The 50,724-nt window shown below is 57.2% G+C and carries 48 protein-coding genes and 6 pseudogenes; 32 read left to right on the top strand and 22 right to left on the bottom strand.

Going from position 1 to position 50,724, the window contains the following annotated elements:
- Window positions 1-174: 174 nt before the first annotated feature.
- Together JCM12296_RS08795 and efp are read left to right on the top strand one after the other, a co-directional pair.
- Window positions 175-942, top strand: coding sequence for a phosphoribosylanthranilate isomerase (locus tag JCM12296_RS08795; RefSeq protein ID WP_054691619.1), 768 nt, complete (start codon window positions 175-177; stop codon window positions 940-942).
- 64 nt (window positions 943-1,006) lie between these two features.
- Complete coding sequence (gene efp, locus JCM12296_RS08790) at window positions 1,007-1,585, top strand: elongation factor P (protein WP_306303991.1); 579 nt, start codon at window positions 1,007-1,009, stop codon at window positions 1,583-1,585.
- Between the two features lie 179 nt (window positions 1,586-1,764).
- Here the strand turns inward: efp and JCM12296_RS08785 are convergent.
- The 3 genes and pseudogenes from JCM12296_RS08785 to JCM12296_RS38045 form a co-directional block, all read right to left on the bottom strand.
- A pseudogene (locus JCM12296_RS08785) lies at window positions 1,765-2,295 on the bottom strand (DUF3047 domain-containing protein); the annotation flags it as partial.
- A gap of 204 nt (window positions 2,296-2,499) precedes the next feature.
- Window positions 2,500-3,660, bottom strand: coding sequence for a hemolysin family protein (locus JCM12296_RS08780; RefSeq protein WP_246804087.1), 1,161 nt, complete (start codon window positions 3,658-3,660; stop codon window positions 2,500-2,502).
- Between the two features lie 71 nt (window positions 3,661-3,731).
- A complete protein-coding gene (locus JCM12296_RS38045; protein ID WP_157067485.1) occupies window positions 3,732-3,881 on the bottom strand; it encodes a hypothetical protein in 150 nt (49 codons plus the stop codon).
- 218 nt (window positions 3,882-4,099) lie between these two features.
- Between JCM12296_RS38045 and JCM12296_RS08775 the strand changes: the two genes are divergently transcribed.
- The gene (locus tag JCM12296_RS08775) at window positions 4,100-6,994 is read left to right on the top strand and encodes a DEAD/DEAH box helicase (RefSeq protein ID WP_054691616.1); all 2,895 of its coding nucleotides are present in this window, start codon (window positions 4,100-4,102) and stop codon (window positions 6,992-6,994) included.
- A gap of 17 nt (window positions 6,995-7,011) precedes the next feature.
- Here the strand turns inward: JCM12296_RS08775 and queC are convergent, their stop codons facing one another.
- Together queC and JCM12296_RS08765 are read right to left on the bottom strand one after the other, a co-directional pair.
- A complete protein-coding gene (queC, locus tag JCM12296_RS08770; RefSeq protein WP_054691614.1) occupies window positions 7,012-7,710 on the bottom strand; it encodes a 7-cyano-7-deazaguanine synthase QueC in 699 nt (232 codons plus the stop codon).
- 70 nt (window positions 7,711-7,780) lie between these two features.
- Entirely contained in the window at window positions 7,781-8,425 is a 645-nt protein-coding gene (locus tag JCM12296_RS08765) for a radical SAM protein (protein WP_054691613.1), read from the bottom strand.
- 87 nt (window positions 8,426-8,512) lie between these two features.
- Between JCM12296_RS08765 and manA the strand changes: the two genes are divergently transcribed.
- Window positions 8,513-9,706 (top strand): mannose-6-phosphate isomerase, class I, encoded by a 1,194-nt coding sequence (gene manA / locus JCM12296_RS08760; RefSeq protein WP_157067484.1) that lies wholly within the window; start codon window positions 8,513-8,515, stop codon window positions 9,704-9,706.
- Here manA and JCM12296_RS08755 read toward each other — a convergent pair whose 3' ends face one another.
- Window positions 9,707-9,922, bottom strand: a complete 216-nt coding sequence (locus JCM12296_RS08755; protein ID WP_054691611.1) for a hypothetical protein — start codon at window positions 9,920-9,922, stop codon at window positions 9,707-9,709. It lies immediately after the preceding gene.
- The gene (locus JCM12296_RS08750; protein ID WP_054691609.1) at window positions 9,901-11,256 is read right to left on the bottom strand and encodes a hypothetical protein; all 1,356 of its coding nucleotides are present in this window, start codon (window positions 11,254-11,256) and stop codon (window positions 9,901-9,903) included. The genes JCM12296_RS08755 and JCM12296_RS08750 overlap by 22 nt, the downstream gene beginning before the upstream one ends.
- A gap of 341 nt (window positions 11,257-11,597) precedes the next feature.
- Here JCM12296_RS08750 and JCM12296_RS08745 point away from each other — a divergent pair, with 341 nt between their 5' ends.
- Complete coding sequence (locus tag JCM12296_RS08745) at window positions 11,598-12,242, top strand: hypothetical protein (RefSeq protein WP_157067483.1); 645 nt, start codon at window positions 11,598-11,600, stop codon at window positions 12,240-12,242.
- 9 nt (window positions 12,243-12,251) lie between these two features.
- Here JCM12296_RS08745 and acnA read toward each other — a convergent pair.
- Window positions 12,252-14,760, bottom strand: a pseudogene (gene acnA, locus JCM12296_RS08740) (aconitate hydratase AcnA).
- A gap of 636 nt (window positions 14,761-15,396) precedes the next feature.
- Here acnA and JCM12296_RS48965 point away from each other — a divergent pair.
- The 4 genes and pseudogenes from JCM12296_RS48965 to yjgA all read left to right on the top strand — a co-directional run bounded on the left by JCM12296_RS48965 (window position 15,397) and on the right by yjgA (window position 18,135).
- Entirely contained in the window at window positions 15,397-15,678 is a 282-nt protein-coding gene (locus JCM12296_RS48965) for a class I SAM-dependent RNA methyltransferase (RefSeq protein ID WP_306303990.1), read from the top strand.
- Window positions 15,675-16,736, top strand: a complete 1,062-nt coding sequence (rlmD, locus tag JCM12296_RS08735; RefSeq protein WP_306303989.1) for a 23S rRNA (uracil(1939)-C(5))-methyltransferase RlmD — start codon at window positions 15,675-15,677, stop codon at window positions 16,734-16,736. Before JCM12296_RS48965 ends, rlmD begins: the two co-directional genes overlap by 4 nt.
- Window positions 16,737-16,936: 200 nt before the next feature.
- Complete coding sequence (locus tag JCM12296_RS08730) at window positions 16,937-17,602, top strand: TetR/AcrR family transcriptional regulator (protein ID WP_054691605.1); 666 nt, start codon at window positions 16,937-16,939, stop codon at window positions 17,600-17,602.
- Between the two features lie 36 nt (window positions 17,603-17,638).
- Window positions 17,639-18,135 (top strand): annotated as a pseudogene (yjgA, locus tag JCM12296_RS08720) (ribosome biogenesis factor YjgA).
- Between the two features lie 21 nt (window positions 18,136-18,156).
- Here yjgA and JCM12296_RS08715 read toward each other — a convergent pair.
- On the bottom strand, window positions 18,157-18,594 hold the full coding sequence (locus JCM12296_RS08715) for a hypothetical protein (protein ID WP_054691599.1): 438 nt from the start codon (window positions 18,592-18,594) through the stop codon (window positions 18,157-18,159).
- 64 nt (window positions 18,595-18,658) lie between these two features.
- Complete coding sequence (locus JCM12296_RS08710) at window positions 18,659-18,964, bottom strand: hypothetical protein (protein WP_054691597.1); 306 nt, start codon at window positions 18,962-18,964, stop codon at window positions 18,659-18,661.
- Between the two features lie 168 nt (window positions 18,965-19,132).
- Between JCM12296_RS08710 and JCM12296_RS08705 the strand changes: the two genes are divergently transcribed.
- The 6 genes and pseudogenes from JCM12296_RS08705 to JCM12296_RS08680 all read left to right on the top strand — a co-directional run bounded on the left by JCM12296_RS08705 (window position 19,133) and on the right by JCM12296_RS08680 (window position 25,410).
- Window positions 19,133-20,341, top strand: a complete 1,209-nt coding sequence (locus JCM12296_RS08705) for a DEAD/DEAH box helicase (protein WP_054691595.1) — start codon at window positions 19,133-19,135, stop codon at window positions 20,339-20,341.
- Window positions 20,323-21,542, top strand: a pseudogene (locus JCM12296_RS43875) (hypothetical protein); the annotation flags it as partial. The gene JCM12296_RS08705 and the pseudogene JCM12296_RS43875, both read left to right, overlap by 19 nt.
- Before the next feature lie 123 nt (window positions 21,543-21,665).
- Entirely contained in the window at window positions 21,666-23,624 is a 1,959-nt protein-coding gene (locus JCM12296_RS50310) for an Lhr family helicase (protein WP_422698653.1), read from the top strand.
- A gap of 36 nt (window positions 23,625-23,660) precedes the next feature.
- Window positions 23,661-24,122, top strand: a complete 462-nt coding sequence (locus tag JCM12296_RS08690) for a hypothetical protein (RefSeq protein WP_172683818.1) — start codon at window positions 23,661-23,663, stop codon at window positions 24,120-24,122.
- The gene (locus JCM12296_RS08685) at window positions 24,122-25,147 is read left to right on the top strand and encodes a hypothetical protein (protein WP_157067482.1); all 1,026 of its coding nucleotides are present in this window, start codon (window positions 24,122-24,124) and stop codon (window positions 25,145-25,147) included. Before JCM12296_RS08690 ends, JCM12296_RS08685 begins: the two co-directional genes overlap by 1 nt.
- Window positions 25,144-25,410: an EscU/YscU/HrcU family type III secretion system export apparatus switch protein gene (locus JCM12296_RS08680; RefSeq protein WP_054691586.1), complete on the top strand. Its 267-nt coding sequence runs from the start codon at window positions 25,144-25,146 to the stop codon at window positions 25,408-25,410. The genes JCM12296_RS08685 and JCM12296_RS08680 overlap by 4 nt, the downstream gene beginning before the upstream one ends.
- 10 nt (window positions 25,411-25,420) lie before the next feature.
- On the opposite strand, the gene JCM12296_RS08675 is transcribed toward JCM12296_RS08680, so the two are convergent.
- Window positions 25,421-26,443, bottom strand: a complete 1,023-nt coding sequence (locus JCM12296_RS08675; RefSeq protein ID WP_246804085.1) for a DNA-methyltransferase — start codon at window positions 26,441-26,443, stop codon at window positions 25,421-25,423.
- Between the two features lie 294 nt (window positions 26,444-26,737).
- On the opposite strand from JCM12296_RS08675, the gene JCM12296_RS08670 reads away from it, so the two are divergent.
- The 5 genes from JCM12296_RS08670 (at window position 26,738) to serA (ending at window position 29,944) form a co-directional block, all read left to right on the top strand.
- Window positions 26,738-27,388 carry an MFS transporter gene (locus JCM12296_RS08670; RefSeq protein WP_054691584.1) on the top strand — a complete coding sequence of 217 codons (651 nt, stop codon included), beginning with the start codon at window positions 26,738-26,740 and terminating at the stop codon, window positions 27,386-27,388.
- A complete protein-coding gene (locus tag JCM12296_RS08665) occupies window positions 27,301-28,035 on the top strand; it encodes an MFS transporter (RefSeq protein ID WP_172683817.1) in 735 nt (244 codons plus the stop codon). Before JCM12296_RS08670 ends, JCM12296_RS08665 begins: the two co-directional genes overlap by 88 nt.
- Window positions 28,029-28,154 (top strand): hypothetical protein, encoded by a 126-nt coding sequence (locus JCM12296_RS47245; protein WP_281491962.1) that lies wholly within the window; start codon window positions 28,029-28,031, stop codon window positions 28,152-28,154. The genes JCM12296_RS08665 and JCM12296_RS47245 overlap by 7 nt, the downstream gene beginning before the upstream one ends.
- 207 nt (window positions 28,155-28,361) lie before the next feature.
- The gene (locus tag JCM12296_RS48960; protein WP_306303988.1) at window positions 28,362-28,505 is read left to right on the top strand and encodes a hypothetical protein; all 144 of its coding nucleotides are present in this window, start codon (window positions 28,362-28,364) and stop codon (window positions 28,503-28,505) included.
- Window positions 28,502-29,944 (top strand): phosphoglycerate dehydrogenase, encoded by a 1,443-nt coding sequence (gene serA / locus JCM12296_RS08660; RefSeq protein WP_306303992.1) that lies wholly within the window; start codon window positions 28,502-28,504, stop codon window positions 29,942-29,944. Before JCM12296_RS48960 ends, serA begins: the two co-directional genes overlap by 4 nt.
- A 221-nt stretch (window positions 29,945-30,165) precedes the next feature.
- Here the strand turns inward: serA and JCM12296_RS08655 are convergent, their stop codons facing one another.
- From JCM12296_RS08655 to JCM12296_RS47240, 4 genes and pseudogenes are all read right to left on the bottom strand, one after another.
- Window positions 30,166-30,879, bottom strand: a complete 714-nt coding sequence (locus tag JCM12296_RS08655) for a fumarylacetoacetate hydrolase family protein (protein WP_054691579.1) — start codon at window positions 30,877-30,879, stop codon at window positions 30,166-30,168.
- On the bottom strand, window positions 30,876-34,502 hold the full coding sequence (locus JCM12296_RS43870; protein ID WP_054691576.1) for an SDR family NAD(P)-dependent oxidoreductase: 3,627 nt from the start codon (window positions 34,500-34,502) through the stop codon (window positions 30,876-30,878). The genes JCM12296_RS08655 and JCM12296_RS43870 overlap by 4 nt, the downstream gene beginning before the upstream one ends.
- A gap of 290 nt (window positions 34,503-34,792) precedes the next feature.
- Entirely contained in the window at window positions 34,793-35,467 is a 675-nt protein-coding gene (locus JCM12296_RS43865) for an acyltransferase domain-containing protein (protein WP_246804084.1), read from the bottom strand.
- 37 nt (window positions 35,468-35,504) lie between these two features.
- Window positions 35,505-35,747: pseudogene (locus JCM12296_RS47240) on the bottom strand (hypothetical protein); the annotation flags it as partial.
- Between the two features lie 9 nt (window positions 35,748-35,756).
- On the opposite strand from JCM12296_RS47240, the gene JCM12296_RS43860 reads away from it, so the two are divergent.
- Window positions 35,757-35,936, top strand: a complete 180-nt coding sequence (locus JCM12296_RS43860; protein WP_246804083.1) for a hypothetical protein — start codon at window positions 35,757-35,759, stop codon at window positions 35,934-35,936.
- On the opposite strand, the gene JCM12296_RS43855 is transcribed toward JCM12296_RS43860, so the two are convergent.
- Together JCM12296_RS43855 and JCM12296_RS43850 are read right to left on the bottom strand one after the other, a co-directional pair.
- Window positions 35,933-36,286, bottom strand: coding sequence for a ketoacyl-synthetase C-terminal extension domain-containing protein (locus tag JCM12296_RS43855; protein WP_157067478.1), 354 nt, complete (start codon window positions 36,284-36,286; stop codon window positions 35,933-35,935). The two genes, JCM12296_RS43860 and JCM12296_RS43855, sit on opposite strands and share 4 nt — an antisense overlap.
- Window positions 36,178-37,521, bottom strand: coding sequence for a beta-ketoacyl synthase N-terminal-like domain-containing protein (locus JCM12296_RS43850; protein ID WP_054691569.1), 1,344 nt, complete (start codon window positions 37,519-37,521; stop codon window positions 36,178-36,180). Before JCM12296_RS43850 ends, JCM12296_RS43855 begins: the two co-directional genes overlap by 109 nt.
- A 193-nt stretch (window positions 37,522-37,714) precedes the next feature.
- Here JCM12296_RS43850 and JCM12296_RS08625 point away from each other — a divergent pair, with 193 nt between their 5' ends.
- Both JCM12296_RS08625 and JCM12296_RS08620 read left to right on the top strand, forming a co-directional pair.
- Entirely contained in the window at window positions 37,715-38,035 is a 321-nt protein-coding gene (locus JCM12296_RS08625; RefSeq protein WP_054691567.1) for a hypothetical protein, read from the top strand.
- Window positions 38,032-38,301 (top strand): hypothetical protein, encoded by a 270-nt coding sequence (locus tag JCM12296_RS08620; protein WP_054691566.1) that lies wholly within the window; start codon window positions 38,032-38,034, stop codon window positions 38,299-38,301. Before JCM12296_RS08625 ends, JCM12296_RS08620 begins: the two co-directional genes overlap by 4 nt.
- Window positions 38,302-38,467: 166 nt before the next feature.
- Here the strand turns inward: JCM12296_RS08620 and JCM12296_RS08615 are convergent, their stop codons facing one another.
- Complete coding sequence (locus JCM12296_RS08615) at window positions 38,468-39,874, bottom strand: PfaD family polyunsaturated fatty acid/polyketide biosynthesis protein (RefSeq protein ID WP_054691565.1); 1,407 nt, start codon at window positions 39,872-39,874, stop codon at window positions 38,468-38,470.
- A gap of 14 nt (window positions 39,875-39,888) precedes the next feature.
- On the opposite strand from JCM12296_RS08615, the gene JCM12296_RS50305 reads away from it, so the two are divergent.
- Window positions 39,889-40,026, top strand: coding sequence for a hypothetical protein (locus JCM12296_RS50305; protein ID WP_157067477.1), 138 nt, complete (start codon window positions 39,889-39,891; stop codon window positions 40,024-40,026).
- A gap of 113 nt (window positions 40,027-40,139) precedes the next feature.
- Here the strand turns inward: JCM12296_RS50305 and JCM12296_RS08610 are convergent, their stop codons facing one another.
- The 4 genes and pseudogenes from JCM12296_RS08610 to JCM12296_RS08600 form a co-directional block, all read right to left on the bottom strand.
- Window positions 40,140-40,946 carry an HD domain-containing protein gene (locus JCM12296_RS08610; RefSeq protein ID WP_054691563.1) on the bottom strand — a complete coding sequence of 269 codons (807 nt, stop codon included), beginning with the start codon at window positions 40,944-40,946 and terminating at the stop codon, window positions 40,140-40,142.
- A gap of 11 nt (window positions 40,947-40,957) precedes the next feature.
- Entirely contained in the window at window positions 40,958-41,095 is a 138-nt protein-coding gene (locus JCM12296_RS48955; RefSeq protein ID WP_157067476.1) for a tyrosine-type recombinase/integrase, read from the bottom strand.
- 20 nt (window positions 41,096-41,115) lie between these two features.
- Window positions 41,116-41,874 (bottom strand): tyrosine-type recombinase/integrase, encoded by a 759-nt coding sequence (locus tag JCM12296_RS08605; RefSeq protein WP_157067475.1) that lies wholly within the window; start codon window positions 41,872-41,874, stop codon window positions 41,116-41,118.
- A gap of 3 nt (window positions 41,875-41,877) precedes the next feature.
- Window positions 41,878-42,995, bottom strand: a pseudogene (locus tag JCM12296_RS08600) (M24 family metallopeptidase).
- Window positions 42,996-43,199: 204 nt separating this feature from the next.
- Between JCM12296_RS08600 and JCM12296_RS08595 the strand changes: the two are divergent.
- The 8 genes from JCM12296_RS08595 (at window position 43,200) to JCM12296_RS08565 (ending at window position 50,695) form a co-directional block, all read left to right on the top strand.
- Complete coding sequence (locus JCM12296_RS08595; RefSeq protein WP_054691559.1) at window positions 43,200-43,589, top strand: thioesterase, FlK family; 390 nt, start codon at window positions 43,200-43,202, stop codon at window positions 43,587-43,589.
- 82 nt (window positions 43,590-43,671) lie between these two features.
- The gene (gene elbB, locus JCM12296_RS08590) at window positions 43,672-44,328 is read left to right on the top strand and encodes an isoprenoid biosynthesis glyoxalase ElbB (RefSeq protein ID WP_054691556.1); all 657 of its coding nucleotides are present in this window, start codon (window positions 43,672-43,674) and stop codon (window positions 44,326-44,328) included.
- A 16-nt stretch (window positions 44,329-44,344) separates the two neighbouring features.
- On the top strand, window positions 44,345-45,712 hold the full coding sequence (locus tag JCM12296_RS43840) for an aldehyde ferredoxin oxidoreductase family protein (RefSeq protein ID WP_246804081.1): 1,368 nt from the start codon (window positions 44,345-44,347) through the stop codon (window positions 45,710-45,712).
- Complete coding sequence (locus tag JCM12296_RS43835) at window positions 45,619-46,764, top strand: aldehyde ferredoxin oxidoreductase C-terminal domain-containing protein (RefSeq protein WP_246804080.1); 1,146 nt, start codon at window positions 45,619-45,621, stop codon at window positions 46,762-46,764. The genes JCM12296_RS43840 and JCM12296_RS43835 overlap by 94 nt, the downstream gene beginning before the upstream one ends.
- 50 nt (window positions 46,765-46,814) lie before the next feature.
- Window positions 46,815-47,969 (top strand): iron-containing alcohol dehydrogenase, encoded by a 1,155-nt coding sequence (locus JCM12296_RS08580; RefSeq protein WP_054691554.1) that lies wholly within the window; start codon window positions 46,815-46,817, stop codon window positions 47,967-47,969.
- Between the two features lie 15 nt (window positions 47,970-47,984).
- Window positions 47,985-49,169 (top strand): iron-containing alcohol dehydrogenase, encoded by a 1,185-nt coding sequence (locus tag JCM12296_RS08575; protein WP_218188018.1) that lies wholly within the window; start codon window positions 47,985-47,987, stop codon window positions 49,167-49,169.
- Between the two features lie 73 nt (window positions 49,170-49,242).
- On the top strand, window positions 49,243-49,743 hold the full coding sequence (gene gpt, locus JCM12296_RS08570) for a xanthine phosphoribosyltransferase (RefSeq protein WP_054691552.1): 501 nt from the start codon (window positions 49,243-49,245) through the stop codon (window positions 49,741-49,743).
- A 7-nt stretch (window positions 49,744-49,750) separates the two neighbouring features.
- Entirely contained in the window at window positions 49,751-50,695 is a 945-nt protein-coding gene (locus tag JCM12296_RS08565) for a DUF3192 domain-containing protein (protein ID WP_054691550.1), read from the top strand.
- Window positions 50,696-50,724 lie beyond the last annotated feature (29 nt).

Here is a 50,724-nt window from a genome sequence, read left to right as displayed (position 1 = left end):
TGCGTCTTGGCAGCGAAACCCGATCATGGTCCATCTCCCGGGGGACCCCGGGAATGGGTCTGAAGGTCGCTATCGAAGGCGGTGATAAAATTTGCACAAACATTCTGAATATGGTAGAGACGGCCCCCAACAGCCATGCGATGAAGATGAACCGTTCAACACGGCACCGAACGAATGCCAACGCCGATTGTCCAAATCTACGAAATCCAGACACCCGAAGAAGCCCGGGCGGTGATCGAATGCGGCGCCGACCATGTTGGCAGTGTGATCACCACAATGGAAAATCGGCATGTCCCGACCATCCGGGAGACTGTTGCGCGGGTGCGTCAAATGGGTGCCGTTAGCAGTTTGATCCCGTTGTATACGGATACGGATGCCGTCTTGGACACCCTGGTCTACTACCAGCCGGATCTCGTCCATTTCTGTGAGCAGTTGGACGATGCCGAGCGCGTCTGTGTCGAAAAGGCTATTACCCTGCAAAAAGCCGTCAGACACCATTTCCCCACGATCAAGATCACGCGAGCGATCCCCATCGGCCGTTCCGGCAATGTCGACAGTGATCGGGTGCTGGCCCTGGCCAAGCGATTCGAGCCCTTGAGTGATTTTTTTTTGACCGACACGGTTATTGGGCCCGAATCCGGTAACGATGCTGACGGCCTGCCGGTGAGCGGGTTCGTGGGGATTACCGGTCTCACCTGTGATTGGTCGGTAGCCGCCCGGCTGGTCGAGCAGAGTCGGATCCCGGTGATTCTGGCCGGTGGAATCGCTCCGGAAAACGTGGTCGAAGGCATTCGGCAGGTGCGACCCTATGGCGTCGATAGTTGTACCTGTACCAATGCCGCAGACGCCAATGGTCGGCCCATCCGATTTAAAAAGGATTTGACACGGGTCCGTAACCTGGTGGCCGCCGTGCGCGGGATGGCGGGCACGGACAAACGCTGACGGCCGTATCCCGAAAAACGCATTTACCCTATTCATGCTATCCAACAATGGAGGTCAGTCGCATATGTACGAAAGCAGTGATTTACGCAAGGGCTTGAAAATTGAGATCGATGGGGATCCATATGTCATCGTTCAGTTCGAGTTCGTCAAGCCGGGCAAAGGCCAGGCACTCTATAAATGCCGGCTGAAAAACATGATTACGGGCTCGCAGTTCGACAAAACCTACCGCTCCGGCGAAAAGTTCAAAGAGGCCAATCTCGAAGAAGTCGAAATGGAGTATTTGTACTTTGATGGCACGAACTACTGCTTCATGAACCTGGCCAACTACGAGCAGGACTTGCTGACGGCGGACCAATTGGGCGATGCCAAGGCGTTTCTCAAAGAGAACACGGTTTGCAATGTGCTGATGTTTGAAAAGAAGGCACTGGGTGTTTCGCTGCCCAATTTTGTCGAACTCAGCATCACCCAGGCCGAGCCGTGGGCCAAGGGAGACACGGCCGCCGGGTCCACCAAACCGGCCACCCTCGAAACCGGCCACGTGGTTCAGGTGCCGCCCTTTGTCAACGAGGGTGAAAAATCCGTATCGATACCCGGACCGGCCAATACGTGGAACGGGTCAAATAGCCTTCCGATTTTTTACTGAAGTGGCCTTCGCGGTCACCTTTTTTACGGCCGTTCATCAACCCGATGAATTCAGACGGATTCGTAAGAAGCCCGAGATCAAGGCTTGCGAATCCTTGAGGAGGGAGGCGTACTTTGCGTACGCCGCAGTGACGAAGGATTCGCGTAACGCCGATATCGGGCTTCTTACGAATCCGTCACTTATGGTCCCTCAAGGGTGATATCCCTATACCAAGCCGTGGCCGAGGATGCCGTATTGTCGGTGTCGGTCATGATGGCGATGCTGGAGATGGGGGGCGGGGGATAGCCGAAGGCGGCCTGAAAATCATTGACAAGATTCCGGCGGATGGCGCGCCACTGGTTCGCATGTTGCGGGCCGCTCTCGACCACAATCATCCGGACCCGGTCCGTGAAGGGGTTCGGATGAATCGACCCCACCGCTGCCCGGTTGCCCCACACATAGGCCAACGCCGCCGTTGGCGGGGTTTTCCCATAAAACAGCTTGATGGCGGCCAATTGGGTGCGTTGAAAAAAGGAGAGGGTCTTTGCTGGCGCGTCAAAGGTGATGTAGATGCGCGCGGCGTAATCATCACCGGATTTCTGGGTCACGTCCCCCTTGGCGATGATCCGGCTGATTTTCCAGCGCCAGGTAAGCCAGGGGCAGGTCGCGGGGTCGATCTTGATCGGGTAGACCAGGCCGGACGCGATGCGTGACTCTCGGCTTTTAAGACGGTGGTTCCCTCCGGCCCGTCGGCGACCAGGCTATAGCGGGTGTGCACGGGAATTTTATCAAAGGTCAGGGGCTGCCATCCAGGGATTGCCGTACCGGGTGGCATGTTTGAAAAATGGCCAATGGCCACCGTCTTCCCGTTTGCCCCGAAGAGGAGCGCCGGCCAGAGGATGAGAAGAAGTGCCAGGCGAAGGGCTTTCATCGGATCATCCATCCGCCGGTGGCGCCGGTGAGGTGGCTTGAACCAGAAACCGTTTGATCCGGTTGCCTTCCATTTCGACCACGACGACCTTGAATCCATCGATGGTGAAGCTTTCATCCTCTTCGGGGATCTTACCGATCCGATCGAGGATGAATCCGGAGAAGGTGTCGTAGTCTCCGTTCTCGGGAATCTGCATGCCGGTCTTCTCGTTCACCTCCTCGATGTCGGACTTGCCCAATACCATCCATTCCTTGGGCTTTTTGCTGGTGATGTGGGGTTCTTCCTTGTCGGTCTCGTCACGGATTTCACCCACCAGCTCTTCCAAGGCATCTTCAAGGGTGATCAAGCCGGATACGCCGCCATGTTCGTCGATGACGATCGCCATGTGATTCTTACGCGCCTTGAATTGGTGCAGCAGACGGTCCACCTTTTTATTTTCGGGGACGAAATAGGGGGGGCGCATGAGAACACGCACGTCCGCCGGCGTTTCCGAGGTGGCCTGATGCAGGAAGATGTCCTTGATATTCAGGACGCCGACCACATGGTCGAAATCGCCGTCGATCACCGGGATGCGTGTGAATCCGGAATCGGCGATGGCCTCGAGGTCCAGGGGGGCGTTGACGTCCACCACAAACATGTCGGCCCTTGGGGTCATGATTTCCGATGCATTGGTGTCGTCCAGTTCAAACACGTTGTGGATCATCTCCCGCTCTTCTTCCTTGATCTCGCCCTGTTCCTCGACCACCTCGACAAAGGTGATCAACTCCTCTTCCGTGGCTGACGGGGTCTTGCTCATTTTGCCCGTAATGCGTGGAATGAAATTGAGGAAAAGGATGATGGGCAAAAAAAGGATCGACATCCAGTAGATGGGGTAGATGGTCAGTTTGGCGATCAAAATGTTGTTGCGCGTGGCAAACGACTTGGGGATCACTTCACCGAAGACCAGGATCAGAAAGGTCATCAGGCCGGTGGTCATCCCCACGGCGTAATTGGCCGACATGCGGATGGCCAGGGATGTGGCGATGGCCGAGGCCGCGACATTGACCACGTTGTTGCCGATCAGGATGGTGGTCAGCAATTTGTGGGGTTCGTCCTTCATCCGTTTGATCAGCTGATGAGAGGCGACATTGTCCTTGGCCATATGCCGGGCACGGGTTGGGCTGATGGAAAAAAGGGCCGTTTCGGCCGAGGAAAAAACCGGAGAACAACAACAACACCAGCAAGATCAGAAGTTGGTCAAGCATCATCCGGCAGCTCCTCTTCTATGAGGATCAAATGCCCGATGATCCTTTTTCCTGTGATGGTAACGAATTTTCTGAAGCCGGAAAAACGATCAACCTGACCCAGGGAGTTGTCCGCTGGGCACCATAAAAAGGGGTCGTCCAACGCTAGTGCCTTCCTCTTGAAATGGGAAATGGTGTCATGCGATAGTAGCCCCTCGTCCGAAAGGGGCGAAAATTGTCTGGAGAGGTATCGTTGTTTATTAATATCAAATTGTTAGGCCTTGACGGCCAAATTCCCTCAACTATAACGTATTTTTTCAGTTTTTCAAGTCCATATGCGCAATCCATGCATTCTCTTGTCGGCCGTCGGGATCCGCTGCCATGACCGACGATAATTCGATCCCGGGATATCTTGAAGCGCTGCAAGCGTCGCCCGCGTTTTCCGGACAGGTGGTTCACCATCAGGTGTTTTCACCCCAATCGCCGGGGTACGGCGAAACAACGCTGGACTGGCCCCTTCCGATCCGTCGTTTGTTGGACAGCATGGGGATCCGGCGCCTGTATGCCCATCAGGCGCATGCCATCGATCGGCTGCGTAGCGGCCGCCATACCGTGGTGGCGACGCCGACCGCCTCTGGAAAAACCCTGATCTACACCCTTCCCGTTTTCGATGCCGTGGCGGCCGACGATGCGGCCAAGGCGCTCTTCATCTATCCACTGAAGGCCCTGGCCCAGGATCAACACAAAACGATTCTGTCCATGGCCGGGCATTTGGACGGCGTTGATCTGCGGGCCGACATCTATGACGGTGACACATCGAGCTACCGCCGCCGCAAGATTCGCGACACACCACCGCATATTCTCTTGACCAACCCGGAAATGATTCACCTGTCGATCCTGCCCCATCATGGGCGCTGGGGTGCGTTTTTATCGAAATTGCGGTTTGTCGTGGTCGATGAGGTACATACCTACCGCGGCCTTTTGGGTTCCCACATGGCCCAGGTGTTTCGCCGCCTGATTCGAATGTGTGCCCATTATGGGGCCCGACCGACCTTCGTTTTCACCTCGGCAACGGTGGCCAATCCGGCGGAGCTGGCCGCTCAGTTGACCGGCCTTACGGTTGAGACCGTCAACCAGAGCACCGCCGGAACGGGCACACGTCATCTGTTGCTCTTGTCCCCGGATGATGGGCCGCTGAGGGCCACCGTCTTGCTGCTCAAAGCCGCCCTGAATCGGGATCTGCGGACCATCGTTTACACCCAATCCCGCAAGCTGGCAGAATTGTTATCGATCTGGGTCAGCCGCCGATCAGGGGCGTTTGCCAGCCGGATCAGCGCCTACCGGGCCGGTTTCCTGCCCCAGGAGCGGCGGGACATCGAAGCCAAACTGGTATCGGGCGAGCTGCTGGCGGTGATCACGACCAGCGCCCTGGAACTGGGTATTGATATCGGCCATCTGGACCTTTGCATCCTGGTGGGCTACCCGGGCTCGATCATGGCCACCTGGCAAAGGGGAGGGCGGGTTGGCCGCGCCGGCCAGGAATCGGCGGTGCTCCTCGTGGCTGGCGAGGATGCCCTGGATCAATACTTCGTCAAGAATCCCAATGAACTGATCCAAAGGCCGCCCGAGGCGGCCGTGATCAACCCCGCCAACCCCGATGTGCTTGGCCGCCATCTGGTGTGTGCCGCCGCCGAACTGCCCCTTGACATCCATGATGCCATGGTGGCACCAACGCCGGTGAAGGCGCGGTTGAACCAGTTGATCCGGTCCGGGGAACTCTATCTGAGTGCCGACGGAAGCACCTGCTACGCGCCCATGAAAAACCCCCATCGCCATGTTGATTTACGGGGAACCGGTTCGCGTTTTGCCATCATCGAGGCATCCAATGAGAATCGACTGGGAGAAATCGACGGGTTCCGGGTCTACCGGGAAACCCATCCCGGCGCCATTTACCTGCACCGGGGAGAGACCTTTCAAGTGACGGAACTTCAACCGGAAACGCGCCAGGTCCGGGTGACACGCTGCCAGGTGGACTGGCATACCCGGGTGCGATCGAACAAGGAAACCCAGATCCTCGAGATTGCCAACCAGCAACCGGTCTACGGGACCCTTATGGCTGCGGGCCGATTGCAGGTAACCGAGCAGGTGACCGGTTATGACCGCATTCAGACGCGCACCGGCGAGGTCATTGAACGCATCGCGCTGGATCTGCCGCCGACGGTATTCGAGACCCAAGGCCTCTGGTTCACCGTTCCCCAGGCCGTGGTAAGGCTGGCGGAGCAGGCCTTTTTGCACGTCATGGGGGGGCTGCATGCCTTGGAGCACGCCGCCATCGGTGTTTTTCCGTTGCTGGTCCTGGCCGACCGCAACGACCTGGGCGGCATTTCCACGCCATTTCATCCTCAGCTGCAATGTGCCGGTATCTTCATTTACGATGGGATTCCCGGCGGTGCGGGGTTGTGTTGGCAGGCCTTTGAAGAGGGTCGCGGTCTTCTCGACGCCACCCTGGCGGCCATTACCGGTTGTCCGTGTGAGACCGGCTGCCCGAGCTGCGTGCACTCGCCCAAATGCGGTTCCGGCAATCGACCCATCGACAAGGCGGCGGCCGTGTTTCTGCTGAACGAATTGATTGCCGCAACGGCCGTGCCGGCATCATCGCCTGTCCCCGCCATCGCGCCGCCCCAGGCTGATCGGGTTGATGGGGAAGTACAAAAAGCGCCATCGCCCCTGGCGGTCTCGCACAGTGCCAATTACGGCGTGCTGGATATTGAAACCCAGCTATCGGCCCAGGAAGTGGGCGGGTGGCAGCATGCCGAGCGCATGCGGGTCAGCTGTGTGGTACTCTACGACGCCGCGCAGGATAGCTATTTCGAATTTGTCGAAGGGCAGTTGCCCATGTTGATCGAGCACCTCAAACGGTTTGATCTGGTGGTCGGCTTCAACATCAAGCGTTTTGATTACCGGGTGCTATCGGCCTATACGGATTTCGATTTTGTCTCCCTGCCAACCCTGGATATTCTCGAAAGTGTCAAGAATCGCCTGGGGTACCGGCTATCTCTCGATCATCTGACCTCGGTGACCTTGGGGGCCGGGAAAACGGCCGATGGTCTGGATGCCCTGCGGTGGTGGAAAGAGGGCAAGATGGCCAAAATCCTGGCGTATTGCCGTTCCGACGTGGCGATTACCCGCGATCTGTTTCGGTTCGGCTGCGAAAACGGTTACTTGCTTTTTCAGAACAAGGCCAAACAGACGGTCCGTTTGCCGGTTGACTGGTGAATGGCTGTTAACTCATGTCATGGGGCATAGGGCGTGGGGTCGGGCACCCCGGCGGCCAGGAATCCGTTTTTGCGCAAGATGCACGCGTCACAGGTCCCGCAGGCCAGACCCGTATCGGTCGGGTCGTAGCAGCTATGGGTCATGGCGTAATCTACGCCCAAGGCAACTCCGGCCTGGATAATCTGCGCCTTGGTCAGCTGGATCAACGGTGTGTGAATGCGGAAGCGGCCTCTGCCCTCGACGGTCGCCTTGGTGGCCAGGTTGGCCATGGTTTCGAAGGCCTGAATGTATTCGGGACGGCAGTCCGGATAACCGCTGTAATCCACGGCGTTTACGCCGATGAAGATATCCCATGCCGAGAGCACTTCCGCCCAGGCCAGGGCATAGGAGAGAAAAATGGTGTTGCGCGCCGGTACATAGGTCACGGGGATCTCGGCAGCCATGTGGGCTTCGTCACGGGCCTTGGGCACGGGGATATCGTCGGTCAGGGCCGACCCCCCGATGGGGGTAAGGTCGATGCGGGTGATCAGATGGCGTTTCACGCCCATGGCCGCGGCAACCCGTTCCGATGCCTTGAGTTCGAAATCGTGGCGTTGGCCGTAGGCAAAGCTGAGGCTGTAAAGGCTGAATCCTGCGTCGCGGGCCATGGCCAGCACGGTGGTGGAATCCAAGCCTCCACTGGATAAGACAACGGCTTTTTTTTCTGTATTATTCATTTGTTAAGCTTTTAATGATCAAATTATGAATGAACTCCCTGGATCTCCTTCGGTTGTGAAAATCGTCGCCCTATACCCCCCTATCGCGATCCGGCCAGATGATTTTATGCAGCTGGATCTGCAACCTGGCCTGGATACCGTCGTCCAGCATCCAGCGGGCCATCCGGGCGGCGGGAAGCCGGCCGATGATGGGGGAAAAAAGAATCCGCGCCGACGGTAAATGCGTCGGCAGGGTCGGCAGGATTTTTTTGGCGAAGCGGTAGTCGGCTTCATCGCCGATGACGAATTTGACCTGGTCGTTGGCGGTCAGGCGTTCAATGTTACCCGGATCGTTGCGATGCTGCTCACCGCTGGAGGGACATTTGATATCCATGACCCGGCTGCAGCGACGATCCATGCGATCGATATCCAGTGAACCGTTGGTCTCCATGAGCAGGGTATAACCGCTGTCGAGCAGGTGCCGGCCCAATTGCGGAGCCGCTTCCTGGAGCAGCGGCTCACCCCCGGTCAAGGCGACCAGCCGGCAGCCAAAGGATGCCACTTGTTCGAGAATCTGCGATATCGGGTACTCCGTGCCCTCATAGTAGGCGTAGCGCGTGTCACAATAGCGGCAGCGCAAGTTGCAGCCGGTGAGACGCACAAACACACAGGGCCGTCCGGCATGGACGGATTCGCCTTGAATGCTGTAAAAGATTTCATTAACCTTGAGGAACATGTGTCCTTTCTTGACGATGCGTCTCTATACCAAGCCAACCCGAATTCGTAAACCACCCCTTTGTAGAAAGGAATAATTGTGTCCGTCATGCCGATTTATCGTCTGCAAAACGTTATCCAACCCTATGCCTGGGGATCGACCACCGCCATCGCCGACCTTCTCGGGCAGCCCTTGCCATCAGCCAAACCCCAGGCCGAAATGTGGATGGGAACCCACCCCAAAGGGCCATCCAAGGTGCTTGTCGATGGTGATGCCATCTCGCTGCAAACCTTGATCGACCAACAACCTGAAGCGATCCTTGGCGAGGCCGTGTATCGCCAGTTCGGGGGCAACTTCCCTTTTTTGTTCAAGGTCCTGGCCGTCGCCAGCCCGCTCTCCATTCAGGCCCACCCCAATGCCGAACAGGCCCGCGAAGGGTTTGCGCGGGAAAATCAGCAGGGGATCGCCATGGATGCGCCAGAGCGAAACTACCGGGATGAGAATCATAAGCCGGAAATTATCTGTGCCCTGACGCCCTTCTGGGCCTTGAACGGGTTTCGCCACCCACGGCTGGCGGCCGAGCTGTTGGCGCCGGTGTGGCCTTCCCCGGCAGCGGTGGAACTGACCGGCTTGAAACAGGATCGCCAAGGCCACGGCCTGCGAGCGTTTTTCGAGGCGGTAATGTCCCTTGGTGACGAGAAACAGGCCATGGCCCGCATCCTGCGCGATAAGGCCGCCGCATTGATGAACACGTCACCGGTTTACCGCTGGATGGTCAAACTGGCCGATGCCTATCCCGGCGACATGGGAATTCTGGCACCTGCGTTGCTTAATCTGATTTGCCTGTCACCCGGCCAAGCGCTTTACCTGCCCGCTGGCCAACTGCACGCCTACCTGCAGGGGACGGGGATTGAACTGATGGCCAATTCCGATAACGTGCTGCGCGGTGGCCTGACCCCCAAGCATGTGGCTTTGGACGAGCTTTTGCGTATTGTGCGCTTCGAAGCCACGCGAGTGGACATTCTCGCGGCCAATCTGGTGGGGCCGGCGGAAAGCCGGTTTCTCTGTCCGGCGGCGGAGTTCGCCCTGGGTGTGCTTGAGCCAACGCCCGAACATCCCTATCATGCGCCAGCGCGGCGCAGCGTGGAGATTCTCCTCTGTACGGCAGGCAAGGGTGTCATCCAGCTTGCCGACACCGGTGAATCGGAAATTTGCAAGGGCGACAGTTTCCTGATTCCGGCGAATGCGGGCAGCTATACCATTGACGGCGATCTGACCCTTTACAGGGCGTTTATTGGCTGATCAGTAATTTTCCTGGGACTCGGCAAAGGCCACAAAGTCTTTTTCCTGCAGGAACCGGGAAATCAGGTCGCCGAGCATGTCGGCCGTGTCCATGCGCTGAGCGCCGGCTTTGTCCATGGCGGCTTTCTGTTTGGAATGGGTCACCACGGCCTGCAAGGCGGCGGCGGATATTTCGATATTGACGTGAACCCTGACTAACGGACTGCTTTCTGACATGGTATGGCTTTCTCTTTGTCCGGTGATTCCGGCGTTAATGGTTTGATATCAATGATACGGGTGACCATGAGGTCGTTTGGGGGTGGCTTGACCGGACTGCCAGCGCTGGACCATGGCAGCTCTGAAACCCGGGCAAAACCGTTTCGAAAAAAAGATCCCTGCCGCTCGATACCCATCGTCAGCTGTTCCATAAGGGGGCTGGGAAGACAGGCGACGGCGGCTTTGGTGATCCAGACCTCTTCCTTCCCAGCCATGGCGGCCAGTGTGGATGCCTGATCGACGGCATCGCCGGGAATCATCGGCGGCATGCCATCCGGGCCGTTGAAGACGGTGTTATCTTCGTGGTCGCAGCTGATGCCCATTTGCAGTGCGATCTTTTCCGGCCAGTCCTGAACGACCTCGGATTTTTCCTGAATCGCCATCATGTGGCGGGTCAGGCGGATGGCACAGGTGATGGCGCTGAAGATGGGGTTCCGTCCGGCGCTTTCGAAGAATCGGTAGTGGATTTGCCCCCCGTTGATCCCCACGCGCTTTCCGCCCAGGGAACGGGCGCTATCATCGGCGACCTTCCAAATCCATTTTGCCAGATCAAAAAATGCACCCGGCAGCATGGTCTCCGCCAAACGCTGGGCGTTGTTGATATGGATGGTCAGCGCGCCGACGGGCAACTGCCATATGGCGGACATCTCGGCTGAGCTGGTGGCCTTTTCCGGCAGCGCCGTCATTCCGTCTTGAAGATGCGGGGCCGGGGGACCATCGGCACGGATCAGAAAGAGGGTGCCGGTCGGAAATCCCAAGGCGAATACCCGCATGGGCGTGGACGCGGCGCCTCCAAAAGAAACCGCGGCACTTCTAACGGAAAAGCCGTTTTCCACGCCAAGAGGATCGCCATCGGTTTGATAAACCGCTGCTGGCTTTTCCTCAACGGCACCGGTCGCAGCCGTGAAGACGGCGCAGTCGGTCGAGTGTTTTAACACATTATAGACAAAGGCGAAGAAGGCCTGCCAAGCGTGGATGGCCGTTTTAACCACCGGTTGCGTGAGCAGGTTGAAGATATTACCGGTTGGGCTGGTCGTGTGCTGGTCGGCCAGGATGCGGGAAAACGAATCCTGGCCGTCGGATGCGATCCAACGGACATGAAGGTCCGGATCAATAAAAAATGCCGGTGCCGCGATCATTTCCGCAGAAAGGCGAAGATCAATAAATCCATTATTCTTTTCAAGCAGTTGTTCCGATGCGCCTGCCGGTCCGGCAGTCTCGGGTGGGCCACTGGGCCGAAGATGTTCTGCGTTTACGTCCTTGGGAAGGTCGGTCGGTGGGTACATGTTGGACATTGCAGGCGGACATCCATATGTCGAGCGTTTTGAAAGCTTCACATATCGTCGAAAATAGGGTGATCGTCAAGAAAAAAGATGATCCATTCAACGGCTGTCGGTGCTGACGGGAAGAACGGCTTGACAATCCCCATGCGATCCCATAGCTCTGATGGGAAATGGACCCTTACCCCCTTAAAAGAGGCTTTTGCGCCGGTTTCCGACGGATTCGTAAAAAGCTCGAGATCAAGCTTGCGAATCCTTAAGGAATGAGGCGTACTTTCTCGTACGCCGCAGTGACGAAGGATACGCGTAACGCCGATATCGGGCTTTTTACGAATCCGTCAAACCTTGACGAGACGATGAACGACTACCAACGCGAGCAGCTTGATGCCCTGATCATGGTGAGAGACGGGTTGCGGCAACGATTACACGCCCAACGGAGCCAACTCGTTGATCAAATTCAGGCGTATATGGCCTTCAGGGGGTCCGTGGACCGTTTTTTTAGCCGCCACTTCAATGATGTCTGTACCCGAACCTGTTATGAAAGCCGGACCAGCGCCTGTTGCAGCAAGGATGGCATCATCACGTTTTTCGCCGATACGGTGGTCAATGCCCTGATCGCCGGACCGGATCAACTGGACCGTCTGGAAACGGTTCTGCGTGCCGAAAACAACGGTCATCGTTGCGTTTTTTTGGGAGATGGCGGCTGTCTCTGGACCGTGCGGCCGGTGGTTTGCGCCATGTTCCTTTGCGACCGGGCCATGCAAACGGTCTTTGAACCGGAACCCGACTTAAAAATAGAATGGGAACAGTTGCGGCAGCAGGCGCGACATTATAAATGGCCGGACCGGCCGGTGTTGTTCGATGATCTGGAAAAGGTATTTATTGCACGGGGAATGCGATCGTCGCTCATGCACCTGAATTTCAGCCCCGGCCTGCTGAATGTCAAGAAGCGAGCCGGGCTGCTGGACCCGTCAGGCGGCCGGCCGGGCCGAACCGCCTGATCCGGATCGTTAAGGGAGAACAGGGGCCGCGTTAACCGGCCAGCATTTTACGTATGACACAGGCAGAATCCCGCCGTTTTCGAAGTATTCCACATCCACGTCCGTATCCAGACGGGAGATGACCTTGAATTCCACCTGACGGCCATCCGCCTTGGTTGCCTTCACGGTGAGTTGTTTGCGCGGCGTCATATGGGCGATACCGGAGATGGTAAAGGTTTCCGACCCGTCCAGCCCCAGGCTCTGGGCGTTTTCACCATCGCTGAAAATCAATGGCAAGACCCCCATGCCCACCAGGTTGTTGCGATGGATCCGTTCGTAGGATTCGGCGATGACGGCCTGGACGCCCAAAAGGGTGGTTCCCTTGGCGGCCCAATCGCGGGAGGAACCGGTGCCATACTCCTTCCCACCCAAAACGATCAAGGGCGTTCCCTCGGCCTTGTAGGCCATGGCGGCATCATAGTTGAATATTTCCTTTTTTTCGGGGAATTTCAGCGTGTAGCTGCCTTGCTTGGGGTCCACCAGGCGGTTTTTGATTCGGATGTTGCCAAAGGTGCCCCGCATCATCACCTCGTGATTGCCGCGCCGTGAACCATAGGAGTTGAAATCCGTCTTGGAAACGCCGTGTTCAATCAGGTACTGGCCCGCCGGATAGGCTTCGGGAATGGCACCGGCCGGTGAGATGTGATCCGTGGTCACCGAATCGCCCAAGAGCAGGAATGCCCGGGCATCCGTGATGTTGTCGGGCGCCTTCGGCGAAAGGGAAAAGCCCTCGAAGTAAGGGGGATTCTTGATGTAGGTGGAGGCAGTATCCCATGCAAAGGTGGTACTTTCGGCGATATCCAGCGCCCCCCAGAAACGATCGCCGTCGAAGATGCGTGCATATTCCTTTTCGTAGAATTCCTTTTTCACATGGGCCTTGACCAGGGCGTCGATCTGATCGTGTGCCGGCCACAGGTCTTCCAGGTAAACGGGCTCGCCGTTGGGGTCGATGCCCACGGGTTCCAGGGTCAGGTCAATATCCATGCGACCGGCCAGGGCAAAGGCCACCACCAGCATGGGGGATGCCAGGAAATTGGATTTGATGTGCTGGTGGATGCGGGCTTCGAAATTACGGTTGCCGGAAAGCACGGCGGCGACATTGAGATCGTTGGCCTTGATGACCGCTTCGATATCCGGGTGCAGCGGGCCGCTATTACCGATGCAGGTGGTACAGCCGAAGGCCGCCAGATGAAAACCCAGGGCCTTGAAGTAGGGCATCAGATCGGCGGCCTCCAGGTAATCCATGACCACCTTTGATCCCGGCGCCAGTGAGGTTTTGACGAAGGGGGGAACCTTGAGTCCCTTGGAGACGGCATTCTTCGCCATCAAACCGGCACCGATGAGCACATGCGGGTTGGAGGTGTTGGTGCAGGAGGTGATGGCGGCAATGACGATGTTGCCATCACCGATTTTCACGGGCTGACCCCCCAACTGCATATCAAACTGGCGTTTGGCCACCGGTTGGCACTGTTTGGCCCGTACGGTCTGGTTGCCCGATTCCGCATGGAACGCCGAAATCTGCTTGATTTCGGTGTCGCGGTCGTACGCGCAACCGAGAATATCGGCATAGGCGCGCTTCATACCGGCGAGGGAGATCCGGTCCTGGGGCCGCGCCGGACCGGCCAGGGACGGTTCCACGGTGGAAAGATCCAGTTCCACCACCTGGGTAAATTCGGGATCGGCTGCGCCGGTATAAAACATGCCGGTGGCCTTGGTGTAGGCTTCGACCAAAAGGGCCCGCTCACCGCGCCCGGTAAGATTGAGGTAATCCAGGTTTTTTCATCCACGGGGAAAAAACCCAGCGTGGCGCCATATTCGGGGGTCATGTTGGCGATGGTCGCCCGATCGGTGACCGACAGGCTCTTCATCCCCGGACCGAAATACTCGACGAACTTTTCCACCACCTTGACCTCGCGCAGCATTTGGGTGATGGTGAGCACCAGGTCGGTGGCCGTGACACCTTCCTTCAGTTTGCCGGTCAGTTTGACGCCGATTACCTCCGGGATGGACATGTAATAGGGCTGCCCGAGCATCACCGCCTCGGCTTCGATGCCACCAACGCCCCAGCCATCACGCCGATGCCGTTGATCATGGGGGTGTGGGAATCGGTGCCCACCACCGTGTCCAGATAGGCGATCGTCTGGTCAGCGGTAGCCTGCTCGATGACCACCCGGCCTAAATTTTCCAGGTTGACCTGATGGCAGATCCCCGAGTTGGGCGGCACGACCTTGAAATTGGCAAAGCTTTTCTGGGCCCATTTGAGCAGTTCGTAACGCTCGCTGTTGCGGCTGTATTCCAGGGCGACGTTTTTCTCCAGCGCGTCGTCAGTACCATAGCAATCCACCTGGATGGAATGGTCGACGATCAGCTCGGTGGGCACCAGGGGGTTAACCCGTCCCGGATCCTGCCCCAGGGTTTTAACGGCGTCACGCATGGCCGCCAAATCCACCACCGCCGGTACCCCGGTGAAGTCCTGCATGAGGACGCGCGCCGGATGATAGGGGATCTCGACAGGGGCATCGTAGCGCTTCTGCCAGCCGGCGATATTGGCCAAGTCCGTTTCCTTGACCACCCGACCATCGAGTTTGCGCAGCAGGTTCTCCACCAGGATGCGGATGGAGTAGGGCAGCTTTTCAATGGCGATGCCCTTGTCGGCGGCATACTGGGGAAAGTCAAAATAGGTATATGTCTTTCCCTTGATTTGAAGCGGCTTGGCATAGTCCGTGTTTTTCATGGCAAGATCCTTTTTCGGGTTGAAGATGGCTCTGGGAATGGTTCGAATGAACAAAGAAGTGACGGATCAGGACCGATTCTTTCATGTCGTTTAACGGGGATGGGTGGCTATTTCCGTCAAGTGGGATTAAAGTAATGAAAATCATTGCGTTAGGCAAGAAAAAAAGGGCCTCGGGAATTGACTGATAATACGGTCATCCGCGCGCGGGGGATTTTTCGGCGGGGCCGCAGACGATTGGCCGATGGGTTGCCACTTGACAAACAACCGCTCATGGACCATGTGGAGGGCCCGGTCGAACATCGACCGGTAAAACCTGCATGTGGAGAAAGTTGATTCCATGCCGCTGAAAAAAAACAGATTGTCGAATGTGAAGTCATCGATGTGGCCTTTGGTGGAAAGGGACTGACCAAAATCGATGGATTTGCCGTCTTCATCGACCGGACCGTCACCGGAGACCGGGTGGCGGCCCGGATCGTACGCAAGAAACGCAATTATGCCGAAGCGGTGGTCCAGGAGATGATAGCGCCTTCTCCCCTGCGGGTCGAGCCGCCCTGTCCATACAGCGGCTATTGTGGTGGCTGCAAATGGCAGTTTATCGACTATGCGCAGCAGATCGTGCTTAAACAACGGCATGTGGCCGATTGCCTGAGCCACATCGCATGATCGATCAACCGCCGGTCCATGCGATCTTGCCGTCGGAACGGATCTTCGAATACCGCAACAAGATGGAGTTCTCCTTCTCGGATCGCCGTTGGTGGCTTCCCCATGAATTGGAATCCTCATCTTTGAACGAATTCGCCTTGGGTTTGCACGTCCCCGGAACCTTTTACAAGGTGCTCGATATCCGCGCTTGCCTGCTGCAGCCGGATCTGGGTAACCAGATTTTGGGCGCCACACGCGAGTTCATCCGCAATTCCGGCCAGCCTGTTTACGGATTGCGCAGTCACGAGGGATTCTGGCGTTTTCTGGTGCTGCGCAATTCGGCTGCCCATGATCGGTGGCTGGTCAACATCGTGACGGCCAGCGAAGACCGTGGCGCCGTCCAGCCCTTGGCCGATTTGATCATGCAGCGCTTTCCCCAGGTGGCCGGCGTGGTCAACAATATCACCGCACGGCTCTCGGGCGTGGCCATCGGAGAACGGGAGATCCACCTTGCCGGCGAACCGACGCTGCGGGATGATCTTGGTCCCTACCGATTCGATATTTCGGCCAATTCCTTCTTCCAGACCAATACACGCGGCGCGCAGCGCCTTTACGGGGTGGTCGAACGATACGCGGGGCTCAGTGGCAACGAATCGGTCCTTGATCTTTACTGTGGCACCGGCACGATTGCCATTTGGCTGGCATCGCATGCGCGGGAGGTTATCGGTCTCGAATTGGTGGAAAGCGCCGTTGCCGATGCCCAGCGAAACTGCCTGACCAATGGGATTGAGAACTGCCGTTTCATTCTCGGCGATATCAAGGAGACCCTGACCGCAATCCCGTCGGTGCCGGATCTTCTGGTGATCGATCCTCCGCGGGCCGGCATGCACAAGGACGTGGTCAACCAGGTGATCGCCATGGCACCGCCGAAGATCGTCTATGTATCGTGTAATCCCGCCACCCTGGCCAGGGATGTGCTGGCCCTCAAGGAACATTATCAGGTGGCCGAGGTTCAGCCCGTGGACATGTTTCCGCATACGTTTCATGTGGAATCGGTGGCCCGGCTGATTCGGCGGTAGACCGGGTATCGGGTTGACGAGAACATTCGCTATGCGGCAGATGGACGACCGCCGGCCACCGGCGGTCGAGTTCGATTTTTTTATAAAAGGAGTTGTTAAAGTATGTGAACTGCGTTAATTTACGAATTTCCTTCAACCCGAAAACCTTTTATTTGCAGCCATCGTTAATCTCGACGGCCCGGTGGTAGAGGAGTTCGAGCATGTCCACGTTTCAAAAATTGAGAGAAGAGGAGCGCGAGACACGTAAGAATCTGATCGTTGAAGCGGCCATGGAACTTTTCAGCCAGAAGGAATTTCACAAAATCGGCATGCGGGACATCGCCAAGCGTGCCGGGATTTCCGCCGCCGCCATCTATCGCTATTTTCCCAGCCGGGACGATGTTTTCATCGAAGCCTTGATTCGACATATGCAGACGGTCGAGGCGCTTTTCGAAGATAATATCAAGGCTGGGCGAATGACGCTTGATGAACTGGCCCTGCGCAGTGTCGACTATCTCATTGAGAACAGCTCCGTGTTTCAGATGATGGGGCACTTCATGATTACCGGCCGGATCCAGCCCAAGGCGATGGCCCGCTTCAATGAAATGCAACGTCATTTCCTGGATTTGTTGGACAAAGTGAACCATCCGGGCAATCGACTGGTGACCCATGCGATTTACGCTTCCATCACGGGTGTGGTCATGGCCTTCAGAAACTATCCCGGGCGTTCTCCCGAGGAGATAAAACGCCATATCCATCGATTGGTTCGGATCCTTGTCAGCGTTTTCGCCACCGGTCAGCTTCCTTTGGAGATGGATTCGCCGGGGGGCTCTCCGGATGCTCCACCGGAAGATCCAATCGATCAGACGACGTCCGCGATGTCTTGACTTGGCCCCGCCTCCCGTTCGAGGAGATAGCCTGCCATGGATATGCCTGAGGAAATCGAAAAAAGTCGTACACGAAAGAAAAAAGAGGCCAAGGCGCTTCAACAGATCGGTGAGCGACTGACCACCCTTTCGGAAGTGCAACTGGGGCGTATGGCATTGCCGTCGGATTTGATGGAAGCGCTCCTGGATGCCAAAGCATGCGTTCTCACGGTGCCCGACGACGCCAGATGCAGTATGTCGGTACGCTGATGCGGAGCGTCGATGTGGAACCGATCGAACAGGCGCTGATGGATATTGAGCAGGGTGCCTATCGCCAGACCCAGGCGTTTCACCGCCTCGAAGCCTGGCGAGACCGCCTCATCGACGGAGATGATGCCCTAATGGCTGAAATACTGGAAGATTATCCCGATGCCGATCGTCAGCGTCTCAGCCAGTTGGTGCGCAACGCACGCAAAGAACGCGGAAAAGAGGATGCGCCGGCACGATCGGCGCGCCATCTTTTCCGTTATCTCCAGGGAATCATGAAAACGTGAATGCAGGAATCTGGATGGGCACTATTTAAATGCACCCAATTGGCAGGTTGACACTTTGATCTCCATGGCCTCGCAGGCCGATGAGACCTCCAGCTTGGTCAGGCCCATTTCCTTGGCCAGGTTCCAGGCGGCGGCGCAGGTGATGCGATCCCCCACCATGGCCTTGCGGATGGCGGCCTGGAGCGGTTCCGACACAATCACGGCGGGTTTGACCGCTCTTTTCTTCTTCACCCCATAGCCGAAAAGCCCTAACTGGCATCGGCGGATGCGTTTTTCCAAAAGATCGATATTGATTCCCACCACCTGGGGGGAGCGGTTCAACTTTTTCGCAATGGCGTGGGCAGCGGCGCAAGTGATGCGCCCCTCCTTTTCCTTGGCGGCAATGGCGTCGGCAATGGCCGGGTCGATCTTCTCCTCCGGGTGTTTGGCTGCATAATGGCCGGCATCTTCATGTGTCATAAAAGACCTCGCATAATTTCACAGGTAATCGGTATTCATCACGGTTTGTGAGACAAACGCTACTTTAGCGCGCGTTTTTCTTTCCGGCAAGAACCCACTTGATCCCCCATCCCAGGACGACGGGTCCAATCCCCACGATGATGAACGGTGTTAGATCATGTTGCCACGGCTTCAACCCGATGGCGCATCCGGCAAGCCAGATCAGGGACAGGAAAATGCCCAAGCGCAGTGACCGCGAAAGCACGGCCGCGGGAATCCTTCTTGCGGCCATTTGCTGTGGCAGACGGCGCCTGGCTGTGATCCTGGGAACCAGAAAAAGTCCCAGGATGATGAGCAGAATGAGCAGGATTTCCTGAATCCCTGAAATCATGTCAATCCTTCATGATAGCGGTAACGGGTCGAATCATGATACCTAACATAAGCGATTGCATTAGGCAAACCGGCAACGATGCCCTGTATCCATTGCCCAATGGCGGTTGGGCGTCTTATCCATTTTTAGGGAGGTGCTCGCTGACGGCGAAGACATCACGACGATTTCATGCAAATACCCGATGATCCATATGCCTTTCATCCCTTGGTGACGCGCTGGTTTCACCAGCGAATCGGTGATCCCACACCCATCCAAAAGACGGCTTGGCCCCGGATTGCCAATGGCGACCATGTCTTGCTGACGGCACCCACCGGCAGCGGGAAAACCCTGGCCGCCTTTTTGTGTGCCCTGGATCGCCTTATCCGAGAAAGCCATGATGGCGATGGCCCCCGGATTCTTTACATCTCCCCGTTAAAGGCGCTGAATAACGATGTGAGACAGAATCTGATTCGACCCCTGGCGCAGATCCGCCGGTTATTCGAGGCCGAGGGGGTGCCCTTTCCGGACATCCGGGTGGCCACGCGTAGCGGAGACACCCCGGCCAACGAACGTCGCAAAATGCTCCGGCAACCGCCACAGATCCTGATTACAACGCCGGAAAGCCTCCACCTGCTGCTCTCTTCTCATGGCGGTCTGTCCGTTTTGACAGGTATCCGTGTGGTCATTCTGGATGAAATTCATGCCGTGGTGGCCACTAAACGCGGCAGCCTGCTGATGTCGGCGGTGGATCGCCTGGTTCCTTTGTGCGGTGAGTTCCAACGCATCGCCCTGTCGGCCACGGTCAAGCCGATAAAGGTGGTGGCCGATTTCGTGAGTGGCTACCGTCTTGAGGGAGATCCTTCGGATCCCGTGTACGTGCAACGCCCGATCCGACTTTGCCAGTCCGCTGAAACCGCCGGGGATAGGATTGCGATCCGAATGCCCAAGGCCGTCACGATGAAGTCTGGCGATGTCGACCTGTGGAACGACTTGGCCGATCATCTGCGCCAATCCATTGCCGCCTGTCGCTCGACGCTGGTCTTTACCAATTCCCGGCGACTTTGTGAGAAGTTGACCTACTTGATCAATGCCGGCCGGCAAACACCCATCGCCTATGCGCACCATGGATCCCTTTCGCGGCAGCTGCGCCTGGACGTGGAGCAACGCCTGAAAAGGGGTGAACTCAAAGCCATCATTGCCACCGCCTCGCTCGAGTTGGGAATCGATATCGGTACGCTGGATCAGGTGATTCTGGTTCAGTCACCTCCGTCGGTCAGTTCGACCATTCAGCGAATCGGACGTTCGGGGCACGGCGTGGGAAGCATAGCCGGGCCACATTCTTCGCCACGCACGCCGTTGATGGGATCATTGCCACGGCCTTGGCCAAGGCGGTACTGACACGTGAGCTGGAGCCGTTGCAATTCATTGACGCACCCTTGGATGTTCTCGCGCAGGTGCTGGTATCCATGATCGGGATGGCGCCGTGGGACATCGACCGTCTGTTTTGCGAACTGCGCACCACGGCACCTTTTCATCGTCTGAGCCGTCGCCATTTTGATCTGGTCATCGAGATGCTGGCCGGCAGATACGCCACTACCCGCATCCCCACGCTGTCGGCCCGGGTTATCATCGACCGGCTGAGCAATACGGTCAGTGCCAGAAAAGGCGCCTTGCTCGCCGTCTACGCCGCCGGCGGCGTGATTCCCGACCGGGGCTATTTCGCTCTGCGCCATGAAACGAGCGGTGCACGTATTGGCGAATTGGACGAGGAGTTCGTCTGGGAGGCCAGAACGGGGCAGGTTTTTACCCTGGGCACCCAAAACTGGCGCATCCAGCGGATTACCCGCAACGCGGTTTTTGTGCTGCCAGCCGGCGCAAAGACATCGGCACCTCCCTTCTGGCGGGCTGAAGAAGTGGACCGTGATTTTCATTTGGCCGAAAAAATCGGGATCCTGCTGGAAGAGATCCAGAATCGGGCGGAACGGAGCGAACCCGTGGATGAATGGTTGCGGCAGGCCGGACTGGATAGCCCCAGTGCCGTTTTCTTGGCGGATTTTCTGAGGCGCCAGATCGAGCATACGGGTTGTGCGTTACCCCATCGTCACCATGTGGTCGTCGAGGTCAGTCCCGCAGTCAATGGGCCGGCCGGATCCTGGCAACTGGTCATCCATACCTTCTGGGGCGGGCGCGTCAACCGCCCCTTCGCACTGGCGTTGGCCACGGTCTGGGAAAAACGCTACCTACAGCGGCCCACCCTTTTTCCCACCAATGACGCCATTTACCTTTTCATCGCCAAGGCAAGCGTCGCCGATCCGATCATGGAGCTGGTGCCGGCTGCCGACATGGATGCCTTGATCAAAGCATCCCTTGAGCCTCCGGCCGTTTTGGCGCCCGTTTTCGTGAGTGCGCCGCGCGGGCACTGTTGTTGCCCCGCCAAAAAATCAACCAGCGAATGCCCCTGTGGCTCAGCCGGCAACAATCACAACGCCTGCTGGAAGCCGTGGGCCGTTTCACGGACTTCCCGATTCTGTTGGAGGCTTGGCGATCCTGCTTGCGGGACGATTTCGATCTGCCGGCCCTATCCGGTCTGTTGCACGAAATGGAAACCGGCCGCATCAGTGTATCCCAGGTGCATACCCGTTTCCCGAGCCCCATGGCCCGATCCGGTTCGTGGCGGCCGATCAATCAGTGGATGTATGCCGACGACCGGCAACAAGGGCGGGTGCAAAGCGATCTTTCCCGGGAGCTTATCAACCAACTGGCCGGCAGCCCGACATATCGGCCGGCATTGGATGCCTCGGTGGTGGCGATTTTTGAAGAGAAACGGCAGCGTCTGGCCGCCGGCTACGCACCGGATACTCCCCTGGAACTATTGGCCTGGGTGCAAGAGCGCCTCATGATCCCGTTAACGGAGTGGCAGCGCTTGCTAAGCCATTGTGCCGCCGATAGCGGGCTGCTTGAAGATGATCTGCTGATGCCCATCGAAGAAAAGCTGATCCGCTTCAGGCCATGTCAAGATAGCGGACCGACCGGTGATCTGGTTCTCGCCAGAGAGATGGCCAACGGTATCCATCATGCGCTCTACGATGACGTCGATACCGTTTTGTGGATGGATTTGAAAGGGCGACCGCAATCTGCGTCCGATCATGACGATGTATCCGCCGCCCTGGATAACGCCGAGGTACTGGGGCAGTGGCTGCGCTATTATGGCCCGGTGGATGAAAAATGGATTTGCCGGTCTCTGAGCATGGACGCATCAACACTTTCGGATCTGCTGGCCGATCTCACCGACCGGCGGGCCTTGGTTGTCGATGTGGTCATTGACGGGCAAAACGGGTCGCGGGTGTGCGATGCCGATAACTTCGATATCCTGCTGCGCATGGCCCGGCGCCAACGGATGAACGCCATTGAAACCCTGCCGGCCCAGCGGCTCGCTTTAACCCTGGCCCATTTTCAAGGGCTGACTGCACCTCACAAGCCTTCTTCACCCGACGCGTTATCCGAATGCCTGGATCGTCTGACCGGCTTGTTTCTTCCTGCCCGCTTGTGGGAGACGGAGGTCCTGCCGGCGCGTCTGACGCCCTTTGATCCCCGGGAAATGGATTTGTTGATCCAATCCTCGGAAATGATGTGGATCGGGGCCGATGGACGGCAAATCACCTTCTGCAACGAAGCGGACCTTGATTTGATCGCAGATGATACGACGACAGTCCAAGTAGAGGGACATGGTCCCGGCCAAGACCTGTTTCCCGATCCATCGGGACGCTACTCATTGGTCGCTTTGTTGGGCGATCCGCCCCGGCCGGCCCAAACGGTTCTGGCGGAATTGTGGGATGCCGTGTGGCAGGGCCGGGTGACCAATGACACCCTGATGGCCCTGAGACGCATCCTTTATCAGAGAAAAAATTCGGGGCAGGCAACTGCGACCATGGCACCTTCCTCGCCTGTTGCGGCCCGGCAAACCGGATCCCGCAGGCATCGACGTCGACCGGGGCCGGCACGAATGATCCGTGCCATTGGGAACTGGCATTTGATTCCATTTCCCTCTCCTCCCGATGGCGCCATGGAGACGCAGGAGCTGATCAAAGACCGGGCGCGCTTGCTTTTAGGCCGTTACGGCATTCTTTTTCGTCAATTGCTGGCCAGGGAATCACTCGCCTTTCAGTGGGCAGCGGTTTTCCAAACCCTACGGCTGATGGAACTGGCCGGAGAGATCGTTGGGGGCTGTTTTTTCAGTGGTATTGAGGGGATCCAGTTTGTTTCCCAGCCCATGTGGCGATTATTGCGCCAGCCATTACCGGAAGAGACCGTCTTTTGGATCAATGCCCAGGATCCGGCATCCTTATGTGGTCTGGGAATCCATGACCTTGCCGATCCCTTGCCCCAACGCGTTGCCGGAACCCATCTGGTTTATTGGGGCAGCCGGTTGGCCATGGTCTCCCGGCGGCAGGGAATGGAACTGACGATTCATCTGCCACCCGACCATCCGCGCTTGATGGATTGTTTTGGGCTTTTCGATCATCTGCTGGGGCGCCGCATTGAGCCGCTATCGCGAATTTCGGTAAAAAGCATCAACCAGCGGCCGGCATCGACCAGCCCCTATCTTGAGTTCTTGCGGACACGGTTCGATATAGTTGTGGAAATGCAAACCATCACCGTTTATCGGGCCCGTATCGGCTGATCGAAAGCACCCATCATGGAGATATCAACCCTTCCTTTGCCACTGCCTTCCCGCGAATCCGCTTCGGCCGACGAACGCCAGGCGATCTTGCGGGCCGGCGATCGTTTTTCCGCCCAGGTTCTGGAGGTGCAAAACGGCCGTGATGCATTGATCGCCTTTGGACGATTTAGCGCCTATGCACGCTTGCCGCTACCGGTATCCGCCGGCCAGGAAATTCAAGTGGGGGTGGAATCGGCCGGACAGGGCCTGCGGTTGTTCATGATGCCAACCGATGGACAAACCCAAAACAATCCCTCCTCGGGTCCATTGGCCATCGATCCTTTCGAGATGGTTTCCGCCAAATCCGCCGCTTCGCTGTCAATGAGTGCCCTGAGCCCGGGAACAACTTTGCAGGCGCGGGTTACCGGCTTTGAAAAAGACGGGCAAATGCTTTTGGATTTCGGTGGATTCAAGCGTTTGCCAAGGTTGACATCCCGGTTCATCAGGGCCAGACCCTGATGCTCAACGTCATTCAGAACGATCAAGGGCTCTTTTTGAATGTCGACACCTCACAGACACCCGCGATTCCGTCCATGTCGGCCGGTGCACCTGCATCCGCAGGTAGGGCTGTATTGCCCACGGAAAAAGAAATGGACGGGCTGCGCCAGGCGATCGAAAGCCTGGGGAAAAACATCCAGCAAACACCCCCGTCCTTGCCATCAGAAGGGGCAAATGTTTCCGGGGCTGTCCAGACCGCACCTGTCCAGACTGCCTTGGTCAACCTGCAGCAAATCTTGAGTCCGGTATCACCGGGTGATAACCTTGAAAGCCTCATGCAAAAGGTCAGGAGTTTCATCGAAAACTCCGGTATTTACTTTGAAAAAAAACTTGAATCGGTTGTCCGCAGCCTGCAACCCGGCCCGCCGGATGGCGCACCGGCGACCATGGCGAGCCAGCTCGCCGATCATCCGGCGGTACGCGCCTTGATCGATACCGATCTCAAGCCGAACCTTTTGGTGTTAAAGCAGTTTCTTGAAGCCCAGACCGAAAAAACACAGAACCCGGATCGGGCGATGCTTGAAACCCTGCGGAGCGTGGTCGATCGGACCCTGACCAACATCGAGCAGCAACAGCAGGCCGCTACCGAGAGGCCGGCCTCGGCGGATGTCTTCCAGGCATTCTCGCACCTGCTCCATTTGGCCGATCCAAAGCAGAATGCGCGCTTGAAAGTCTATTACGCGAAAAAAAACAAAGATGAAGAAGCCAAACCGCCCAGGGTATCCCTGCTTCTGGAAATGGATCGCTTGGGAACCCTGCGCAGCGACTTGTGGATGGTGGGAAAGGATCTGAACATTACCTTTTTTGTAAAAGACGCCGATGTCAAATCGACCATTGAAGCCGTGCATCACCAAATCAAGACGATGCTCCATGACACCTTCAACACCGTTGCCGTCAGCGTGGTGGTCAGCGAGAAGAAAATCGACGCATTTGACGGCGAGGATCTGCTTCCCGCCGTCCGTCGGCAATTGGATGTCAACGCATGAACGACCGGCATATTCGAAAGGCGGCGGCCCTGCATTATGATCAGGCCAAAAGCATGGCGCCCCGGGTGGTTGCCAAAGGCAAGGGGTTTATTGCCGAGCAGATCATCGCGCTGGCCCAGCAAAACGACGTTCCCTTGTATGAGGACCGCAACCTGGCAAACGTCTTGGAAGCCCTGGAACTGGAAGCGCAAATCCCGGCCGAACTTTACCGCGCGGTTGCCGAAGTCCTGGCCTTCATTTACCGGCTCAATGGCAAGCTATAGAGAAGACGCCTTAATCGAAAAGATTGAGCTGGCCGCTTTTTTCAGGCTGTTCGGCGGGTGGTGATGTTACCGCGGGGGCGGTGATGTCGGTAAGGGCCGCTTGCGGCGTCTCATAGGAGACCGTGAAATGGTTCTTGCGGGTCTCCTGAACCTGATGGGGCAGAAGAATCATCAGCTCTGTTTCCTGCCGTGTGATCACCGGGAAATCGTAGACCGAATTAGTGTACTTGATCGGCTTGCCGGCCGCCTGGCGATCACGGATAAATTGTTGGTGATCTTTAATCCGTTCAGCAATACGTTGCCGGCCCAGGTTGACGACCTGGTTGCCGCTTTCCGCGATAAGGGGTTGAAACGCCTTGTCCAATTCATATCCCGCGCTGTTACGACCGGCCACCATGGCAGCCATGATGGTGGTCCCGGTGCCGAGGAAAGGGTCGAGCACCGTATCGTTCATCACCGAAAACATGCTGATCAAACGGTAGGCCAGCTCAAAGGGATATGCGCCGCTGCGTGCCCGCAGTTGCTTGTCCCCGGTTTTCTGCCGCGTGCCCTTCAGATCCATCCAGACATCCGAAAACCAATGGTTGCGCTCTTCCCAGAAAAAGGCACTCTGCCGTCGGTTGACCTTCTCACTGGGCTTGAGGAACGGCCGTTTGCCGCCTTTGCGGAAGATCAGAATATATTCATGCTCGAGCGTCACATAGGCACCGGGGGGCATCATGCCCGAACCCATGAATTTGTTGGGGGCATTGGTTTGTTTGCGCCACAGAATGTTGGGGAGATTGGTAAAGCCGATTCCGAGCATCTGGTTGAGAATACGGCTGTGATTGGAATAAAGCGCGAATTCATCCTTAAGGGTGCGGGTGGCGTCACCGATGTTGATGCAGGCAATACCGCCGGGGATCAGGACGCGCTTGATCTCCGCCCATACCTTGTCCAGTTGGCGGTGCATCCGTTCGAAGGCCCTTGGGCCATCGGCGGCTTTCATGGCCTTGTCGACGGCGGAATTTTGGCGAAACAGGGAATCCCACATCTCGATCATCGGGTAGGGGGAGAGGTGACAATCAGATGAACGCTTGCGTCAGCCAAGGCCTTCATATTGGCGGCATTCCCAAAATGAACGTTATGCTCGGTGATCATCGGAAGAGGGCTCCCCTAATGGTTTGCGATAGTTTGATGAAGAACATGCATCTCTTTCATAAAATCCGCTTTTTTTCAATCCTGGTCACATGGTATTGAGTGCCCATCTATTAAGTGTCCACCTTAGGATAACGCCGAGATTGGGTTTTTTCCGAAGCCGTCAAAAGAAACCGAGAATGCGCGCGCAATGAACAACAACAAATGGATTTCCTTCATGCTGGTCGCCACCGGTGTCTTCATGACCACCATGGACAGCAGCATCGTCAATATTGCCCTGCCGGTCATCATGGAAGAGCTCCACGCCCCCTTTGAAACCATCCAATGGATCGTGGTCATTTATCTGTTGACCATCTCTTCCACCCTGCTGGCGTGCGGTCGCCTTTCCGACATCAAGGGCCGGCGCTGGGTCTATTGTTACGGATTCATCGGATTCACCTTGGGCTCGATGTTCTGCGCCGCTGCCGGGCAGGCCTGGCAGTTGGTTCTGGCCCGTTCGTTCCAGGGACTTGGCGCGGCAATGATCATGGCCTGTTCACCGGCTCTGGTGGTGGATACCTTTCCGGTCAGGGAACGGGGGCAGGCCCTCGGATTGGTGGCGACCGTCGTGGCCAGCGGCCTGACGGCCGGACCGGCACTCGGCGGACTGATTCTGGCCCATCTTTCTTGGCGGTTCATTTTCTTGCTGAACATTCCCATCGGTATCGTTGCGGTCTTCGCCGCCCGCCGAATTCTTCATCGTACGGCTGCGACGTGGCCACCGGAGAGCCTTTTGACGGATTCGGCGCCGCTTTTCTGGTGGTTTTCCTGTTCAGCTGGATGGCGTGGATGCTGCATGTGAACAAGTGGCCGCTCAGTTCCTATCGCATGCTTGCCCTGGCGGTTGCGGCCATTGCCGGATTGCTTCTTTTGGTTCGGGCGGAACGCAAGTGTTCCTATCCGATCATTGATGGCGGGATTTTAAAAAACCGCTTTTTCATCCTATCCGTCATCTGTGCGGTGATCCTTTTTTCAGGCCTCTTCAGCATTATGTTTCTCATGCCCTTTTACCTGATGCGACCGGCCGGACTCAGCGCCCAGGCCGCCGGTTACCTGATGATGGTGCCGTTCGTGTTCCTTTTCTTTTTGAGTCCGTTGTCCGGATGGCTGTCCGATCGGATCGGATCCCGGGTGCTCTGCTTTGCCGGCATGGGCATGCTGACCACGGCATTGATCACCTTCACCGACCTTTTCCCCTCCACCGGACTTTTACCGGAGATTTGGCGTCTGTGCCTTGCCGGTGCCGGTGTGGCCATTTTTTGCCGGCTTACAATGCATCGGCCATGGGATCGGTCAGTGCGCAAAAAAGGGGAATCGCGTCGGGCACGATCGCCGCGGCACGGAATTTCGGCATGGTTATCGGTGTGGCGCTCTCAGGCGGGATTTTCAGCCATGCCTTCAGCCGCCTCAGCCACGGCGCCAATGCGACTTTGTATACGCCGATGTTGAAACCGGCATTCCTGCAAGCCTTTCATGATGCCATGCTGGCGGGTGCCGCCTGGGTTGCCGTGGGCTGGCTGCTCACGCTTTTCCGCGGCGATGCCTCCCCGGATTCGTCGTCAAATTGATGAAATCGTCAATTCCGGGGCCAAGGACTTCCTGTTTGTACCCAAAACAATCCATAACGATCGGTAAACAAAAATAAAATCAGATTTGATGAAATACGCATTTTCAGCCTTGCGGCTTGACTTTCCATCGAAAATCAATGAAGAATACCGGGTTCGGGACGATCGACCCAAAATAGCGAACCCGTGGATGGGAAGGAGGAGAAACAGATGTTCAAGGTGTTGGTCAGCGATGCCCTCGGTGATGCCGGGATTCAGATCTTCCGCGATCAGGCGGGCATTGACGTTGAGGTCAAGACAGGCTTGGCTCCCCAGGAGCTGAAGGCGATTATCGGCGATTACGATGCTTGGTGATTCGCAGTGCCACCAAGGTGACCGAGGAGATACTGGCGGCCGGCAAGAAACTGAAAGTGGTCGGACGTGCCGGGATCGGCTTGGATAACGTGGATATCCCTGCCGCCACCAAACGCGGGGTGGTGGTCATGAATACCCCCACCGGCAATGTGGTAACCACGGCCGAACATGCCATCGCCATGATGATGGCCCTTACGCGCAACATCCCCCAGGGCACCCTGTCCCTGAAAGCCGGCCGCTGGGACAAGAAAAAACTGCAGGGGCGGGAAGTATACAACAAAATCCTGGGTGTGGTGGGGTTCGGCAAAATTGGCTCCATCGTTGCCGACCGGGCCAAGGGATTGCGCATGCAAGTGGTGGTTTACGATCCATTCGTCACGCCGGAACAGATCGAGAAATCCGGTTTTGAAAGCGTCACCCTGGATGAACTCTATGCGCGCGCCGATTATATCACCGTTCATGTGCCCAAGCTGAAGGAAACCACCGGCCTATTGAATAAGGCGGCCTTTGATAAAATGAAGGATGGCGTGATGATCGTCAATTGCGCCCGGGGGGGCATTGTGGATGAAGATGATCTGCAAGCAGCCATTCAATCGGGAAAGGTGGCCGGCGCGGCCCTGGACGTCTTTGAAACCGAACCGCCGGGCGAGTGTCGCCTGGTCGAAATGGATCGTTTGATCTGTACCCCCCACCTGGGCGCATCAACCCGGGAGGCCCAAACCAACGTGGCCGTTGCCGTTGCCCACCAGATCATCGACTATCTGATCGACGGTACGGTCGTCAATGCGGTGAATGTCCCCTCGGTGGCTGGCGACCTTCTGAAGAAAATCGGCCCCTATATGCAGGTGGGCGATCGCATGGGCTGCCTGCAGGCCCAATTGGCCAGCGGCCCGGTCAAAGCGGTGACTATTGAATATACCGGTGATTTCAAGGGAATGGATATGGCGCCGGTCTCGACGGCGGTTCTGAAGGGATTGCTGACCCCCATGGTCAAGGACGCGGTCAATTTCGTCAACGCCCCCAGCGTTGCCCGCGAGATGGGAATTAAAGTCACCGAGTCCACCATCCCGGAAGCCGAGGATTACACCCATTTGATCACGTTGCGCGTGAACACCGATGCCGGTGAGAACCTGGTGGCCGGAACGATTATCGGTCGCAGCGATCTGAAGGTGGTCAAAATCAATGATTTCCGCCTGGAACTGGTTCCCGAGGGCCATATTTTATTGATCTTCAATCAGGACCGACCGGGTGCCATCGGTGGGATTGGCACCACCCTGGGCAAGCACAACATCAACATCGGCCGCATGCAAGTGGGGCAGGACAAGGATGGTGATCACAACATCATTTTCCTGCAAACCGACACCCCGGTCCCGCCCGAGGTGCTCGACACCCTGCGTTCGGCGAACATGGTCAACTCCGTAACGCCATTGGAATTGTAGTCGTCACAAAAAAAGGGCGGGATTTCCCCGCCCTTTCTCAGGCTCTTAAACCTGATAGACTCGTAAAAAGTTGCATTTCAGACGGATTCGTAAAAAGCCCGAGATCAAGGCTTGCGAATCCCGAGGAATGAAGCGTACTTTTGCGTACTCCGCAGTGACGAGGGATGAAGCGTAACGCCGATATCGGGCTTTTTACGAATCCGTTAAACCTCAAATAAGCATCAAACCGTTTCGTCAACCACGTGGTTTTTCAATACACCAATCCCCTCGATCTCCACTTCCACCACGTCACCATGGCTCAAGGGCCCCACGCCCGACGGCGTGCCCGTGAGGATGATATCCCCTGGCATCAGGGTGAAATTTTTTGAGACAAAGGCGATAATCTCGGGAATCTTGAAGATCATCTGGCTGGTGTTGCTTTCCTGAACGGTCTTCCCATTGAGCCGGCAGCGAATGTCCAGGTGATGCGGGTCGTGAAGATCCTGGGGCAGAACGACCTGCGGGCCGATGGGACCGAAGGTGTCCAGGGATTTACCGCGGTACCAGCCGGAGCGGTCCCCGTTCTGAAGATTCCGCTGACTGACGTCGTTCATGCAGGTGTAACCGAGAATTTGATCGAGGGCTTTTTCCTGCGGAACGTTTTTGCAGCGTTGGCCGATAATCAGTGCCAGTTCGGCTTCATAATCGGTGCGCGGATTTCTGAATCCATAGGATTTGAGGAAGCGTGGAATCACGATGGTGTCATCCGGACCGATCAACACATTGGGTGTCTTGGGAAAAAGCACCGGCTCGGAAGGGATTTCGTCGGTGAATCCCTTGACCTTGACCGAGACACTTTCGGCAATGTGGGCACGATAGTTTAACCCCAAGGCGATCAGCTTGGTCGGCTGGACGGAATAGGTTTCGGAACGGTTTTTAATGGGCAAGGTAATCATGCCGGGTCTCCTTTGACAGCAGGGGACATCCCGTTGTTGCGAAAGGCATGGATGAGGTTCGCGTCCACCGTGGCTTCGTAACCTTCCAGGGTGGCCACCACCTGGCCCGCTTCATCCAGGAAGGTGAAGTCGGCCACCATTTTGCGATGGTGATGGGCCGTGACGGTCATCACGGCGCTGACACCGCTTTGCGGGAACGACGGTCGATACTGCCGGTAGGCTCTGGCATAGCTGGGCAGGCAGACACTGCCGGTCTGATCAAAACACCATAAAATGGCCATCTGAAAAGCGCCGTCCAGAACCATGGGATCGGCGTTCCAGTGTTCGCGGATGGGGTCCTCCATCCAGGTTTCCGGTGTTGGGGCGGCAATCAGGCGGGCCGTCATGCCGTGATCGGAATAGGCGTCGATGGATTGGATGGCCCGCAATTGGTCACCGTGGAAAAGGATATCGCCGTAAATGGTATCCAACGGATGGGGATAGGGCCGGCTGCCATTATTGCCATTGGCCTTAAAGGGCGGCGCTGCGGGAAGATGATCCACCAGAAGGGCTTTGGCCCGGGAATGGATCACATCCTTGCCGTGTTTCACACCATTGCGCAGTTCCACGTCAACCTGCCAGGCACCCTCCGTTGCTTGGGCCTTGCCGGCCATCAGGCGCACCAACTTATCTCCCGTTTCAACACGGATACCGCTAAGCAGCCGGAAATCATCGATCCCGTGCAAACAATAACCGGGGTTGCCCTTAAGGGCACCATGACCGATCCATTCGGATATCAACGCAAAGGGCACCACCGGCCGGCCATCGATAATGTGGGACGACAGCACGGGATAACGTTTCAAGTTGACTTCCCGCCGTTCCAGCAAGGCCAGGGAATCCGTCGATGCGGTGCTCTCGGTGGTCAGCATGCTGCCGATGATCACTTCCACCGGACGTGGATCGGCATTTTTCATCTCCGCCACCATCATGGCGGCGCCCACATCCAGTGGAATCAGGTCGATCTGTTTGTCGGCAAAGGCCTTTTTCAGGGACGATGTCACCATGCCGCCATCCCACGGCCCCCAGTTGATGGCCGTGACATGGCAATGACCGCGCCGCAACGCTTCCCGGCGGGCCAGCTTGTTGAGCACTTCATTGGCCATGGCATAGTCACATTGTCCGATATTCCCCGTACGGGCACTGACCGAAGAGAAAATCACCAGATGGCGGAGATCATCCGATTCCATGGCGGCCAGCACATTTTTCAACCCATCGACTTTAGTGGCATAGACCTCGCGGAATTGATCCACGGTTTTATCGCGAATCAACCGATCGTGGAGCACACCGGCACCATGAATCAGTCCCCGGATGGGGCCCATCTGGCTGCGGATCGCCGCGATGGTTTTTTTGATGCTTGCGGCATCGGTGACATCCGCACTGAAATACGCGGCCCGCACGCCAGTCGCCTTCAAGGCATCCAAGGCGCGGGTGATAGCCCGGCTGGCGGAATAGGAGCGGTAAACGGCCTCCAGATCCTTGGGGGTCGGCCGTGTTCCGGCAAAGCCATTGGCCGCGATGGCTTTTTTCATGGCCGCCGGTTCTTCAATGCCATCCAGCCAGGCGGGAACGTCGACGGGCGGTGCCGAACGCCCGATCAGCGCCAGGGTCACAGGGTTGGAACGGGCCAGGGCCAGACCACAGGCGGCCGTGACGCCCCGCGCCCCGCCGGTGACCACCACGACATCATTTTTTTCCAAATGTATGTCGCCTTCAACGACCTCGGCCGGAACGGGAAAGAGTGTCAACCGATGTTGGCCGGATAGCCCGACTTCCGTGGGGTCCCCTTTGGTGACCGTCAGCAGTTCTTCAACCACCAGGCGAGCGGCCGTATCGATATCAGGAATATCCGGCGATAAATCGATGGTTCGGCAAATGACCTTTTCCCACTCGAGGGCGGCGGTTTTCACCAGGCCGCCGAGGGCTCCTTGTTCCGGATCGGAAAAAAGATTTCCGCTAAAACCGAAGGCGCCATCCATTTGACTGACGGATGCAAACAGGGCATCGCCCTCGCTTGCGGCTTGATCGAGTTCGGCGGCGGCATGCTTGGCGGCGATAAATGCCGTTTCAGGATCGACATCCGAGCAAAGGAGCACGCCGGCCGAACCGGTGAAGGTTTCAGGACCGGTGATTTCATCCGGGGTCATCGAACGCGCCGATACGCCATTGGCTTTGAAGTGAGCCACCAATGCCTGGGCCAGGGGAGCGGCCTTGTGGACCACCACCAGATTTCGGTTGGCTGCCAAGCCTATCGGCCTTCCGGCAGGTTTGGATACCCTGATGACATCAACGACCTCACGGGGGATGACGCAATCCGATGAGCCTTGGCCGCAAGGCGATTCAGGTGGAGGAACAACGGACGGCGGCCCGTTGTCCAACGCAGCAGCCGCGTGACCACCCGCCAGGAAATCGCAGATCTGGCCGAGGGTTTTGAGGGTCCCGACCATGTCCGGGGTGACCTGGGGCAGTTGGGGCATGCGCTCTTCCATGGCGGAGAGGATTTCGACGCGCTTGATGGAATCGATGCCCAGATCGGCCTCGATATCCATCTCCAGCCCCAGCATTTCCTGGGGATAACCGGTCAGCTCGGCGACAATGTCGATCAGGGTTTGATGAATGGCCGTGGTATCGGCGGAAGCGGATGGCGCCGCTGCCGGCTTGGTGGCCGGCGCCGCCGAAGGTGCTCCGGCCGAAAGAAAGTCGCAGATCTGACCGAGGGTTTTAAGGGTTCCGACCATGTCCGGGGTGACCTGGGGCAGGTGGGGCATGCGCTCTTCCATGGCGGAGAGGATTTCGACACGCTTGATGGAATCGATACCCAAATCGGCCTCGATATCCATCTCCAGTCCCAGCATCTCCTGGGGATAACCGGTCAGCTCGGCGACAATGTCGATCAGGGTTTGCTGAATGGCCGTGGTATCGGCGGAAGCGGATGGCGCCACTGCCGGCTTGGTCGTCGCCCCCGAGGGCGGTGTTGCCGCAGAAGGCGTGCCGGCCGAAAGAAAGTCGCAGATCTGACCGAGGGTTTTAAGGGTTCCGACCATGTCCGGGGTGACCTGGGGCAGGTGGGGCATGCGCTCTTCCATGGCGGAGAGGATTTCGACGCGCTTGATGGAGTCGATGCCCAGATCGGCCTCGATATCCATCTCCAGTCCCAGCATCTCCTGGGGATAACCGGTCAGTTCGGCGACAATGTCGATCAGCGTGGTCGCGATGGCATCGGTTTTCATCGCCGGTGCCGGATGTTGATCCCCAGCTGGATTCGTCTGAAGCGATGTGGCAATCGATGATGGCTGCACGGGCGTTGCCGGCAAGACGGGTGCTTCGGCCGGTTTGACGGATTCCAATCCTTCGGCAACCGGTACTGCCGCCGTTTCTGAACGCGGGGCCAGGTTTGGCATGGCCAGCCGTGGTGTCCCGCCCATGGTCGATTCAACAAAGAGCCGGGTGCTCTTCATCATCTCTTCGAGGGTGCGGCCGGCCATTGCCTGCGTTTCCAAGAATTTTTGATGGGCCTGGGCGGTCTGCTGATGCAAAGATTGAATCGACTCGAGGCCCTTGCGAACAATGGCCAGGGCGTCGTCCATATGGGAATCCCCATACGCCGATGTTGCCGGAGGAGCAGGATTCGCTCGGGGCATGGATCGCATTTGGGGGGTATCAGGTTGTTTGGGTTTTTGCATGGTATTCATCCGGTTGGCTGGTAATTGCTGTTTCGGCGGATGGTTATTCGTCTCCAGCCTTGGCGCAATGGGGGTCGCTTGAGGAGGGGAGGAAGATGTCGGTTTCGGTTTTTGGGGCGACCGGTAATTGGTTCCCGAAAGGGGAATGACCATTTTAGGCGTCCGTGATTCAGAGGATGGACTTTCCCAGCGGGTCAGGTCGATCCGGGCGCGAGGACGGCCAATTGGGCAAGGACATGGGCGAGGTCGAGCATGCCTGAAGATTTTCCTGCCGAACGGTCCAGGGCCAGCACACAGATCGCGTCCGATGCAAGGGTGGCCCGAACCAGACCGGAAAGAACCGATTTGGGCCCCACCTCAATGAAGGTGCGAACCCCTGCCGAAAACAGGTTCTCGACAATGGGTTGAAACTGAACCGGTGAGGTTAGCTGACGCCCCAACAGGTCGGCGGCCTCGCGGGAATCGCCCGGGTACGGCAATCCGCTAACGTTGGCATAAACCGGGGTCGCGGTCGGTGTGATGGCTGCTTGTGCCACGGCCTGGGAGAATGGCACCTGGGCCGCCTCGACCAGAGGGCTGTGGAATGCGGCCGCAACGGGTAGCTGAACAGATTTGTATCCCTTTTGGATGCAGGCGTCTTTCGCCGCTTCAATGGCTGTTTGCGATCCGGAAAACACCCCTTGCTCAGGACTGTTGATGTTTGCCAGCACCACGTCGGCGAGGTCTTTTTCCAGCTGGCGCAATTCCGCAATCGGTGCTTTGACCGCCAGCATGGATCCCGCATCCCGGTTTTTTCCCGCATCGGCCATCAATCGACCCCGCAGCACTGAGGGAGAGGAGCGTTTCCCGATCGATCCAACCGGCGGCATGCAGCGCCGGCAATTCTCCATAACTGTGGCCGCAGGTAATGTCCGGTTTAACGCCAAAATAATTCAGCACCGTTAACATGGCCAAACTGACCGCACCAATGGCCGGTTGGGCGATATCGGTTTGTCTTAGGGCATTGGCCTGCGCCCCGCGTTGGTCAGCGGAAAGTGCGGGCTGTGGAAAGATGTGCGCCCAAAGTGGCGTTTTTGATTCAATGCTGTCGCTGGCGGCGCTTACGGCGGCCATTGCATCGGGGACGCGGCAGATTAAATCCTTAGCCATATCGGGATATTGGCTTCCCTGACCGGGAAAGAGAAATGCAATTTTGCCGCTCTCCGGGTCCCCGACGCAAAAATAGATCCCCTGTTGCGGGGCCTGGGTGGTCCGAGACGTACCCACGATATCGACGGCGGCTTTGAGCTGCTGCTGGATGGCAGCGCGTTCAAGCCGCAAGTCCAATACCACAACTAAACGGAACGGATCGTCCAGGTTGAATGTTTCCCGGTACCGGCTCGCCAAACCGGCCACCCAGGCGTTGTCCGGGGTTTCATTGAACCGCTTGATGATCGTGGCCAGTTCGTCGGAAATACCGGTGTGCGTGATGCCCGAAAAAGCCAGCAGTTCGACCGTGCCGTCCCAGGCGATTTCAGTTTTGGCGGTTGGTACTCTTCAAGGACGACATGAAAGTTGCTTCCGCCGAATCCAAAAGCGCTCACGCCGCTGCGTCGCGGCTCGCCCTTGGTGCTGAACCAGGGGCGGGGTGCCGTATTGAGGTAAAAGGGGCTGTTCTCAATGTCCAGTTTAGGATCGGGATTTTCCACTTTAAGGTAGGTGGAAGGACCTTGTGATAAAGCGCGAGGCTCGCTTTGATTAATCCGGCCGCTCCGGCCGCCGCTTTGGCATGCCCGATCATGGATTTCACCGACCCTACCGCGCAACGTCGCCCATTGGCGATCATGCCGAAAACACGCTTGAGGGCCTTGAATTCAACTTCATCGCCCACACGGGTGCCCGTTCCATGGGCTTCGAGCAGACCAATGGATGACGGTTCGACACCGGCATTGCGGTAGGCTTCCGTCAGGGCGCGTGCCTGGCCATCGGGGTGCGGCGCATAGATACTCTGGGATTTGCCGTCGCTTGAGGAACCGATCCCGCGAATCAAGGCATATATTCGATCGCCATCGCGTTCGGCATCGGCCAGACGCTTGAGCACCAGAATGCCGATACCCTCACCCAGAACCGTGCCATCGGCCTGGCTGGAGAAGGGACGGGCGTCGCCACTGTGTGACAGCACACCTGTTTTGGAAAAACACATATGCATGAAAATGTCATTCAGCGTGTCGACACCTCCGGTGACGACCATGTTGCTTTTCCCGGTGTACAGCTCCAAAAGTCCCAAATGAATGGCACTCAGGCTGCTGGCACAGGCGGCATCCACGACGCAGTTGGTTCCGCCAAGGTTCAAGCGATTGCAGATGCGGCCCGCAACGACATTGCCCAGCAGTCCGGGAAATGAACTCTCTTGCCAGGGGACATAACAATCGGCGATTTCATCCATAACGGCGGATTTCTGAGCATCGCTGAGCCCCTTGTTTTCCAATGCCCGCCGCCAGAAGGGATGTCCCATCCGTGAACCAAGAGCGATCACGAGTTCCTGGGTGCCCGTCACACCGAGGATGACCGACGTGCGCTGGCGGTCAAACTCGCGGGATTCACCGTATCCGGCATCTTCCAAAGCCATTTTAGCGCCGACCAGGCCCAGCAATTGGGAGGTGTCCGTCGCTTCGATGGCTGCCGGTGGAATCCCGAATTCGGTTGGATCGAAGGGCATCGTCGGCAAGAAGCCACCGCGATTGCAATAGATGTGGTCCGGTCGTTTCGGATCACGATCGTAATAATCATTCAACTGGCAGTGGCTGGCGGGGGGATCGGTAATACAATCGATTCCATTGAGTAAAACCCGCCAATACGCCTTGAGATTCTCCGATTGGGCGAACATGCCCCCCATCCCGATGATGGCCACCGGCGGATGGGCAGATTTATTTTTTTCGGTCATTTTAAATTACATGTGGAAGTGAGTTGATAGCAAATAAATAGCGGTAGAGGCTGTCTGAGTCGCCTCTAACCGTTGCCATGGCAGATATAAAAATCAAAGCGTAACTATAGATCAATGCTGGATAAATTACAAGAGCTTGACACCCCTCTTATAACTTGTTAGGTCGGTATAACATCTTAACAGGATAACAAACTTGATTTACTACTATAACAGTCGCGAAATTTCAGATATACTAAAAATCAACCGAGCCCGCTGGAAGCGCTGGTCAAGGGCTTTTTTACCTCCGGACCCCTTGGGTGGACTACAGTCGGGGTATGCGCGCCAATTTGCCTTCAAGGACATATTCAAGGTTTTTCTGGGAGGGCATCTTCTATCACACCAGAAATTGAGCGTGCCCGAAAGTCAGCAGATCCTCAAGGATTTGACACCCTGGCTGAAGAAAAACGGCTATTACGATTTACGATCCAAGGGGGGGCGCCGGCGAATGCAGATCCGAAAAACGGCCTTGGCATGACGCGCATCTTATTTCAGCGCGCATCCACCAAAGCCGCCAAAGCAGCCAAAGCAGCTGTCGCTTTTCGTTATTTGATTCAGCATATCGCTGAGGTAGCGTGCCCTGCTGACGAGGAGACCCTTCAAAAACGGGTGCAGACTGTTGAAGAGACGCTTTTGCCCGATGAAACCGCAGGCACAGAAGCGTTTTATCGGCATCCGGAGACCTATCTGATCAATATTTCGGCGCTTTCACGATGCCTGATCGAAAAACTGATGAACCCGTAGAGAGTAGCATTTCCGACGGATTCGTAAAAAGCCCGAGATCAAGGCTTGCGAATCCCGAGGAATGAGGCGTACTTAGCGTACTCCGCAGTGACGAGGGATGAAGCGTAACGCCGATATCGGGCTTTTTACGAGTCCGGCCGGGCAGGCATGATCCCTTCCGGGGGGATTAAACCTCCAGAAAAAAGTGGCGGATCTGATCCTTTTTGGCCGGTGCCAATAACCCCGGCATCGCCGGAATCGGTACCCCCTGGTTACGTAAATGGTTCAGCCGCATGATCAGTGCCGCACCGTATAGCAAATTCATGGCAATATCGACGGTATTGCGGTTTTCCGGGGGTTCAAGATGGCTGCCTTTGACCCACTCGTTGAAGGCCCCCATGGCTGGCCCGCACCAGATCTGATAATCAATCGCCCGGTCGGCTGCGCCCGTTTTTGCCCACAAGGAGGCCCGACCCAAGTAAGAGCGGAACACGAGGGCCATCTTGTGTTTGGGATCCTTTTCCGCGCGTTCGACCTGGACCGGGTCCCGGCGCATGAAAAAGGCACGCGTATTGGCCCACTCTTCTTCGAAGGTGCATTTCAAGAACGAATTTTCCACCAGTTTTCGCTGGCTTTCGGGGATGTCGGCAAAATCCTCATACGTCCGATAGAGATCGTACAGCTTGGCCCCCCGCATGGAAAACATCGTGCCCCGTTTGAGCACTTGCACCTTTACCCCCATCTCGAACATATCTGCGGCAGGTGCCATGGTGATGTCCGCCTGGCGGGCTTCGGTCAGCATCTTCTTGACCAGCGTCGAGGTGTCGGCCTCCACGCAGGATTGGTTGATCGATCCGGTCAAAATCCAGGCGGCGCCCATGGCAAATGCGGCCGCCGCCGACTCCGGGGTGGCGATTCCACCGGCGAGTCCCACCCGAAGCGGAATGTCCGCGTTGAATTGTGCGGCCATTTCATCGCGCAAGGCCTTCATTGTCGGGAAAAGGCATAATGCCGGGCGGTTATCCGTGTGGCCGCCTGAATCGGCCTCGGCGGTAAGATCCTGGGCAACAGGAATCTGGCGTGCGAGTTCGGCCTGCTCAGCGTTGATTTTACCCTCTTGGATCAGCCGTTGGAGATACTTATGCGCAGGTGGCGAGAAAAATTTGCGGGCCACTTCCTCGCGCGACACTTTGGCGATGATCCGGTTGGGGCAGATAATCCGTCCATTGGCGTCCCGGTGAATGCCATGGAGGCGATACTCCACCAGGGGCGTGGTCAGGTCCAGGTAGGCCGATGCCGAAACCAGGCGGACCTTTTTGGCAATATAAAGATCCACGGTCTTCTGTTCCAGAGCCATGTCATTGGGGCTATGGATGAGGTTGAAACCGTAAGGGCGGGCCCCCAGGTTTGCCTGAAGCGTGTCGATGGCCGTTTCGATCTGATCGATGGAGAGGCCGCCGGCACCGAAGAATCCGATCATACCGGCCCGACCGGCGGCTTCCACCATGGCGGTGGAGGTGATGCCATTGGCCATGGCACCGCAAATATAGGCCAATCTGAGGCCGTGATCGGACCTGAAGCCGGCATCCCCCAACCGTTCCGGTGAAAATGCCGCGCCCAGCCGATGAGGGGATAAACATCCGTATTGCCGGAAGCGTCGTTGGTGAGAGTGGCCTGGCCATCCTGGACCACACCGGGTTGGCCGTCCATATCAACGACATACAGGGGCTGGGCGAGATTGCGTAAGGCCTGCGTCCAGGCGGCGTTTCCGGTTCCGGGCAACTGGCGATCGGCTTTCCAGCAGCCGTGGTTTTTTATCACTGAATTTGATGGATTCAGGGGCATCTATTTGGGTTTCCTTATTCTTTGTGATCCTGAGGGTGGGGGGATGATCCTGAGGACGACAGCTGTGCCAGGACGACCGAAATCGCCTGCTGAACAGACGCATCAGCGGGCAGGGACTGGGCAATCACCTGTAAATTCCCCTGCGTTGCGGCCAGGGCCAACGATTCCGGAAATTGCAGGTCAAATACCCAACTGAGTTGGAGCAGCTTGAAATCGTTGATGCTCTTCATTTCCTTAAAATTGGCCATGCGCTTTTCAAGGATCGCCTTGATAATGGCGGGCGAGCAAATGGGCAGATCACTCAAGTGTTGGACGATGGCTGGCTCGGGACGCTTTCCCATCCGGCAATAGTCGGCAAAGACTTTCCAGATGTCCAATTTGTCCGCATCACGGATGAGCCGCATGAAAAACGTGTTTTCTTCCGGTTTGTTGCCGGGCAGGGAAGGGGCGTTGTGAAAACGGACCGCATCCATGATGATCGATCGGTCCGCCATTGGCAGATCATTGAGGATGCCTGTCGTCTCGAGGATATCAACCGACAAGGCGGCATGGTTGACCGACAGACGGTCATTGAAGGTGCCGAAACGCCGGAATTGTTCAAAACGGCCGAGATCGTGAAACAAACCAATGGCTTCGGCCAAGCCTAGCTGGCGTGCGGACAGGCCCATCGTTTTTCCCAAATGGACGATGATTTCGCAGACTCTTCGCGTATGCGCGATTTTCAGGCTGTGTGCACCGTCGGCGGAAGGATCACCACTCAGAAACGAACGACTATACGTGTCGAACCAACGCTTTAAGGTGTTTACCGGATCGATAGGCATGATGGGACGTTCTATCCTCGTGGGTGGTATTTTTTGTGGGCTTCCAGAAGTTGCCGCTGCGCCACGTGGGTGTAAATTTGGGTGGTGGCGATATCGGCGTGGCCGAGCATCATTTGGACGGCTCGCAGATCGGCCCCGCCTTCCAGCAAATGCGTGGCAAAAGAGTGCCTTAGGCTATGAGGCTAAGCTTTTTCTTTAACCCGCATTGCCGTCCATAGCGGCCGATCAGATGCCAGAAACTCTGGCGGGTCATGGCACCGCCCCGTCGGGTGACGAACAGCGCCGTGCTGGCCCGGCCTTTCAAAAGCAACGGTCGCGCCTGTATCAAATAATCGCGGATGGCCGATAGAGCGATTCGGCCCACCGGCACCACGCGCTCCCTGGCCCCCTTGCCGAATACCCGAACGAAGCCCCCTTCCAGGTTGATCCCGTTCATCTCCAGCTGAATCAGTTCCGAGACTCGCAGACCGGCACCGTAAAGGAGCTCCAGCATGGCCACGTCACGCAATCCCTCGGGCTTGCTGCGGTCGGGTGTGCCGAGCAGGCACTCCACATCGCCTACCGTCAAGACATCGGGAAGATGAAGGCCGGTTTTGGGAAGATCGATCTGTTGGGCCGGATTTTGATCGATGATCCGTTCCTGAGCCAGATATTTGAAAAACCCCCGCAGGCTGACCAGGTGACGGGCCCGCGAGCGGGCACTGAGCCCCGCTTCGCGCAAGGCAATGAGGTAGCGCAGGAGGACCGCCGTGTCAATGGCCGAGACGTCGGCGACGTTCCGTTCTTTCAAATATTCACCAAAGCGAATCAGATCCGCGCTATAGGCGGTGATGGTTTTTTCGCTGAGGCCTTTCTCGATGGCGAGGAAGGTCAGGTATTGGTCCATGTGATGATCATAACCGTCAAGCCCGATCTCAAGCCCGGTCATCGATCAAACCTTCAGCAGCGGGTCAAAAGGGGTTGGATCATTGAGTACATCGGCACCCTGATCACGAACAACAACCTGATTTTCCATGCGGATCCCTCCCCATCCGGGTAGGTAGATCCCCGGCTCCACGGTGACGATCATGCCGGTTTCCAGGCGTTCGTCACGGATTGGGCTCAAGCGCGGCGCCTCATGGATGGCCAGTCCGGTGCCATGTCCCAGGCTGTGGCCGAATTTGCCGGCAAATCCGTTTTGTCGATATGATCCCTGGCGATGCTATCGATCGCCATGCCGCCAACCCCGGCGCGGATGGCGGCCGTGGCTTTGTCCCGCGCTTCGACCACCGTATCAAAGACCTTTTTGAAGCGGTCATCCAAGTGCCCCAGGATCACCGTTCGCGTGGTGTCCGAGCAATACTGGTCCAAGCGCACCCCCCAGTCGAACAGGATCGGCTCTCCGGTCTTCAACTGGCGATCGCTGGGGATGGCATGCGGCGAGGCGCTGTTTGGGCCCGAGGCAACAATCACCGGAAAGGAGAGGCCTTCGGCGCCCGCTTCACGCATGGCCTTTTCCATGGACCAGGCGACCTCCTTTTCGGTCAAGCCTGGGCGAAGGTCGGCCAAGACCTTGGAAAAGGCGTTCTCGGCGAGGCGAAGTGCCCGAATGGTCCGCTCGATTTCGTCTTCGCTTTTGATTTTGCGCAGATTTTCGACCGTGTTTTCCGTGGGGATCAATTCGGCTGATGGGGTTTGTCCGGCCAATGCCTTGGACAAGGCGGCATGCTGCTTGTGGGAAATACGGACACTCTCGAATCCCAGCCGGCGGGCCCCAAGAGACTCGACAATCTCCGGCAGGACCTGTTCGAGGCCTTGCTTGTAAATCACAATTTCGTATCCGTTGGCTTCGCTTTGGGCTTGCAGATCGAAACGGCTGTCAGTGGCCAGCACCAGTTGATCGGCGCTGATAACCAGTGCTCCCGCGGATTCGTCAAACTGCGTGTCCTCACCGGTGTACCCACTTAAGTAAAACCGGTTTTCCTGAACGAGGATCAAAATGGCATCCAGGTTTTCTTTGGTCAGGATCGATCGAATCGCCGCGATACGGCTTGCAATGATAGGTTCCACGAACACTCCTTTGCGTAGACGGACCTCTTTTCATAGACGGATCTCTTTTCATAGACGGATCTGTCGGATGTGCAATTCATTGACAGGGTTGTTCCTCTTTATTATGATCAGAACGACTTTTCAAGCCACGCCCGTGTAAATCAACCCCTTCATCTTCTATGCTTCGGGGCTTTTTGCTTGCCCGCGAGATCTTCGGAGGTTTGCATGAACATTCATACCCATCGTTGTATTGATCAGGTTCTGTGCGGCAAACCGTTGATGGTGGAAAACGGGTCCAGTTTGGTCGAATTGGTCACCACATCCCAGATGGCGGCCGATCAATACGGACTGGTTCATGGCGGGTTCATTTTCAGCGCAGCCGATTATGCGGCCATGATCGCGGTCAATGACCCTAACGTGGTTCTCGGCGCATCGGAGGTGAAATTCCTGAAGCCGGTGCGGGCCGGGGATGTTCTTCACATCAAGGCCCGTGTGCAGGAGATCAAAGGCAAGAAATACTGGGTTTCCGTCAGTGTGACCAAAGGACAGGAAGATGTGTTTCAGGGCATGTTTACCTGTTTTGTTTTGGAAAAGCATGTTTTGGCCTCGACCTGACGGGTGGACGGTGGACCGCCCAAGGTGTCTGATGAAACCATCTTGGTTTAAAAATACTTTTTAAGATTGGAGGGATAAGACAATGACACATCGCGTTGGGGTGCTGCTCTCCGGTTGCGGCGTATTCGACGGTTCGGAGATTCACGAAGCGGTGCTGACCCTTTTGTTTCTGGACCGAAAAGGCGCCAAGGTCCAATGCATGGCACCGGATATGGATCAGTTGCACGTGGTCAACCACCTGACCCAAACGCCCAGCGACGAAAAACGCAACGTTCTGGTGGAATCCGCGCGCATCGCCAGGGGAGACATCAAGGATGTGGCCGCGATTCGCGCCGATGACATCGATGCGCTGATTATCCCCGGCGGATTTGGAGCGGCCAAGAACCTCAGCGACTTTGCCGTCAATGGCCCGGAGGCGACGGTTCATCCCGAGGTGCAGCGGCTGCTTGACGAATTGGCGGATCAATCCAAACCGATCGGTGCCATCTGTATCGCGCCGGCAACCCTGACCCGTGCGTTGGGGCGTCGTTCTCCGCAAGTGACCATCGGCAACGATATCGGAACCGCCGATGCCATCCAAACCATGGGGGGCACGCATACGGTTTGCAGCGTCGATGACATCTGCGTGGACGAAAAAAATCGCCTGGTGACCACGCCGGCGTACATGCTCGGCCCGGGCATCAAGGATGTGGCTGTGGGTATCGAGAAATTGGTCGAGAAGGTGCTGTCCCTATGCTGAACAATGGATCCAGTCGATGAAATCCATTGTCGGAACCAGCAACCGGATCATCGAAATCAATTTGTCCACCGCATCCATCCAAGCGTTTCAAGTGGGCGATGACGATCGCCGGCAATACCTGGGCGGCGCGGGACTCGGCCTGAAACTGCTCTACGAGCGGATGACGCCGGGCGTCGACCCGTTGGGCGAGGAAAACTGGCTGGCCTTCATGATGGGTGTGCTGATGGGCACCGGCGCACCCTGCAGCGGCCGTTTTGCCGCAGTGACAAAATCGCCCCTGACCGGTATCATGCTCACGGCGACCTGCGGCGGGCCCTTTGGCATGGCCTATAAAACCTCAGGTTACGATGGCCTTTTGGTTACCGGTTGCGCCGCCACACCGGTGGTTGTGGAGATCGACGGCGATGGCGTCAACATCGAGGATGGCCGCCACCTGTGGGGGCTGGACACCCGCGAAACCCAACAACAGTTGAACCTGAACCGCAATGACGGCGCCCTGGTCATCGGCCCGGCCGGTGAGAACCAGGTGCTGTTTGCCAGTGTGGCCTCCGGAACCCGCTTTATCGGGCGGGGTGGGGTCGGTGCGGTCATGGGGGCCAAAGGTATCAAGGCCATCGTGGCGCGGGGTCGGCATTGTAAAATCGTTCCGGCTGATCCCAAACGCTTTGCCGACGCGAAGCGGCGCGCGACACGCGATATCAACAGCAACCCGATCACGGCCGATGATTACCGCAACTTCGGAACGGCCAGTCATGTCAACGGGTGTAATGCCGGGGGCATCCTGCCGGTTTGCAATTTCCACGACGGCAGCCATTCACAAGCGGATCAAGTCTCCGGCGAAACCCTGCGTGAGCGCTATCAGCCCCGTCCCAGCACCTGTAAACCGTGTTCGATCATCTGTGGTCATAAAGGCCGCTTGGCGGATGGGCGTGTCTGCCGGATTCCGGAATATGAAAGCGTCGCACTTCTGGGGCCTAATCTGGGAATCTTTGATCCCGATTTTATTCTTCACATCAACGACCGCTGTGGCCTGTTGGGATTGGATCCCATTTCGGCCGGTGGCGTGCTGGCTTGGTGCATGGAGGCCGGCGAAAAAGGTGTTGTTGAGACTGAATTGAAATTCGGTGTGATCGATGGCATCGAACAAACGCTTGAGGATACGGCCTATCGTCGTGGTTGGGGGGAGCAGTTGGCCGATGGTACCCGGCTGCTGTCGCAACGCTACGGCGGCAGTGCATTCGCCATCCAGGTCAAGGGCATGGAGCTGTCCGGCTATGACCCCCGAGGGGCATGGGGGGTGGGGCTGGCCGATGCAGTGGCCAACCCGAGCGCCTGCCATCATTCGGCCGCTATTTTTTTCTGGAAGTGGTCCTCGGATGGCTGAACCCTTACACCACACGTGCCAAGGCCCGATTCGTTTATTCTTTCGAGAACCTTTATGCGGCAATCCATTCTCTGGTTACCTGCCCGTACACCGCCTACGCCTACCTTTTTGAATCTCCGCTCATCAAATATATGCCCACCTGGCTGATCCGCGCCTGGATGCAATATGTGCCACGGATGGCCACCCGGCTCATGGACGTCCGGCTTTACGTGAAACTTTGGCGCGCGATTACCGGTGAACGGCTAACCCCGCGCCAGTTTCTCAAGGCCGGGGAACGCATCCAGATCCTTGAGCGGTTGATGAATACGGGGGCGGGCATCTCGCGTAAGGACGATACGCTGCCTGGTCGCATGCTGAATGAAGCGCGGCAGAACGACGAAGACGGGCATACGGTTCCCCTGCGCCCCATGCTGGATGACTACTACCTCCTGCGCGGATATGATCTGCATGGCATTCCCACCCGCAAAACCCTGGCACGTCTTGCGATCGAACCCAAATGGACGCTACATAGCGATCCCCGAACGGCCGATTTCAGGATGATCCGGCCTCGTGGGAAGCTGCTTAAAAACGGTTATCTGACCGTCATGTTTTGGTTCGTCGGCCGAGCCGTCGAAGCCTTGGCGCGGTCCGATGGGGAGGCGCGCAAGATTGCCGAGGCCATCCCCAATGGTTTTGCTTTTCGGCTGGGTGTGGCACCGGATGGGCCCTGCATGCTGGTGGGCAAGGATCGGCGCGGAAAACTGCGCTATCTGGGCCGCGATACCGGCGAGCGTTGCATCGATCTCAAACTGACCATCAAAAGCATCGATGCGGCGATGCTGCTTTTTACCTTTCAGGAAGCCACGGTGACGGCGGTGGCGCGCAATCGGTTGACCGTAAGCGGTGACACCGCGATGGCCTGCCGTGTCCTCCGTCTGCTCGATCGGGTGGAGGTCTATCTGTTGCCCAAAGCCTTGGCCCAGCGCGCCGTGCGCCGCTATCCAGATGGGTCGCCCTGGCGTAAGTTCGGGTTGCGGATCTTGATTTACCTGCGCACGGTTTTGGGAATCTGATAGGGCAAGGCACGATGGATGATCAAACGTCGCAAGATGGAGGCTGTGCTGTGCTGCCGCTGGCTGATACAATTTCATTTTTTTCTCCGCTGCAGATCAATTGCGGCCGTCAGGCGCTGTCCCACCTGCCGTTTGAATTGGCGGCGCGTGGCCTTCACGCCCCGCTTGTTCTGGCGGACGGGGAAAAGATCGGCCGTCGGGCCCTCGACAGGGTCGTGGATGCATTCAGGGCTTCCGGCATGATCCTGGGGATTTATGATCGCGTGCCGGATGAACCGGCCCCGGACTTGATTCCTGTCCTTGCCGGGATGTTCCGGGACGGCGCTTGTGACAGCCTGGTGGTGGTGGGCTGCGGCGCCGTGGTGGATACGGCCAAATGCCTCAATCTGTCCGTCTCGGCGTACCCCGCAAGTCAAGGCGATTCGTCGCCGCGGATGTCACCCCTGGTACTGGTGGCAACCCCGGGTGGCAACGGTGACGAGGTTACCGGGTACGCTTTCGACGGGGAACGCCGCATGTCATCAACGGACTTGATTCCTTCCCTCGTGATCATCGATCCGGCCATGATGCCGATGCAAGATGAACGTGGCCTGGTCAATGGCGCACTATTGGCCCTGGTCCATGCCGTAGAGGCGTTTTGCGACGATGGCGTCGGGCCTTCCTGTCATGCGTATGCTCATGCGGCCATCCGTTTGATCATGCAAAACCTGTTAACCGGCCTGCGGTCCTCGTCCCAGCGCAATCAACATCGCTTGGCGGTGGTGAATGGTCAGGTGGCGGCGGGAAGTGCGTTTTTCGCCGCCGGTGCGGGTATCTGCCATGGGTTGGCTTCCCGCTTAAAGGAAACGACTGAATTGCCCACCGGCTTTTTAATGGCCGTGCTGCTGCCGCATCTGATTGAAGTCGCAGCCGATGTTTATACCGGACGGGTTGGGGCGCTGCTCTATTCCATGGCCGGGAGCGATAGCTATGCCGTAACGCACGATGACCTGAAAGTACCCCGGGTCATCGCCCTGGTCTGGGAATTTTTTGAAGCCCTCAACGCCGAATTGGATGACCCGATTCCCGCTTCTTTGGCGGACGCCGGCATTACCCGGGAACAGATTGATCGTGTCCTCTCGCGCTATGATGGTCTGGCTGTTGAAGATGCAGTCAAACGCATCATCGACGGTGCGCTCAAAGGCATCCCCGTAATGGCCGAGTAAATAAGGACTTCAAGGATGTATATACCGGGTTACTATGAATTCCGTTGCTCCGTGAAGACCGTTGCCGGCCACCAGGCACTGGAAGCCATCCCTGGGCTGCTGGAAACGCTGGATGCCCGGCGACCGATGATGATCACGGATAGGGGGGTTGCCCAGGCCGGAATCGTTGCAACGGTTCAAGGTGCCATTGCACCCCAGGTCCAGCCCGCCGCCGTGGATGACAGCGTCCCGCCGGATTCGGACCTTGACGTTGTTTGCCGCCTGGCCGGCATTTACCGGGAAAACGATTGCGATGCCATCCTGGCGGTGGGGGGCGGCTCGGTGTTGGATACAGCCAAGGGGGTCAACATTCTCGTTTCCGAAGACGAGGATGACCTGCGTGCCTTTGAAGGTCATGGCAAACTCACCCGACGCCTCAAGCCACTATTGGCCGTTCCAACGACTGCCGGAACAGGGTCGGAAGTGACGACCGTGGCGGTCATCGCCGATCATGGGAGTAAACGTAAGCTTTTTTTTACCTCGCCGTTTCTATCGCCTGATGCGGCGATCCTCGATCCCCGCATGACCCTGAGCCTTCCGCCGGCCATGACGGCAGCCACGGGCATGGATGCCCTGGCCCACGCCATCGAGGCCTATACCGGCCTGGCCAAGAACCCGCTGAGTGATGCCCACGCGCTGATGGCCATTGAATTGATCGGAAAACACTTGGTCCCGGTGATCGAGACCCCCGATGACGCCGACGGACGCCTGGCCCTGGCGGTTGCCGCCAATCTTGCCGGTGTGGCGTTTTCCAATGCCATGGTAGGGATGGTTCATGCCCTAGGACATGCCGTTGGCGCGGTTTGCGGTGTTCCCCACGGGACCTGCATCGCCATCCTGCTGCCCTATGGGCTGGAATATAACATGCATAAAAACGGGCCGATGACGGCAGAACTTTTGTTGCCGCTGGCCGGGGCCGGTGTGGTGGCCCGAACGCCGGCTCATTTGCGGGCCCGTCAGGTGGTGGCTGTCGTCCGCCAGTTGAACCAACGCCTGCACCAGAAGACCGGCGGCCAGCATGCCCGGTTTCTCAAAGAAGTCAAGGCCGCCGACGGCAGCGCGCCGGTAACCATCGAGATGTTGGAGCCCATTGCCGAAAAGGCACTCGATGATGGCTCGATTTTTACAATCCCGAAGAATTGGACCGGGATGACCTGCTGATGGTGCTGTCCCATGCCTGGGCGGGAACCCCCATTGATCAGGCCCGGGTAAAGAAAGGACGACTGCCGATCCAATGACACGCAGTAAGGCGCGCACGTATAGGCGAACCTATCCCATCTCATGGGAACAGTTGCATCGGGATGCCCGCGCCCTGTCCTGGCGCTTGAACGAAAAAGGCCCCTGGCAGGGGATTGTCGCCATCACCCGGGGCGGACTGGTGCCGGCGGCCATCATTGCGCGGGAACTGGAAATCCGTCTGGTTGACACCATCTGCATCGCAAGCTACGTTGGCCGCAACCAAGGACAAATCGAGGTGCTCAAGTCGGTTGCCGGCGATGGCGATGGTTGGCTTTTGGTCGATGATCTGGTGGATACAGGGAAAACCGCCCGGATCGTTCGGGAAATGGTTCCCAAAGCACACTTTGCCACCATCTATGCCAAGCCGGCCGGTCGGCCTCTGGTGGACACCTTCATGACCGAGGTCAGCCAGGATACGTGGATTCTTTTCCCATGGGATTCGGAAATCCAGTTTGTCCAACCCATCGCCGAACGCCTCCATCAGGAAGGAGCATAACGAGACCATGCGAATCTGGGTGATCATCGCCGCTGCCACCCTCATCATGACGGGGTGTGCCCATTGGAAAATCCAGAAAACGAATGATGCGCTAAAAACCATTGCATCCGGCGAGTCAAAGGAAACGGTTCTGCAACGACTCGGTCCACCGGATTTGCGCCATGACATCGGCGAAAACCGGATGGTTCTTTTTTACCAGACGCATGCGACCCCATCCGATACGCCGCTGAATGAGAGTTATTGTACGGCGGTCGCACTTGAAAACGATCGGGTGGTCGCCATCGGTGATGACCCCACCGAACGCTGGATGCGGGAGGAGGCCGAGCGTATTCGCCAAGCAGATCAGGAGCGCCAGAAAAAGGCGGCGGCCGCAGCAGGCCAGGCACAGGCGGAAGAGGCGCGTCGACGCAAAATCGACGAATTGGAGGCCGCCGTTCGCCCGATTCCACCCACCCATGCAGCGCAGAATTTGAAACTGTACCGTCAGTTGCTCACGCTTGATCCGCAAAATGAGCGTTATCGGAAGAAGGTGGCGGTTTACGAAGAGCGATTGTCCCAACAGAAAAAGCAGCACCCGGCGCCTTTGCCAAAGGCTGTGAAAGCAAAAACAACCGTATCGACGGAGACCGCGTTCGAAACGCGCAATAAACGCCTTCGGCGCTACACCGGCAACGGCACTGCCGAGATCGCCGTTCATGACTTGGGGGGTGGCACACTTTACGTTTGGGTAAAAAATATCAGCCAGCAGGTGATCACCACCTATCCGGACCACTTTACGTTGAAGGACAGAAAGGGCAGGCCCATGGCCTGTAAGGTCAATTCTTCCCTGGACAGCGTACTCGAACCGGGCAACATTTCCCATGGGAAAATTACGTTCGACAAGAATGCCACTCCAGGGGTATTGATTTTCAAGAATAAAGAGGCAGGTCAGATCGTCAAGTCCCTTAAGTGAGTCTCCGCTGAAAGCAAAGACACCCCCGC

Origin of the sequence: Desulfosarcina cetonica JCM 12296 (assembly GCF_001311845.1) — a bacterium.
In the GTDB taxonomy this organism is placed as follows: domain Bacteria; phylum Desulfobacterota; class Desulfobacteria; order Desulfobacterales; family Desulfosarcinaceae; genus Desulfosarcina; species Desulfosarcina cetonica.
This window is presented reverse-complemented; position numbering and strand designations above follow the sequence as displayed.

Bases quoted from the DNA above. Each gene is read 5' to 3' on its own strand.
- JCM12296_RS08795 (WP_054691619.1), top strand. From the start codon at position 175: ATGCCAACGCCGATTGTCCAAATCTACGAAATCCAGACACCCGAAGAA.
- JCM12296_RS08715 (WP_054691599.1), bottom strand. From the start codon at position 18,594: ATGACACATGAAGATGCCGGCCATTATGCAGCCAAACACCCGGAGGAG.
- queC (WP_054691614.1), bottom strand. From the start codon at position 7,710: ATGAATAATACAGAAAAAAAAGCCGTTGTCTTATCCAGTGGAGGCTTG.
- JCM12296_RS43840 (WP_246804081.1), top strand. From the start codon at position 44,345: ATGAAATCCATTGTCGGAACCAGCAACCGGATCATCGAAATCAATTTG.
- JCM12296_RS43865 (WP_246804084.1), bottom strand. From the start codon at position 35,467: ATGCCGCCGGTTGGATCGATCGGGAAACGCTCCTCTCCCTCAGTGCTG.
- JCM12296_RS08685 (WP_157067482.1), top strand. From the start codon at position 24,122: ATGCTCAACGTCATTCAGAACGATCAAGGGCTCTTTTTGAATGTCGAC.
- JCM12296_RS43850 (WP_054691569.1), bottom strand. From the start codon at position 37,521: ATGACCGAAAAAAATAAATCTGCCCATCCGCCGGTGGCCATCATCGGG.
- JCM12296_RS08705 (WP_054691595.1), top strand. From the start codon at position 19,133: ATGCAAATACCCGATGATCCATATGCCTTTCATCCCTTGGTGACGCGC.
- elbB (WP_054691556.1), top strand. From the start codon at position 43,672: ATGACACATCGCGTTGGGGTGCTGCTCTCCGGTTGCGGCGTATTCGAC.
- JCM12296_RS48960 (WP_306303988.1), top strand. From the start codon at position 28,362: ATGTTCAAGGTGTTGGTCAGCGATGCCCTCGGTGATGCCGGGATTCAG.
- JCM12296_RS08710 (WP_054691597.1), bottom strand. From the start codon at position 18,964: ATGATTTCAGGGATTCAGGAAATCCTGCTCATTCTGCTCATCATCCTG.
- manA (WP_157067484.1), top strand. From the start codon at position 8,513: ATGCCGATTTATCGTCTGCAAAACGTTATCCAACCCTATGCCTGGGGA.
- JCM12296_RS08595 (WP_054691559.1), top strand. From the start codon at position 43,200: ATGAACATTCATACCCATCGTTGTATTGATCAGGTTCTGTGCGGCAAA.
- JCM12296_RS08680 (WP_054691586.1), top strand. From the start codon at position 25,144: ATGAACGACCGGCATATTCGAAAGGCGGCGGCCCTGCATTATGATCAG.
- JCM12296_RS50305 (WP_157067477.1), top strand. From the start codon at position 39,889: ATGCCGCGCCCAGCCGATGAGGGGATAAACATCCGTATTGCCGGAAGC.
- JCM12296_RS47245 (WP_281491962.1), top strand. From the start codon at position 28,029: ATGTTGAAACCGGCATTCCTGCAAGCCTTTCATGATGCCATGCTGGCG.
- JCM12296_RS08575 (WP_218188018.1), top strand. From the start codon at position 47,985: ATGTATATACCGGGTTACTATGAATTCCGTTGCTCCGTGAAGACCGTT.
- JCM12296_RS08750 (WP_054691609.1), bottom strand. From the start codon at position 11,256: ATGTCCAACATGTACCCACCGACCGACCTTCCCAAGGACGTAAACGCA.
- JCM12296_RS08610 (WP_054691563.1), bottom strand. From the start codon at position 40,946: ATGCCTATCGATCCGGTAAACACCTTAAAGCGTTGGTTCGACACGTAT.
- JCM12296_RS08670 (WP_054691584.1), top strand. From the start codon at position 26,738: ATGAACAACAACAAATGGATTTCCTTCATGCTGGTCGCCACCGGTGTC.
- JCM12296_RS08745 (WP_157067483.1), top strand. From the start codon at position 11,598: ATGAACGACTACCAACGCGAGCAGCTTGATGCCCTGATCATGGTGAGA.
- JCM12296_RS08730 (WP_054691605.1), top strand. From the start codon at position 16,937: ATGTCCACGTTTCAAAAATTGAGAGAAGAGGAGCGCGAGACACGTAAG.
- JCM12296_RS08655 (WP_054691579.1), bottom strand. From the start codon at position 30,879: ATGATTACCTTGCCCATTAAAAACCGTTCCGAAACCTATTCCGTCCAG.
- rlmD (WP_306303989.1), top strand. From the start codon at position 15,675: ATGATCGATCAACCGCCGGTCCATGCGATCTTGCCGTCGGAACGGATC.
- JCM12296_RS08675 (WP_246804085.1), bottom strand. From the start codon at position 26,443: ATGTGGGATTCCCTGTTTCGCCAAAATTCCGCCGTCGACAAGGCCATG.
- JCM12296_RS08755 (WP_054691611.1), bottom strand. From the start codon at position 9,922: ATGTCAGAAAGCAGTCCGTTAGTCAGGGTTCACGTCAATATCGAAATA.
- JCM12296_RS43835 (WP_246804080.1), top strand. From the start codon at position 45,619: ATGGGGGGTGGGGCTGGCCGATGCAGTGGCCAACCCGAGCGCCTGCCA.
- gpt (WP_054691552.1), top strand. From the start codon at position 49,243: ATGACACGCAGTAAGGCGCGCACGTATAGGCGAACCTATCCCATCTCA.
- JCM12296_RS08565 (WP_054691550.1), top strand. From the start codon at position 49,751: ATGCGAATCTGGGTGATCATCGCCGCTGCCACCCTCATCATGACGGGG.
- JCM12296_RS08765 (WP_054691613.1), bottom strand. From the start codon at position 8,425: ATGTTCCTCAAGGTTAATGAAATCTTTTACAGCATTCAAGGCGAATCC.
- efp (WP_306303991.1), top strand. From the start codon at position 1,007: ATGTACGAAAGCAGTGATTTACGCAAGGGCTTGAAAATTGAGATCGAT.
- JCM12296_RS08605 (WP_157067475.1), bottom strand. From the start codon at position 41,874: ATGACCGGGCTTGAGATCGGGCTTGACGGTTATGATCATCACATGGAC.
- JCM12296_RS08775 (WP_054691616.1), top strand. From the start codon at position 4,100: ATGACCGACGATAATTCGATCCCGGGATATCTTGAAGCGCTGCAAGCG.
- JCM12296_RS08620 (WP_054691566.1), top strand. From the start codon at position 38,032: ATGACGCGCATCTTATTTCAGCGCGCATCCACCAAAGCCGCCAAAGCA.
- JCM12296_RS43870 (WP_054691576.1), bottom strand. From the start codon at position 34,502: ATGGACGACGCCCTGGCCATTGTTCGCAAGGGCCTCGAGTCGATTCAA.